The 57,376-nt window shown below is 56.2% G+C and carries 53 protein-coding genes and 2 tRNA genes (2 of these 55 running past the window's edge); 26 read left to right on the forward strand and 29 right to left on the reverse strand.

The features are described 5' to 3' along the window. The 3 genes in view from purQ to purC are tightly spaced (at most 12 nt apart) and all read right to left on the reverse strand, a layout consistent with a single transcriptional unit that may run on beyond the window. Positions 1-506, reverse strand: partial view of a phosphoribosylformylglycinamidine synthase subunit PurQ gene (purQ, locus tag MUY35_RS00780; RefSeq protein ID WP_248363066.1) — the 5' portion only. 163 nt of this gene lie to the left of the window's left edge; only the first 506 of its 669 coding nucleotides appear in the window; the start codon lies at positions 504-506; its stop codon lies off the left edge, out of view. Continuing rightward, complete coding sequence (purS, locus tag MUY35_RS00785; RefSeq protein WP_248363068.1) at positions 506-736, reverse strand: phosphoribosylformylglycinamidine synthase subunit PurS; 231 nt, start codon at positions 734-736, stop codon at positions 506-508. The genes purQ and purS overlap by 1 nt, the downstream gene beginning before the upstream one ends. Before the next feature lie 12 nt (positions 737-748). Then, entirely contained in the window at positions 749-1,513 is a 765-nt protein-coding gene (purC, locus tag MUY35_RS00790; protein WP_248363070.1) for a phosphoribosylaminoimidazolesuccinocarboxamide synthase, read from the reverse strand. A 242-nt stretch (positions 1,514-1,755) separates the two neighbouring features. Here purC and MUY35_RS00795 point away from each other — a divergent pair, with 242 nt between their 5' ends. From MUY35_RS00795 to bmt, 3 genes are all read left to right on the forward strand, one after another. Beyond that, positions 1,756-2,067 (forward strand): DUF1476 domain-containing protein, encoded by a 312-nt coding sequence (locus tag MUY35_RS00795; protein WP_248363071.1) that lies wholly within the window; start codon positions 1,756-1,758, stop codon positions 2,065-2,067. Between the two features lie 175 nt (positions 2,068-2,242). After that, positions 2,243-4,267: a phosphatidylglycerol lysyltransferase domain-containing protein gene (locus MUY35_RS00800; RefSeq protein ID WP_248363073.1), complete on the forward strand. Its 2,025-nt coding sequence runs from the start codon at positions 2,243-2,245 to the stop codon at positions 4,265-4,267. 169 nt (positions 4,268-4,436) lie between these two features. After that, entirely contained in the window at positions 4,437-5,456 is a 1,020-nt protein-coding gene (bmt, locus tag MUY35_RS00805) for a betaine--homocysteine S-methyltransferase (protein ID WP_248363075.1), read from the forward strand. Positions 5,457-5,521: 65 nt separating this feature from the next. Here the strand turns inward: bmt and MUY35_RS00810 are convergent, their stop codons facing one another. After that, the gene (locus tag MUY35_RS00810) at positions 5,522-6,607 is read right to left on the reverse strand and encodes a PA0069 family radical SAM protein (protein WP_248363077.1); all 1,086 of its coding nucleotides are present in this window, start codon (positions 6,605-6,607) and stop codon (positions 5,522-5,524) included. A 180-nt stretch (positions 6,608-6,787) separates the two neighbouring features. Between MUY35_RS00810 and MUY35_RS00815 the strand changes: the two genes are divergently transcribed. The 3 genes from MUY35_RS00815 to MUY35_RS00825 all read left to right on the forward strand — a co-directional run bounded on the left by MUY35_RS00815 (position 6,788) and on the right by MUY35_RS00825 (position 8,394). After that, positions 6,788-7,492 (forward strand): B12-binding domain-containing protein, encoded by a 705-nt coding sequence (locus MUY35_RS00815; RefSeq protein WP_248363079.1) that lies wholly within the window; start codon positions 6,788-6,790, stop codon positions 7,490-7,492. 81 nt (positions 7,493-7,573) lie between these two features. Continuing rightward, positions 7,574-7,759 carry a hypothetical protein gene (locus MUY35_RS00820; RefSeq protein ID WP_248363081.1) on the forward strand — a complete coding sequence of 62 codons (186 nt, stop codon included), beginning with the start codon at positions 7,574-7,576 and terminating at the stop codon, positions 7,757-7,759. Beyond that, a complete protein-coding gene (locus tag MUY35_RS00825; protein WP_248363083.1) occupies positions 7,756-8,394 on the forward strand; it encodes a DUF1638 domain-containing protein in 639 nt (212 codons plus the stop codon). Before MUY35_RS00820 ends, MUY35_RS00825 begins: the two co-directional genes overlap by 4 nt. Here MUY35_RS00825 and MUY35_RS00830 read toward each other — a convergent pair whose 3' ends face one another. Then, on the reverse strand, positions 8,395-8,805 hold the full coding sequence (locus tag MUY35_RS00830) for a SufE family protein (protein WP_248363085.1): 411 nt from the start codon (positions 8,803-8,805) through the stop codon (positions 8,395-8,397). A gap of 139 nt (positions 8,806-8,944) precedes the next feature. Here MUY35_RS00830 and MUY35_RS00835 point away from each other — a divergent pair, with 139 nt between their 5' ends. Beyond that, positions 8,945-9,424 (forward strand): hypothetical protein, encoded by a 480-nt coding sequence (locus MUY35_RS00835; RefSeq protein WP_248363087.1) that lies wholly within the window; start codon positions 8,945-8,947, stop codon positions 9,422-9,424. 30 nt (positions 9,425-9,454) lie between these two features. On the opposite strand, the gene rnd is transcribed toward MUY35_RS00835, so the two are convergent. The 3 genes from rnd to purM form a co-directional block, all read right to left on the reverse strand. After that, positions 9,455-10,615, reverse strand: a complete 1,161-nt coding sequence (gene rnd, locus MUY35_RS00840) for a ribonuclease D (protein ID WP_248363089.1) — start codon at positions 10,613-10,615, stop codon at positions 9,455-9,457. Positions 10,616-10,712: 97 nt separating this feature from the next. Continuing rightward, positions 10,713-11,324: a phosphoribosylglycinamide formyltransferase gene (gene purN / locus MUY35_RS00845; protein WP_348984488.1), complete on the reverse strand. Its 612-nt coding sequence runs from the start codon at positions 11,322-11,324 to the stop codon at positions 10,713-10,715. Then, positions 11,321-12,370, reverse strand: a complete 1,050-nt coding sequence (gene purM / locus MUY35_RS00850; RefSeq protein WP_248363091.1) for a phosphoribosylformylglycinamidine cyclo-ligase — start codon at positions 12,368-12,370, stop codon at positions 11,321-11,323. The genes purN and purM overlap by 4 nt, the downstream gene beginning before the upstream one ends. 123 nt (positions 12,371-12,493) lie before the next feature. Between purM and MUY35_RS00855 the strand changes: the two genes are divergently transcribed. Then, positions 12,494-12,569: transfer RNA gene (locus tag MUY35_RS00855), tRNA-Ile, on the forward strand. A gap of 36 nt (positions 12,570-12,605) precedes the next feature. On the opposite strand, the gene MUY35_RS00860 is transcribed toward MUY35_RS00855, so the two are convergent. Beyond that, positions 12,606-13,949, reverse strand: a complete 1,344-nt coding sequence (locus MUY35_RS00860) for an ATP-binding protein (RefSeq protein WP_248363093.1) — start codon at positions 13,947-13,949, stop codon at positions 12,606-12,608. Between the two features lie 89 nt (positions 13,950-14,038). On the opposite strand from MUY35_RS00860, the gene MUY35_RS00865 reads away from it, so the two are divergent. Beyond that, positions 14,039-14,962 (forward strand): MBL fold metallo-hydrolase, encoded by a 924-nt coding sequence (locus MUY35_RS00865; protein WP_248363095.1) that lies wholly within the window; start codon positions 14,039-14,041, stop codon positions 14,960-14,962. 56 nt (positions 14,963-15,018) lie between these two features. Beyond that, a tRNA-Asn gene (locus tag MUY35_RS00870) sits at positions 15,019-15,093 on the forward strand. Between the two features lie 231 nt (positions 15,094-15,324). Here the strand turns inward: MUY35_RS00870 and MUY35_RS00875 are convergent. Then, positions 15,325-17,943, reverse strand: coding sequence for a DEAD/DEAH box helicase family protein (locus tag MUY35_RS00875; protein ID WP_248363097.1), 2,619 nt, complete (start codon positions 17,941-17,943; stop codon positions 15,325-15,327). Continuing rightward, positions 17,943-19,658, reverse strand: coding sequence for a DNA methyltransferase (locus MUY35_RS00880; RefSeq protein WP_248363099.1), 1,716 nt, complete (start codon positions 19,656-19,658; stop codon positions 17,943-17,945). The genes MUY35_RS00875 and MUY35_RS00880 overlap by 1 nt, the downstream gene beginning before the upstream one ends. Before the next feature lie 203 nt (positions 19,659-19,861). On the opposite strand from MUY35_RS00880, the gene MUY35_RS00885 reads away from it, so the two are divergent. Next, the gene (locus MUY35_RS00885) at positions 19,862-22,114 is read left to right on the forward strand and encodes a DUF262 domain-containing protein (protein ID WP_248363101.1); all 2,253 of its coding nucleotides are present in this window, start codon (positions 19,862-19,864) and stop codon (positions 22,112-22,114) included. 198 nt (positions 22,115-22,312) lie between these two features. Continuing rightward, the gene (locus tag MUY35_RS00890) at positions 22,313-23,926 is read left to right on the forward strand and encodes a hypothetical protein (protein ID WP_248363103.1); all 1,614 of its coding nucleotides are present in this window, start codon (positions 22,313-22,315) and stop codon (positions 23,924-23,926) included. A 424-nt stretch (positions 23,927-24,350) separates the two neighbouring features. Here MUY35_RS00890 and MUY35_RS00895 read toward each other — a convergent pair whose 3' ends face one another. Both MUY35_RS00895 and MUY35_RS00900 read right to left on the reverse strand, forming a co-directional pair. Continuing rightward, a complete protein-coding gene (locus tag MUY35_RS00895) occupies positions 24,351-25,046 on the reverse strand; it encodes a recombinase family protein (protein WP_248363105.1) in 696 nt (231 codons plus the stop codon). A gap of 413 nt (positions 25,047-25,459) precedes the next feature. Next, positions 25,460-25,792, reverse strand: coding sequence for a hypothetical protein (locus MUY35_RS00900; protein WP_248363107.1), 333 nt, complete (start codon positions 25,790-25,792; stop codon positions 25,460-25,462). Between the two features lie 187 nt (positions 25,793-25,979). Here MUY35_RS00900 and MUY35_RS00905 point away from each other — a divergent pair, with 187 nt between their 5' ends. Further along, positions 25,980-26,579 (forward strand): hypothetical protein, encoded by a 600-nt coding sequence (locus MUY35_RS00905; RefSeq protein ID WP_248363109.1) that lies wholly within the window; start codon positions 25,980-25,982, stop codon positions 26,577-26,579. Between the two features lie 48 nt (positions 26,580-26,627). Here MUY35_RS00905 and MUY35_RS00910 read toward each other — a convergent pair whose 3' ends face one another. The 3 genes from MUY35_RS00910 to MUY35_RS00920 form a co-directional block, all read right to left on the reverse strand. Continuing rightward, entirely contained in the window at positions 26,628-29,591 is a 2,964-nt protein-coding gene (locus MUY35_RS00910) for a DUF927 domain-containing protein (RefSeq protein ID WP_248363111.1), read from the reverse strand. 334 nt (positions 29,592-29,925) lie between these two features. Then, positions 29,926-30,336 (reverse strand): hypothetical protein, encoded by a 411-nt coding sequence (locus MUY35_RS00915; RefSeq protein WP_248363113.1) that lies wholly within the window; start codon positions 30,334-30,336, stop codon positions 29,926-29,928. A 1,043-nt stretch (positions 30,337-31,379) separates the two neighbouring features. After that, positions 31,380-31,742, reverse strand: coding sequence for a hypothetical protein (locus MUY35_RS00920; RefSeq protein ID WP_248363115.1), 363 nt, complete (start codon positions 31,740-31,742; stop codon positions 31,380-31,382). A 469-nt stretch (positions 31,743-32,211) separates the two neighbouring features. Here MUY35_RS00920 and MUY35_RS00925 point away from each other — a divergent pair, with 469 nt between their 5' ends. The 8 genes from MUY35_RS00925 (at position 32,212) to MUY35_RS00960 (ending at position 39,596) form a co-directional block, all read left to right on the forward strand. Beyond that, the gene (locus MUY35_RS00925) at positions 32,212-33,486 is read left to right on the forward strand and encodes a site-specific integrase (protein WP_248363116.1); all 1,275 of its coding nucleotides are present in this window, start codon (positions 32,212-32,214) and stop codon (positions 33,484-33,486) included. A 209-nt stretch (positions 33,487-33,695) separates the two neighbouring features. Then, complete coding sequence (locus MUY35_RS00930; protein WP_248363117.1) at positions 33,696-34,106, forward strand: hypothetical protein; 411 nt, start codon at positions 33,696-33,698, stop codon at positions 34,104-34,106. A gap of 93 nt (positions 34,107-34,199) precedes the next feature. Continuing rightward, positions 34,200-34,904, forward strand: coding sequence for an alpha/beta-hydrolase family protein (locus MUY35_RS00935; protein ID WP_248363118.1), 705 nt, complete (start codon positions 34,200-34,202; stop codon positions 34,902-34,904). Positions 34,905-35,377: 473 nt separating this feature from the next. Continuing rightward, complete coding sequence (locus MUY35_RS00940) at positions 35,378-36,892, forward strand: HAMP domain-containing sensor histidine kinase (RefSeq protein ID WP_248363119.1); 1,515 nt, start codon at positions 35,378-35,380, stop codon at positions 36,890-36,892. Then, positions 36,889-37,497 (forward strand): response regulator, encoded by a 609-nt coding sequence (locus MUY35_RS00945; protein WP_248363120.1) that lies wholly within the window; start codon positions 36,889-36,891, stop codon positions 37,495-37,497. The genes MUY35_RS00940 and MUY35_RS00945 overlap by 4 nt, the downstream gene beginning before the upstream one ends. A gap of 91 nt (positions 37,498-37,588) precedes the next feature. Beyond that, positions 37,589-38,071: a heme-binding protein gene (locus MUY35_RS00950; protein ID WP_248363122.1), complete on the forward strand. Its 483-nt coding sequence runs from the start codon at positions 37,589-37,591 to the stop codon at positions 38,069-38,071. Between the two features lie 57 nt (positions 38,072-38,128). After that, positions 38,129-38,794, forward strand: coding sequence for an ankyrin repeat domain-containing protein (locus MUY35_RS00955; RefSeq protein ID WP_248363124.1), 666 nt, complete (start codon positions 38,129-38,131; stop codon positions 38,792-38,794). Positions 38,795-39,086: 292 nt separating this feature from the next. Beyond that, complete coding sequence (locus MUY35_RS00960; RefSeq protein WP_348984489.1) at positions 39,087-39,596, forward strand: alpha/beta hydrolase-fold protein; 510 nt, start codon at positions 39,087-39,089, stop codon at positions 39,594-39,596. A 387-nt stretch (positions 39,597-39,983) separates the two neighbouring features. On the opposite strand, the gene MUY35_RS00965 is transcribed toward MUY35_RS00960, so the two are convergent. Further along, on the reverse strand, positions 39,984-40,892 hold the full coding sequence (locus MUY35_RS00965; protein WP_248363126.1) for a DUF4342 domain-containing protein: 909 nt from the start codon (positions 40,890-40,892) through the stop codon (positions 39,984-39,986). Positions 40,893-41,089: 197 nt separating this feature from the next. Here MUY35_RS00965 and MUY35_RS00970 point away from each other — a divergent pair, with 197 nt between their 5' ends. The 5 genes from MUY35_RS00970 (at position 41,090) to MUY35_RS00990 (ending at position 44,869) form a co-directional block, all read left to right on the forward strand. Next, positions 41,090-41,734 carry a flavodoxin domain-containing protein gene (locus MUY35_RS00970; protein WP_248363128.1) on the forward strand — a complete coding sequence of 215 codons (645 nt, stop codon included), beginning with the start codon at positions 41,090-41,092 and terminating at the stop codon, positions 41,732-41,734. Beyond that, a complete protein-coding gene (locus MUY35_RS00975; protein ID WP_248363130.1) occupies positions 41,731-42,423 on the forward strand; it encodes a DUF4386 domain-containing protein in 693 nt (230 codons plus the stop codon). Before MUY35_RS00970 ends, MUY35_RS00975 begins: the two co-directional genes overlap by 4 nt. Before the next feature lie 10 nt (positions 42,424-42,433). Beyond that, on the forward strand, positions 42,434-43,135 hold the full coding sequence (locus MUY35_RS00980) for a DUF4386 domain-containing protein (RefSeq protein ID WP_248363132.1): 702 nt from the start codon (positions 42,434-42,436) through the stop codon (positions 43,133-43,135). A 74-nt stretch (positions 43,136-43,209) separates the two neighbouring features. Further along, on the forward strand, positions 43,210-44,172 hold the full coding sequence (locus MUY35_RS00985; protein ID WP_248363134.1) for a zinc-binding dehydrogenase: 963 nt from the start codon (positions 43,210-43,212) through the stop codon (positions 44,170-44,172). Positions 44,173-44,191: 19 nt separating this feature from the next. Continuing rightward, a complete protein-coding gene (locus tag MUY35_RS00990; protein ID WP_248363136.1) occupies positions 44,192-44,869 on the forward strand; it encodes a hypothetical protein in 678 nt (225 codons plus the stop codon). Between the two features lie 6 nt (positions 44,870-44,875). Here the strand turns inward: MUY35_RS00990 and MUY35_RS00995 are convergent, their stop codons facing one another. The 12 genes from MUY35_RS00995 to xdhA all read right to left on the reverse strand — a co-directional run. Then, the gene (locus MUY35_RS00995) at positions 44,876-45,856 is read right to left on the reverse strand and encodes an NAD(P)-dependent alcohol dehydrogenase (RefSeq protein WP_248363138.1); all 981 of its coding nucleotides are present in this window, start codon (positions 45,854-45,856) and stop codon (positions 44,876-44,878) included. A 117-nt stretch (positions 45,857-45,973) separates the two neighbouring features. Next, positions 45,974-46,429 (reverse strand): hypothetical protein, encoded by a 456-nt coding sequence (locus MUY35_RS01000; protein ID WP_248363140.1) that lies wholly within the window; start codon positions 46,427-46,429, stop codon positions 45,974-45,976. Position 46,430: 1 nt separating this feature from the next. Continuing rightward, positions 46,431-46,880 carry a pyridoxamine 5'-phosphate oxidase family protein gene (locus MUY35_RS01005; RefSeq protein WP_248363142.1) on the reverse strand — a complete coding sequence of 150 codons (450 nt, stop codon included), beginning with the start codon at positions 46,878-46,880 and terminating at the stop codon, positions 46,431-46,433. 36 nt (positions 46,881-46,916) lie between these two features. Further along, positions 46,917-48,470: an NAD(P)/FAD-dependent oxidoreductase gene (locus tag MUY35_RS01010; RefSeq protein WP_282569147.1), complete on the reverse strand. Its 1,554-nt coding sequence runs from the start codon at positions 48,468-48,470 to the stop codon at positions 46,917-46,919. A gap of 12 nt (positions 48,471-48,482) precedes the next feature. Next, positions 48,483-48,758, reverse strand: coding sequence for a 2TM domain-containing protein (locus tag MUY35_RS01015; RefSeq protein ID WP_248363146.1), 276 nt, complete (start codon positions 48,756-48,758; stop codon positions 48,483-48,485). 125 nt (positions 48,759-48,883) lie between these two features. Beyond that, on the reverse strand, positions 48,884-49,798 hold the full coding sequence (locus tag MUY35_RS01020; protein ID WP_248363148.1) for an alpha/beta fold hydrolase: 915 nt from the start codon (positions 49,796-49,798) through the stop codon (positions 48,884-48,886). A 451-nt stretch (positions 49,799-50,249) separates the two neighbouring features. Continuing rightward, positions 50,250-50,672 (reverse strand): heme-binding protein, encoded by a 423-nt coding sequence (locus tag MUY35_RS01025; protein ID WP_248363150.1) that lies wholly within the window; start codon positions 50,670-50,672, stop codon positions 50,250-50,252. Further along, complete coding sequence (gene guaD / locus MUY35_RS01030) at positions 50,669-51,970, reverse strand: guanine deaminase (RefSeq protein WP_248363152.1); 1,302 nt, start codon at positions 51,968-51,970, stop codon at positions 50,669-50,671. The genes MUY35_RS01025 and guaD overlap by 4 nt, the downstream gene beginning before the upstream one ends. Before the next feature lie 72 nt (positions 51,971-52,042). Continuing rightward, complete coding sequence (locus tag MUY35_RS01035) at positions 52,043-53,647, reverse strand: xanthine/uracil/vitamin C permease (RefSeq protein ID WP_248363154.1); 1,605 nt, start codon at positions 53,645-53,647, stop codon at positions 52,043-52,045. Beyond that, entirely contained in the window at positions 53,640-54,533 is an 894-nt protein-coding gene (gene xdhC, locus MUY35_RS01040; RefSeq protein WP_248363156.1) for a xanthine dehydrogenase accessory protein XdhC, read from the reverse strand. The genes MUY35_RS01035 and xdhC overlap by 8 nt, the downstream gene beginning before the upstream one ends. Before the next feature lie 4 nt (positions 54,534-54,537). Continuing rightward, a complete protein-coding gene (gene xdhB / locus MUY35_RS01045; RefSeq protein WP_248363158.1) occupies positions 54,538-56,862 on the reverse strand; it encodes a xanthine dehydrogenase molybdopterin binding subunit in 2,325 nt (774 codons plus the stop codon). Positions 56,863-56,876: 14 nt separating this feature from the next. Beyond that, on the reverse strand, positions 56,877-57,376 hold the 3' end of the coding sequence (gene xdhA, locus MUY35_RS01050; RefSeq protein WP_248363160.1) for a xanthine dehydrogenase small subunit. The gene runs 958 nt beyond the window's last position; the window shows 500 of its 1,458 coding nt (coding positions 959-1,458); its start codon lies off the right edge, out of view — the gene reads right to left on this strand; its stop codon occupies positions 56,877-56,879.

Genomic DNA, 57,376 nt, shown 5'->3' on the forward strand with positions numbered 1-57,376 from the left:
TCGCAATAGGTGAACGCGATCCGGCCTTCGTCGCGCAGCTGGGCCAGCTTTTCATCCGTGACGTTGTAGTTGCCATCATGATGGGCAATCGGAACAGTGATTTCTTGCCCTTGGCTATAGCCGGACAGAAAAGCGCAATCAGTATTTTCGACTTTTAGTTCAATAGGTTTACAGATGAACTTAAGGTTTGCATTGCGCATCAAAGCGCCCGGTAAAATGCCGGTTTCGGTCAGCACCTGAAACCCGTTGCAAATGCCCATTGCATAACCGCCGCGTTCGGTGTGACGGATCAGCGACCGGGTGATCGGCGACTGCGCCGCGATGGCCCCACAGCGCAGATAATCTCCGAAGGAAAACCCGCCCGGTATGCCCACGATATCCAGATCATCCGGCAGCTCGGTTTCCTTGTGCCAGATCATCGAGACCTGAGCCCCCGCCCGTTCAAACGCCACCGCCAGATCGCGGTCGCAGTTCGAACCCGGAAAGACGATTACACCGGCCTTCATCACAGCACCTCGATCACGTAGTTTTCAATGACCGTGTTGGCCAGCAGCTTTTCACACATCTTTTTGACGTCGGCCTCTTTGGTGCCGTCGGCCAGGTCCAACTCGATCACCTTGCCCTGACGCACACCTTCGACACCGCTAAAGCCAAGGTTGCCAAGCGCGTGGCGCACGGCCTCGCCCTGCGGGTCCAGAACGCCGGTTTTCAACATCACATCAACACGTACTTTCATCGGGGCAATTCCTCAGTTGATCAGGGTCGGTTTGGTGGGCGCATGGGTCACGTTTGACGGCAGAACGCCAAGACGGCGCGCCACTTCGGTATAGGCATCGGCCAGATCCCCAAGGTCACGGCGAAACACGTCTTTGTCGAGCTTTTGGCCGGTTTCCATATCCCACAAGCGGCAGCTGTCGGGGCTGATTTCGTCGGCAACGATCAGGCGCGGAAAATCGCCTTCATACACGCGCCCCATCTCGATCTTGAAGTCGACCAGTTTGATGCCGACCCCATACATGACGCCCGATAAATAGTCGTTTACACGCAGTGCCATCGAAACGATTTCATCCATTTCCTGCTGACTGGCCCAGCCGAACGCGGCGATATATTCTTCCGGCACCAGCGGGTCGCCAAGGCTGTCATCTTTGTACGAGAATTCGACGATTGGGCGCGGCAGTGGTGTGCCTTCTTCCATGCCCATACGCTTGGCCATCGAGCCAGCCGCGACATTGCGCACAATGACTTCCAGTGGCACGATCTCGGCCGCGCGCACGAGCTGTTCGCGCATGTTCAGTCGCTTGATGAAATGATTGGGGATACCAAGCTGCGTAAGCCCTTTCATGAAGAACTCGGACAGGCGGTTGTTCAGAACGCCTTTTCCATCGATCACACCCCGTTTTTCAGCGTTAAAGGCGGTCGCATCGTCTTTGAAATACTGCACGATCGTGCCGGGCTCGGTCCCTTCGTACAGGATCTTAGCTTTGCCTTCATAGAGTTTCTTGCGCCGTGCCATAAGACCTCCGTCGGTCAGTGCGGGTCGAAGCCGTTGGGCGGGCCCCCTGCCCGCGCGACTCCCGCCGTTGCCCGCCCTATACGTGAAAGCCTGACGCTGGGCAAGAATATCGCCCATCTGGCACGATTTCCTGTGTTTGAGAGCGCTAGCGCAGTTGCAATAGCAGCCCGCCGTTGGCATATCTGTATCGAACATCGCCATTCGGCCCGCCGAAGGCACCAGTCCATGAACAAGGGAACGCCATGACCACCTTTGATGATCGCGAAAACGCTTTTGAGGCCAAATTTGCCCATGATGAAGAGATGATCTTCAAGGCAGAAGCCCGAGCCAACAAGAAACTGGGCCTTTGGGCGGCCGAGAAGATGGGAAAGACCGGAAGCGAGGCGGACGCCTATGCCCATGAAGTCATCAAGTCTGATTTCGAAGAGCCCGGGCACGAAGACGTTGTGCGCAAGGTCACGGGCGATCTGAACACCGTCAGTGCCGATGAGGTGCGCGCCAAACGCGCCGAGCTGCTGGCCATCGCCAAAGGCGAGATCATCTCTGAGGTCTAACCGCCGCCGCCGATCTAGCTTGGCATTGTATCAAGGGCGCACCCGTCGGGGCTGCGCCCTTTTGCGATTCACACCGGATATCATGCTGCGGTCGCACCAATTGCATAAAAATTGATCTGTTAACGCGGTCTTCTTGTCTTTGCCGAATTCTGGTGGCGGGACAAGATGGGGCGTGATGATGCAAAAACCAACCAACACTGGGAACGAAAACTCCAAACCCCTGCCGCGGGCACAAAGCCCGTTCGCCGATCGGGACGGGCTATCGCAGACGGGTCAGGGGGGTCCGCACGCGCGCCCAAATATGGCGCAGGTCCTGACATGGCCTGCCGAAAACGGGCTGAATTTGCGCAAAGCGGCCTTGCGTCAGCTACTGCCCATCATCCTTATGTTTGGGTTGATTGTTCTGATGTGGGACAAGATTGCCCAACTTGATGTCGCCCATATTCAGGCGTCACTGAAAACCGTTGCACCATGGCAATGGTTTGCGGCCGCCGGGTTCACCGCCGTCTCGTTTTGGGCATTGGGGCGATATGATGGCGTGGTGCACCGTTTATTGGGCTCCTGTGTGACCGATACGCAGGCCGAACGAGCGGGAATCACAGCAATCGCGATATCGCAGACGGTTGGTATGGGCGTCATCTCGTCGGCCTTGGTTCGGTGGCGGATGTTGCCCGATGTCAGTTTCGCGCAGGCGGCGCGGATTTCCGTGATTGTTACGGCTTCGTTCCTGACGGCATGGGCGGTCGTCACGGCGATGGTTGTCGTCGTCATCTCAGTGGCATTGCCATGGGATGGCTTGGCCACCAGAATCGCTTGGATCGTGTTGGCCGCGGCGGGCGTGATGGCGATTGCATCGGTTTTGCGCCCAAAGTTCCTGTCACATGTTTACCTGCCACCGCTGCGTGCCGTTTTGGCCTTTCTGATGTTGGCCTTGCTGGATATGGCTGCCGCCGGGACCGCCCTTTGGGTGCTGTTGCCCGACGGGTGCGAGGTGTCACTGGTCGTGCTGATCGCGGCCTATATGCTGGCGTTGGGCGTTGGCCTGGTTTCCGGCACACCTGGTGGGATGGGCGGGTTCGAAATCACCCTGCTCGCCACCCTGCCGCAGATCGGGCAGGAACCGCTTCTTGCGGCCATACTGGCGTTTCGCGCGGTCTATTACGCCCTTCCTGCCGGGATGGCGGCGCTGTTGACCATACGCGGCCCGAAAGTCCTTAAGAGGGCGACCCAACCACAGCGCGACCTCCGTTTGTCTAGATTGCCCAAACATCCATTGCCCACCAAATTGACGCTATCCCTTCACACAGCACCACGCGCCGAGGTGGGATTGCTGCGCCATGGCCGACTATCTTTGATCGAGGCGGGCGACGGCACGCCCCTCGCCATAGGTTCGGCTTGCGGGCAAAGCCTGATCATGGTGTCCGACCCCATCGACACGAACATGCGGTTAGAGACAACACTTGCTCAGCTCAGCACACTTGCTGGTCGCTGTTTTCGTGCTCCGTTTCTGTATAAAATTGGCGGACGGCTCGCTTGCGCCGCGCGGCGCGCGGGCTGGTGCGTGTTGCCTATCGCACGCGAAGCATGGCTGAACCCGCAATGTTTTACACTGGACGGATCGAACAAACGCCAGCTCAGACGCAAGCTAAGACATGCAGACAGTGCAGGTGTTGTAGTCCAGAACGCTGGCGCTCGCCTGCCGCTGCGTGAAATGGAACAGATCGCGACGCGTTGGGCGCAGGCGCGCGGAGGAGAGCGCGGCTTTTCCATGGGCGTATGGGACCCTGCCACCCTGCCCTTCGCGCAGGTATTTCTGGCCTATTATCATGGACGCCTGATTGGTTTTCTGACCCTGCATGCAAATGCGAATGAGCACGCGCTGGACCTGATGCGCGTCGACACATCCGCACCGGGCGGGACGATGCAGGCTTTGGTCACCACCGCCATCGCCGCCGCAAAGGAACAGGGGCTGACCCGTTTGTCATTGGCGGCTGTACCACTTGGTGAACAGGCCGACGAGCCGCTGATCTTTCGCAAAGCGCGTCTGGCAATTGATGCGGCAAGCGGCGCGGACGGCTTGCGCCAGTTCAAATCCGCCTTCGCCCCGCATTGGGAAACCCTATATGCAGCGGCCCCCGGATCGACGACACTGACCCTTGGCGCGCTGGATGTCGTACGCGAAATTCACCGCCCCCAATAGACTGACGACCTTGTCGGACTGGCCCTGCGACCAGACGCGTGCGAAGAAACGCTGACAGACCCAAAGACATACGGCAAACCGCCCAAAGAGGGACGCAATGGGTTTGCGCCCGCGCGCAATCCGTGGCAGGTAGCGGCACAATTCGTTTCTCTATTCGCGGGGACCCCAGATGACAGATGCGCTGACCCAACTTATGACCGAACGCGACTGGCTGATGGCCGACGGTGCAACCGGAACCACCCTGTTCAACATGGGTCTGACATCTGGCGACGCGCCCGAGCTTTGGAATGTCGACAAGCCCGACAACATCCGCGCGTTGTACAAGGGCGCGGTGGACGCCGGGTCGGATATTTTCCTGACCAATTCGTTCGGCGGCAATGCCTCGCGCCTGAAGTTGCACGGTGCACAAAACCGCGTGCGTGAATTAAACCGAGCCGCCGCCGAACTGGGCCGCGAGGTCGCTGATGCCTCGGGTCGCAAAGTGGTCGTGGCAGGCTCGGTCGGACCAACCGGCGACATAATGGAGCCGATGGGCACCCTGACCTTCGACAGCGCGGTCGAGATGTTCCATGAACAAGCCGAGGGCTTGAAGGAAGGCGGCGCAGATGTGCTTTGGGTCGAAACGATTTCGGCGCCCGAAGAATACAAAGCCGCCGCCCGCGCGGCCGAACTGGCCGACATGCCGTGGTGCGGCACGATGAGCTTTGACACCGCCGGGCGCACCATGATGGGCCTGACCTCGGCCGATCTGGCGAAACTGGTGGAAACCTTGGTAAAGCCGCCACTGGCCTTCGGTGCAAATTGCGGTGTCGGGGCGTCTGACCTGCTGCGCACCGTGCTTGGCTTTGCCGCACAGGGCAGCGAACGACCGGTCATTGCCAAAGGCAACGCAGGCATCCCGAAATATGTGGACGGGCATATTCACTACGACGGCACGCCCGAACTGATGGCGGATTATGCCGTATTGGCGCGCGATTGCGGTGCCACGATCATTGGTGGCTGCTGCGGCACCACGCCCGAACACCTGCGCGCCATGCGGGAGGCGCTGGAGACCCGCCCGCGCAGCGACACGCGCCCCACATTGGACCAGATCACAACAGCACTTGGCGGGTTCTCGTCCGCGTATGACGGCACCGGCGACGATGCTGGCCCCAAACCCGAACGCCGGTCGCGCCGCAGGCGCAGTTAACCGACACGGGACACGATCTGGAAACGAGGGTGATTCAGCCCTCGTTTTTTATTGATCGAAAGGCGTTAGAACAGAGACAACTGGTCGCCGGCTTTTGGGGGCACGGCAAACAGATCACTGCGCAGTTTTGGAAGGTCACGCGGCAGATCAAGGCGTTTTCGGACAATCGCAAACCGGTGTCGCAGCAAATCGGCAAATTCGCCCTGCCCGACCATTCGCGCGCCAAAACTTGCGTCATAGTCATCGCCCCCTCGCATCTCGCGCATCCGGCCCATCACGCGGGCGGCACGGTCGGGTACATGTTCCAGAAGCCAATCCTGAAACAACTCCGCCACCTCGCCGGGCAGCCTGAGCAGAATGTAATCTGCGGCGTTCGCACCTGCATCTTTCGCGGCGCACATGATGGCCTCAAGCTCGTGATCTGTCAGACCGGGCACGACCGGCGCGACCATGACACGCACGGGAATGCCCGCGGCCGCCAGCCGTTCGATCATCTGCATCCGCCGCTTTGGGCTGGGTACGCGCGGCTCCATCCTGCGCGAAATATCTGCATCCAGCGTGGTGATGGAAATTCCCACATGAGCCAGCCCCGCCTGCGCCATTTCAGCCAACAGATCAATGTCACGTTCGATCAGCGTGCCTTTGGTAACGATGGTGACGGGATGGCGAAAGCGCGACAGAACCTCCAGCACGCCGCGCATGACGCGATAGCGCGCCTCGATCGGCTGATAGGGGTCGGTATTGGTGCCAATGGCGATCGGCGCGACACTATAACGTGGGCGCGACAGCTCTTGTTCCAACCGTTTTGGGGCGTTGGGGCGGGCGATCAGGCGCGTTTCAAAATCCAGTCCGGCAGAATACCCCAGATAGGCGTGGGTCGGCCGCGCGAAACAATAGATGCAGCCATGTTCGCATCCCCGATAGGGGTTTATCGACCGGTCAAACGCGATATCGGGTGAGCTGTTGCGGGTAATCACACTGCGCGGATTTTCAATCGCCACATGGGTGGGACGCGCCCGCGGCATGTCCTGATGCCAGCCATCGTCGATCCCGACCCGCTCATACGGTTCAAACCGACCGGCGCAATTGCTGACCGCCCCGCGCCCGCGCCGCTCTTCGGCCCTGATTTTCTTGTCCAGCTCTGAAACCATGCCTCAGCATAAGGACATAGCAGGAACATATGAAGTGAATTCACCATTTCATAGCGAATTATTCATTTGCCATTTGGTCGGTCACAGCGCAATCAGTGTCGCAATCGGTCCAGACCAAATGTGCGAAATCGTCGCATGTGGAAATTAAGTAAGAAAACCTCCAACTAGGGAACGACAGCTATGTCCGACCAAGAAGACGAAATCATCCTGAGCGAGCTTAACGATGAAGAGCTTGTGCTGCAGATGCATGACGACCTGTATGATGGCCTTGCCGAAGAGATCACGGAAGGCGTGAACATCCTGCTAGAGCGTGACTGGGCCCCTTACAAAGTCCTGACCGAAGCACTTGTTGCAGGCATGACCATCGTCGGGCATGATTTCCGCGATGGCATCCTTTTTGTGCCCGAAGTGCTGTTGGCCGCCAACGCGATGAAGGCCGGCATGGCCATTCTGAAGCCGCTTCTGATCGCGACAGGTGCGCCGCGCATGGGCAAGATGGTCATTGGCACCGTGAAGGGCGACATCCACGACATCGGCAAGAACCTCGTGTCGATGATGATGGAAGGTGCGGGTTTTGAAGTCGTCGATCTGGGCATCAACAATGCCGTCGACAGCTATCTTGACGCGCTTGAGGCTGAACAGGCGGACATTCTGGGTATGTCGGCGCTGCTGACCACAACGATGCCGTATATGAAGGTCGTGATCGACACGATGATCGAAAAAGGCATTCGCGACGACTATACCATTCTGGTTGGGGGCGCGCCGCTGAATGAGGAATTTGGCAAAGCGATTGGTGCGGACAGCTATTGCCGTGATGCAGCCGTCGCGGTTGAGACGGCGAAAGACTACATGCTGCGCAAACACAACCAACTTGCGGCTGGCTGATCCTTCTGAACAAGACGTATCAAGGCCCTGCCCGCGCGGTGGGGCCTTTTCTTTTGGCACGCCAGACCCCAGATTAATCAGATGAGCAAAACGCGTTTCTTTTTTCTGATCACGCTGGTGATCCTGGCGGGCGGGCTAACAGTGCTGATCGCCAGCCTTGCGGTTGCCTCTGGCAAGCTGGATGGGCAGGTCGCGATGGCACTTTTGCCTTTGGTCATGTTGGCGTCCATCGGCATCAGGGCGTTATCAGGCAGGAACGGCCAATGAAACTAAGTGATGAGCGCCTGACACAAGATGGGCTGGCCCCAACTGACGCCTCGGCGAAGGTTTTGATATTGGCGTGTGGCGCGCTGGCCAACGAAATTCTGGCGCTTATCCGGCTGAACGGTTGGCATCACATGAGCCTGACCTGCCTGCCCGCGATCCTGCACAACACGCCTGACCGTATCCCCGATGCGGTGCGCGCAGCCGTGAAGATCCACAGGTCCGATTTCGATCAGATATTTCTGGCCTATGCTGATTGCGGCACGGGCGGGCAGTTGACCGCACTTTGTGACGAGTTGGGGATCGAAATGATCAAAGGGCCGCATTGTTACAGTTTTTTTGAAGGCAACGACGCCTTCGCCGTGCGCGCAGAAGACGAGATCGACGTTTTCTATCTGACCGATTTTTTGGCGCGGGGGTTTGAGAGCTTCGTGATCAAGCCCCTTGGCCTGGATCGCCATCCCGAATTGCGGGACATGTATTTTGGCCATTACACCCGTCTGATCTATCTGGCGCAGACCGACAATCCCGATCTGGATCGCATGGCCGAAGCAGCGGCAGAGCGGATTGGGTTGCGTTATGAACGGAAGTTCACCGGGTTTGGCGATCTGGCCGCAGCGCTTCAGCCATTAGGGTAATCAGACAGCTTCGGCGGCGTGAAGGCGAATGCGTTCGACCATCGCGCGCACGCCGTTCGACCGCTGCGATGAAAGATGTTCGTTCAGCCCAAGGCGCGCAAGTTCCGCCGGCGCATCGATTTTTGCAACATCGGACACGGGCACATCGTTATAAAGCGCGGCCAGCACTGCGATCAAACCTTTCACAATCATGGCATCACTGTCGCCGCGAAACCGGAATGTGGCGTTCTCAATTTCAGGATGCAGCCAGACCTGACTGGCGCAACCTTCAACCTTGGTGGCGGGCACTTTCAACGCGTCCTCCAATGGCTGCAGCGACTTTCCCATGTCGATGACCGTGGCATAGCGGTCTTCCCAATCGTCCAGAAACTCGAAATCTTCGACAATCTCTTCAAAAGCTGCACTGGCCATACTGGCTGATCCTTCTTTTCCGTCGCCTTTCAGTTAGGGCGAACGACACCAAAGGTCCAGACCCTGACCTATGCGCAGTGTTCTCTTTTCAAATCTTCACACATGGGCTAACCCTTTGGTTAGAAGAAGAGGAGCGACCATGACCCTGCGCCGTTTTGCCCTGCCCACCCTATTGATCGGTCTCGTTTTGGGGCTAAGCGCCTGTGGTGGCTCTGCGAACCTGAACCCAGTTAACTGGTTTCGGTCAGATGGCGTGAAAGAGGTCGCGGTGATCCCAGAAGGTGGTTTTCTTGAGGATCAGGAATTTCGTGGGCTGGTCACGCAAGTCGTCGAATTGCAGGTTTTGCGCAGCACAGGCGGCGCGATCATCCGCGCCAAAGGCCTGCCGCCGCGTCTGGGCTATTGGGATGCCGAGCTTGTGCCCGAAAACTTCGAGCGCCCGGTTGATGGCGTGCTGACCTATATGTTCCGCATCAGCGAGCCACCCTATCGCACGAACGCTGGCCGCCCGAAACAACGCGAAGTGCTGGTCGGTCAGTTCGTATCCAACACCAAGCTGCAAGGTGTTCGGTCGATCCGCGTTGTGGGCGAGAGCAACAGCCGATCATCCAGCCGTTAAAGTTCAAAAACAATGTATTGAGGGGGTTTGTTAAACCTCAAACACCTCAACACGCTGACCTTTTGCCGCCAAACCAAGCTTGCCTTCACACAGGCGCAGCGCGTCATTTCCGAACACTTCTGCTCGCCAGCCGTGCAGCGATTGAACATCGCGTTTGCCAGCGGCCAGTGCGTCCAGATCCGCCGCAGAGGCTATCAGTTTCTGGGCGACCTTCTCTTGTTCGCACCGGGCTTTCAGCAGCACACGCAGCAGGTCCGCCAGTGCCGGGTTCACCTGCAACTTGTCGCGCGACTTGTCAGACGCTTGCGGCAAATCTTCCTGCGCCATTTCGACGCCAGCGGTGACCGCATTCAGAATGCCTTCGGCAATCTCGCCCTTGCGGGCTTCGCGCAGCAGCAGGCGGGATCGGCCAAGGTCTTGCATGTTGCGTGGCTTGGTCGAGGCAAGCTCCATCAACGCATCGTCTTTCATCACGCGGTTGCGCGGGATGTTTCGCGATTGAGCATAGGCCTCACGAAACCGCGCAAGTTCCTTGGCAATCCCCAGAAACCGCGCGGAATTTGTCCGGGTTTTCAAACGCTTCCAAGCGTCTTCGGGATGAATGGTATAGATCGCAGGATCAGTGAGCATGGACAATTCTTCTTCAACCCAAGGGCCGCGCCCGGATTTCTTCAGCTCTGCAGCCAGATGCTCATAGATTTGACGCAGATGGGTCACATCCCCGATCGCATAGGTCTTCTGCGCGTCGGTTAGCGGGCGGCGCGACCAGTCGGTAAAGCGGCTGGACTTGTCCATTGGCGCTTTTGCAATCTTGCGCACCAGCGTTTCATATCCCGCCTGATCACCAAACCCGCAGACCATCGCGGCCACTTGCGTGTCAAACAGCGGTTTCGGAAAGACGTCGGCCTCAACAAAGAAAATCTCTAGATCCTGACGGGCGGCGTGGAACACCTTGACCACGTTTTCGTCGCGAAACAGGTCATAGAGGGGCTCCAATGAAAGCCCATCGACCAGCGGGTCAACCAGCACGGCATCTTCGTCCGCTTCACCGGGCACAGCCAGCTGCACAAGGCAAAGCTTGGAATAATAGGTGCGTTCGCGCAGAAACTCGGTATCGACCGTCACATAAGGATGGGTGGCGGCGCGAGTGCAAAAATCAGCCAGCGCCTCGGTCGTGGTAATCGTGATCATACAGGGTCTTTCTGCTCGTTTCTGGTTCCCGTTAGGGTGTTTTGACGGGTTTAAGGCGAAAGCGCGAAAAAGAAAACCCTAGGGCGCATTGTGATGCTTAGGGCAGCCGAACCGGCGTTATGTCGCCGCTGGCAAAACGGTGCAGCACGGCGGGGTAGAGCAGATGTTCCTGCACCAAAACCCGCGCGGCCAGCGTGTCGGCGCTGTCGCCCGGCTGGATCGGCACGTGGGCTTGTCCAAGGATCGGGCCGCCATCCAGTTCGGCCGTGACCTCATGCACCGAACAGCCGCCTTCCGCGTCGCCCGCGTCGATGGCACGTTGATGGGTGTGCAGCCCTTTGTATTTTGGCAATAGCGACGGGTGGATGTTCAGGCAACGCCCAGACCATTTGGCGGTGAAGGTTTCGCTCAGGATGCGCATGAAGCCTGCCAGACAGATGATATCTGGCTGGGCGCTTTCCAGCACGGTATTCAACGCAGCCTCGAACCCTGCCCGGTCGCCTTTGAAGTTACGATGATCCACGACGGCGGTCGGCACGCCCAGATCGCGGGCTTTCCGCAAACCACCTGCGTCGGGCACATTGGACAGAACCAGACAGGGCCGCGCCGGGTGATCGCCGGTCATCGACTTGACCAGCGTCACCATATTCGAGCCGCTACCTGAAATCAGGATGGCGACCCGCTTATGCGCCCCGCCCGTGTCGCTCACAGAAGCGAGCCGAGGTAGCTCACGCCCTCACCGCTTTGGATGCGGCCCATTTGCGTGACGCGTTCGCCTGCTTGCGTTAGCTTTTCGGTCAGGGCGACAGCCTGTTTGGCGTCGACGACCAGCACCATGCCCTGCCCCGAATTGAACGTTTTCAGCAACTCCGCCTCGGACATCTGACCGGTTTGCGCCAGCCATTTAAATACTGGTGGCAAGTCCCATGCATCCAGATCGACCAACGCGCCCATGCCTTCGGGCAGAACGCGTGGTAGGTTTTCGGTCAGGCCACCGCCGGTGATATGGGCCAACGCATGAACGCCCCCTGCCCGCACCGCGTCCAGCGCTTGGCGCACATAAAGGCGCGTTGGGGCCAGCAATGCTTCGCCCAGCGTGACCTGCGCATCCCATGGGCAGTCCGCGTCCCAACCAAGGCCCGAGACCTCGACCAGTTTGCGCACCAGAGAATAGCCGTTTGAATGAACGCCGTCCGAGGCCAGCCCCAGAAGGACATCGCCTTCGCGCACGCCTTTCGGCAGGTCTGTGCCCCGCTCCATCGCGCCGACCGAGAACCCGGCCAGATCAAAATCGCCATCTTCGTACATGCCGGGCATTTCAGCGGTTTCGCCACCGATCAGCGCGCAGCCGGACAACTCGCAGCCTTTCGCGATACCTTCGATGATCCGCGCGGCCTTGTCGGTTTTCAGACGGCCTGTGGCGAAATAATCGAGGAAGAACAAAGGCTCGGCCCCCTGACACACAAGGTCATTCACGCACATGGCGACAAGATCAATGCCGATCGTGTCCACATTGCCTGTGTCAATCGCGATGCGCAGCTTGGTGCCGACGCCATCGGTGGCCGACACCAGCACCGGATCCGTGAAGCCCGCACCCTTCAGGTCAAACAGCGCGCCGAAGCCACCCAGCCCCGCCATCACGCCCGGACGGTTGGTGCGTTTGGCGGCGGGTTTGATCCGTTCAACCAATGCGTTGCCCGCGTCAATATCCACGCCTGCGTCGGCATAGGTGATGCCCTTCGATGCGTCGCTCATCTGGTCCCCCGATTGACCTGCATAAAAACTGCGCCTGCGATAGCTTAAGGGCGGCAAAGAGTCCACGCCTCGCTTGACGCCACGCGCCAGTTTGCTAGCAAGGGCGCACGATGAGAGTACAGTGGGCCTGTAGCTCAACGGTTAGAGCAGAGCGCTCATAACGCTTTGGTTGGGGGTTCAAATCCCTCCGGGCCTACCACCATCACGACAAAGGCAGCACGCGGCACCCTTTGTTTTATTGCGGCAATACAAATTCAACCTTCAACCCGCCCAGATCGGCGCTTTCGCCCAGCCGCAAATGGCCGCCATGGCCGCGTGCGATGTCGCTGGCAATCGCCAATCCAAGCCCAACGCCAGAGCCTTTGTCCTGATTGCGCGCCTTATCCAGACGCGCAAAGGGCTTCAGCGCTTCTTCGCGGGCGTCAGGCGGAATGCCCGGCCCGTCATCTTCGACCACAAAGCGCAGATCGCCGCGCCCGGTGACAAGCGACAGGCGCGCATGGGTGCCGTAACGGGTCGCGTTGCCCAGAAGGTTCTCCAAAGCACGTTCTAACGCAGCCCGGCGCAGCGGGCGCATGCCGGGATCAGCCACTTCGCCCAACGTGACGTTCTGCCCGGCCCGCGCGGCATTGTCAGCCAAGTGGCGGGTCAGCGCGGCAAGGTCGACCGGTTCGGGATCATCCTCCAGCGCGTCAGAGCGGGCAAAGCTCAGGAAGCGATCCACCAGACGCTCCATATCATCGACATCGCGTTCCAGATCTTCGCGGCTGTCGTCGTCGATCATCGCCAGTCCAAGACGCAGGCGGGTCAGCGGCGTGCGCAAGTCGTGGCTGACACCAGACAGCATCAGGGTGCGCTGTTCGATCTGTCGCTCAAGGCGGGATCTCATATCCAGAAACGCTTTGCCAGCCGACCGAACCTCGGTAGCGCCAGCCAACTTATAGGGCACGACCTGCCCTTTACCGAAGGCCTCAGCGGCGCGGGCCAATCGTCGTATGGGCCTGAGCTGATTGCGTAGGAAAAGATAGGCGATCAGCGTCATCAACACACCCGTCGCCACCATCAATACCAGCAATTGGTGGGGATTCGACGCCGACACGCGGTCGCGCGAAAACCCCACCCGCATTGGGCCGTGTTTGGTATTGATGCCCACAACAACGCCCGCCCGCGAAGATTTGAGATCCACCCCCGTCAGCGTTGGCAAGCCTGCGCTCAGTGTTCTGGCAACCCACTGTCCGGTAAGATCAGTCAATCGAATTGACGTCTCAACCGGCGCGCCAGGCAAATCCAGTTGCATTGCAAGCGGAGCAATCACCTGCTCAACACCTTGCACCGCGGCGGCAGGCGTGGCGGAGGCATTCACCTCGGCCAACAGGTATTCAAGCTCCAACACGACCGCCGACGTCATCTGAACGGTGATCCGGTTAAAATGCCGCTGTATGAACACGACGGAGACGACAAGCTGCAAGGCCACGATGGGTACAATCAGAATCAGAGCCGCCCGCCCATAAAGTCCGCGCGGCATGAACTGCTTAAGCCAAGCAAAATCGAGAAACCGGTTTTTAGGCAACTGAACCATGGCCAGACCCTATGACGCAGCGCCGCGCTTGCCAAGCGGCGACCGCGCGGGGTTACTGTGACCTGAGATTCGACAGAAGTGAGGCCACAATGGCAGACAACACTGGCGCTCCGGGCCGCCCGCCTGCAGGCGTTATGACGGCGTTGCATCCCGGCATCCGTCGGATCATCGCGCCCAACCCGTCGCCGATGACCTATTGGGGCACCAACACTTTCATTCTGGGTGAAGGCGACGTGGCGGTGATCGACCCCGGCCCGGCTGATCGGGCGCACATGGACGCGATCCTATCGGGCCTTGCACGGGGCGAACGTGTGACAGAAATTCTGGTCACCCACGCCCATCTTGACCACTCGCCACTGGCTCGGCATTTGTCCGAGGCGACGGGTGCACCCGTAATCGCCTTCGGCAATGCCCGTGCCGGGCGCAGCGCGGTTATGCAAGACCTTGTCGCGCGCGGGCTGAAGTCTGGCGGCGAAGGCGTGGACGCAGGGTTCACGCCGGACATCTGCGTTGCGGATGGCGAATTTTTTCAGGCCGGCGGTTTTGAAATCGAAGTTATCTGGACCCCGGGCCACTTCTCTAATCACCTCAGCTTTGCCACACAAGGTATTGTTTTTACGGGCGATCACGTCATGGGCTGGGCAAGCTCACTGGTTTCTCCACCCGACGGCGATCTGACCGCCTTCATGGCCTCTTGCGCAAAACTCGCCGCTCGGTGCGACCGCATCTACTACCCTGCACACGGATTGGAGATCACAGATCCAGCCGCGCGCATGGCTTGGCTGATCGCCCACCGCAAGTCGCGCGAAAATGACATACTGGCGGCCCTGTCCCACGCCAGGCCGATCGCCATCCCGGCCTTAACACGCGCGATCTATACCGACACTCCCGCCCCATTGATACCAGCCGCAGAACGCAATGTCTTCGCCCATCTGATCGACCTGTCGACCCGCAAAATCGTTGCTGCGGAGCCGCAACTTGAGGCCCACGCAGATTTTCGCAGGATCGGCTGAAAAAACGCTAATAGCTCTTGCGGCCCGGAATCGCACTTGTTATATCGCCCACGTGTTCCGGCGTAGCTCAGCGGTAGAGCAGTTGACTGTTAATCAATTGGTCGTAGGTTCGATCCCTACCGCCGGAGCCAAATTTTCTTATAGATAACAATCCCGTAGAGATACAATTGCGGGGCGGTATTTTTCTGGATTTTAGCAAAAAGTACCGTAAATCGTGTGAAAATCTCCCTTTTGGCACATGAACGGGTGAATAACGGGTGAATCCAATTCGGTGGAAGTGAACCGTTTTTTCTCCCTTGTCAGGGGATGATTCTAAAATGGCACATCAACGTAGCTGTCATGCGAGAGCACTGTCGAAAGCGTTAGTTTTTGGCGGAGCCAAGATACTCAGGAAGCTTCACAGGCCACTCGCTCATGAGGATCAAAGTACATGCAACAGTTTCGCCGCTGTCAGTGATCAGTTCCAACTCTCCACTTGGCTGGGTTTGATCCCATGCGAAGTTGTCGGACAGAACGGATAGAACCTCCCGCTTGTAGGCAGTGTCCGCATTGTCGAGTTGATCGCCCTTGGTTTCCAAAACAGTCAACCGCCGGTTCCCGTCACCTTTCGTCGCCGCGAAAATGAAGTCGGGGAAGATGCGGTTGCGTTTCCATCCTTGCAAGCCGTACTGCGCCTTTGCAACATTGCGATGCCACCACACGAGGGCGTCATCCGCGTCCAGATAGACCGCCACGTCCCGTTCATCGCCGTTAAGTTCGGCTTGATAGACGGGTGCAAACAGGCTCTTCTCAAGCGCCCCTCCACCGCTTCCCAGAACTTGGTTGGCGTTCAGCGGCTCCGAAGTGTCCATTTCGAACGGCATAATCCAATTGCGCCCGTCGATACGCAGCCGAAACTGAATGCGCCCGTCAGCCACAGCTTTCTTGAAATACGCCTCCGACAGTGCATTACGCTCCGCGTCCAAAGCCTTGCGCGCTTCTTCCACAATCATCGCTGCAAGCGAGCCGATCTTCTCCGGTGTAAATCCGCGAGCCTCAAGCGCCGCAACCAAATCGGCAATGACCTTTCGGCAAACGAATGGATTGGGAACAAGGTCCGACAGTATCCGAACGGCGAAAGAAGGGTCAAAATCAGATGTGGCGATGCTTCGTGACACACGCCGCGCTTCAATGGGCGTCTCGCCGTCACTCAATTCAATGCGCTGAACCTGCGCCTCCGCCGCTTGGGCGTTCTCTGGTATCTTCGCGGCCAACGCAACTGCGTCAAAGCCGGACCAGTCGATTTCCGCCAATATGTCGGTTTCATAGTCGAGGTCTCGCACCTCGTCTCCGTCCACAAACAGAACCTTCGGCAGATAGATATCTGTCTTCGCAAACTTCTCGCGTCTGGGCAGTTGACGCACCTTTCGTTCACTTCCCGGTGCGTCTGAACCGCTGACATGAAGCACCAGATCGCCAAGCCCGTCTTTTTCCAAACCGTCTTTGATCGCCTTGACCACGTCACCGGTCGTCGGGTGGTGCGCAATGACATAGCCTTCGTCCAGCGCGTCCACGCCAGTCTTCAAGGCGTGCGGCTGGCGTAGAATGCGTCCTACAAGTTGCGTCATGGCGTTCAGGTTGGAACTTGCCGCCAGTGAGCACAGGACATAAGCGAAAGGGCAATCCCATCCCTCTTGCAGCGCCTGCTTTGTGATGATCACGCGCACCCGGTTGTGCGGCGAAAGAAGGTCTAAGTTCTCAGGCTGGTTCAGATCATTCTGTTCCGCCGTCTTGATCGCAATTTCAGCTTCATCCAACCCGGCGTTCAATAGCCAATCGCGAACGTCTTGCGCATGGATGAAGCCGGACTCACGTTGATCCGCACCGGTGCGTTCAACCTGTACCAACATGATTGGCCTAATGTAGCGCCCACTTTCCGCGTGATAGACCGCCGCTTCCGCTTGCAACTGGTTCAACTTGGTCAACGAAGCGTTCAGCGGCGTATGCCAATCCGCCCCCGGCTTCGTCTCAAGGTTCAAAGGCATCTTGATCATGCCTTCGCGGTCAATCTCGCGCCCGGTCACCTCAACCAAGAGGTTCGCATAACGCGCAGGGCGTGGAGCCGCCCCACCGCGTTCGCGCACGTCAATCGGCGTGGCGGACAGTTCAATCACGATGGATGGGTTGAAGTCGTAGAGCGTCTTGAAAGCGAGGTCAGAGATTGCCTTCTGACCTTCGTCAAGAATCACAACGGGCCGGATGATCCGGAGTGCGTTTCCCAGCGAGTCCTTGATCATCGCCCACGCGGCCATGCCGTCGCCTTGGTCATAGATCGAGAGGTTCGGTATCGTCGCTACCAGCGCCTCATGCGCGGCCTGATCCCCTTCGGGTGGCGTGAAGCCATGCACGTCGCCACGGTCCCGGAACATCTTCAAACTGTCCTGCGTCTCGCGGTTAGCTGATTGCAGCATCAGGACCATGATGCAGAGGTTCTCTTCCACGTCCCGCACGTCCAGCCGGTCAGTCTTTTCAAGAATGCGCACCCGTCCCGCCGCCGCCCGGTCCAGTGTCTGGCGATAAGGGTGTTGCCTGTTCTTCAAACTTTTGAGCGTCTGGGTGTAAATGGCGTCGTTAGGCACGATCCACAAAACGAAACCTGTGTTCTGGCTCAGATAGCGCCCCAAGACACGCGATACAGCGTTTGCGGCAATGAACGTTTTGCCCCCGGCAGTTGGCACTTTGAATGTCACGTTCGGAACGGGGCGCTCACAGCCGTCAAAGCGCTCTGAGAACGGGATTGCGGCGCGGGAATGGGGCAGCTTGCCTGCCGCCTTCATGTCCTCCCAAGCCTTCTTGGCAAAGTCCTGAGGCGCAACGTCAAGATCAGGGTCCGCAGCCAGCAAGGCTGCAACTTTGTCGGCCTTGGTCTTCCGGTCTTTCAATACATCCAAATAGGCGTTGAAAGTGTCGAGTACCCGCGTCTGGTATTCAAGCTCCCGCATCAGTCCCGCTCAACCCGGTAGAGTGCAAAGGGCAGCGGCGCGAATTCGACTTGCAGCCTCTCGTCATTCAACAGCTTCTGACTAACAAAGCGCGCCGGTGCGAAAACAAGATGCGGCTTATCGGGTTTCGCGCCTGCGATCTCGCGGGCGAAGGACAAAGTCAACGCCGCTTCTTGAGATTTCAGCCAATCCAGATCGTCTTGGTAGATCAGCCAAACGTGGAGGTCTTCGCTTTCACCCAGATATCTTGCTTCCTGATCTACTCCACTCGGGTCAAGCGGGTGGTTGGTCGCCATGTGAAACAGAAGCGCTCCAAGCTGATCGTAAGCAGGTAGGTTCTGGCCGGTCAGGATAGTGTCCATTTCGATTGCGTCGCCAAGGGTACAGTAGGTGAATTTAGCATCGTACCCATTCTTCAATTCATCTGACTGCGCACTTTTGACACCATTGATCACACGACGGACCCGTTCGCTTGTGAGGTCTTCGGCGTATTCTTCCATTTCGACCAAGACAAATCGCCGATTGCCCTCGTCGGCTTGATTTAGTTTCAACACAGAATGCGCGGTTGTTCCCGATCCGGCAAAACTGTCTAGGACTATGGCGTTTGGGGTGGCAACAAAGGACAGTAACTGATCAACGAGTTGGGTTGGCTTCGGGTGGTCAAATGCTTTCTTCTGGTCCGGGAAAATTTCGCGCAATTCGTACGCAGCCACGCGCCCATCTAGTTCGATGACGCTCGGTAGTTTGGATAAATAATCTTTGGCATAGACCTTCAATTCAATGATCTTAGTGTGATCCTCACCAAACAGTATTTTTTCCGCTTTCAATAGGTCTTTCATCGTTTCCTCAGGGAAGCGGTAACCCATCAAAGGTTCTTTGCATGGTTGGCCCGAGTTGGGGTGTATTACGTCGTATCGGTAGCCTTCCTTGCCGGGGTTATGCACACTTTGGCTGCCTGTATAGACCCCGCCGTGGTCGATGTATTTGTAGCGATCCAACGGCCATAGCTCCTTCTTGTGTTCGCGGAACCAAGAAGTGTAAGCCGCCTGCAATTCGTCGTTATCCTTGAATTTCTCAGAAAGGTCATCGCCAACCTCGATAAGAATGTCCTTTACGTCTGAAAGGCGCGACTTCCAAACCTTCTCCACATTCTCTTTCTGCTTAGCAAAGCAAACAATGTATTCGTGCTCGATAGCGATGCGCGTCGGATTGTTATCCGTGACGTTTTTCCAAACAATTGTCCCGATCCAATTGTCAGTATTGCCAGAAATCTCGTCGAGCATCATCCGTAGGCGATAGAGTTCATTATCATCAATGCAGACAAGCATTACGCCATCGTCTGCCAACAAATCAAAGAGCAGTTTCAGCCTAGGCCACATCATTGCACACCACTTGTCGTGGCGAAGGCCGTCATCAATCCCAATGGGATTGGAGTCCAGCCATTCCTTGATCATCGGGGCGTTGACGTTGTCGTTGTAGGCCCAACCCTCGTTGCCAGTGTTGTAGGGTGGGTCGATGAAGATGCAGTCCACCTTGCCCGCATACATGGGCATGAGCGCTTTCAGCGCCTTGAGGTTGTCCCCTTGGATGATCAGGTTGCCGTCAAAGGCAACGTCGCCGATCCCCTTCTCAGGATGCGGCACCAACGGGTGGAACGGCACCGAAAGATGGTGGTTGTAGACGAACTCTTTGCCCTTGAAACTCAACTCGGTCATGCACTGCCCCTTACTGTTTTCCATCTGTCTACACGACCGACGAACGCGCCGCCAGATTCGTAATCGCCAACACCTTGGGTTTCCATCAGGTTTCCGCCCTCCCGTATCGATTGCACGTTGAAGACCGATGTTGCGACGCGTTAGGGTGTTTCAAATCCCAACGAAGACGCTAACAGCGCCCCAGTGTTCCCGAGGTTTCGAGCATGAGCAAGACTGTCTACAAGAAGATTGACTACGATCTGTCCGGCCTGATCTCGGACATCAAGATTGGTGACATTGCCCTACCAGAATTGCAGCGCCCGTTTGTTTGGAAAAACGCCAAAGTACGCAACTTGTTCGACTCCATGTATCGTGGCTTCCCCGTCGGATTCTTCCTTTTCTGGGAACCGTCCGTTGTCGAAGGCGCTCGGACAATTGGAACCGACGGCAAACAGAAGACGCCACGCCTCTTGGTCGTTGACGGGCAACAGCGACTGACTTCGCTCTACGCCGTCATGACCGGCACGCCAGTTATTCGTGAAGGGTATGACGCTGAGCGGATCGAAATCAGCTTCAATCCGCTGCAAGAGAAATTCGAAGTGGCCGACGCCACGACGCACAATAACCGCCAATTCCTACCCAATATTTCTGTGATCTGGGACAAGAAAGCGGATTTCGATGATGTTAAGGACGAGTATTTTGCGCGTCTAGCCGAGGTTCAAGAGCTTTCCGATGAAGATCGCAAAAAAGCGCGTTCTGCTTTGAACCGGTTAGAAAAGTTGAGCACCTATCCGTTCACTGCTTTGGAACTAACAGCCAACGTCAACGAAGAACAAGTTTCCGAGGTTTTCGTTCGAATAAACTCCGAGGGAAAGAAGCTCAATCAGGCAGACTTTATTCTGACGCTCATGTCCGTCTTTTGGGATGAAGGACGGGCCGAACTTGAAAAGTTCTGTCGTGATGCACGCCTGCCTTCAACCTCAACTGCGTCACCCTTTAACTACCTGATGCAGCCCGATCCCGACCAACTCTTACGTGTTTCGGTCGGAGTCGCTTTCCGGCGCGCGAGATTGCAGTACGTGTATTCAATCCTGCGTGGCAAGGATTTGGAAACCGAAGAATTTAGCGACGAGCGGCGAGAAGAACAGTTTTCTAAGCTCAAGGATGCGCAATCACGCGTCCTGAATCTTCAATACTGGCATGACTTTCTGAAAGCAATTCGGTTTGCTGGCTACAAGAGCCATAAAATGATCAGTTCGCAGAACGCCGTATTGTTTGCGTACATCCTTTACTTGCTCGGTCGGACAGAACTGAAATTCGAAGAGCCAGAGCTTCGCCGCTTGATTGCAAAGTGGTTTTTTGTAACCGGGATGACCGGTCGCTTTACCAGTTCGCCAGAATCTAAGATGGAAGCTGATCTCGCCAAGCTGCGCGAAGTTGAAAACAAGGAACAGTTCAAAACCGTGCTCGACCAGATTTGTGGTGCAATCACAACAAATGACTACTGGAAAATCACGCTGCCCACTGAACTTGCGACGTCGTCGGCCCGAAGTCCGTCGATGTTCGCCTATTTCGCATCACTGACAATTCTTGACGCAAACGTGCTGTTCTCTGAACAGAAGGTTGCGGAATTGCTCGATACATCCACCAAAGAGCCACGTTCACCAATTGAGCGCCATCATTTGTTTCCACGCGCCTACCTCGACTCAATAGGACGGCAGACCACGACACAGAAGAACCAAATCGCAAATTATGCTCTCGTAGAATGGGGCGACAACAACAAAATCAGTGACGCCCCCCCTGCCGACTACCTGCCTGATTTTGAAAGCCGCTTTTCAAAGAAGGACTTGGAGCGGATGTATTATTGGCACGCTCTGCCAGATGGATGGCCCGAAATGATCTATGAAGATTTCCTTCGTGAACGTCGAGAGAAGATTGCCGCCGTTGTTCAAGACGCATTCTCCCGCTTCGAGAAAGGGACAATGGGACAGGCCGCCGAGGATTCGAGGGATATTGCAGAGCTGATAGCCGAAGGTGAAAACGGAACGACGGAATTCAAGTCCACGCTACGTCGAAACATGCACACGGGCGACAATGATGTAAGGATGGAGAATTCTGTCCTCAAAACTATCGTCGGTTTTCTCAACTCCAAAGGTGGCGGGACCCTGATTGTGGGCGTGAAGGACGACGGCGAGGCGCTCGGCATTGAAACGGACTCGTTCAAGAATGAAGACCAAATGTACCTTCACATGAACAACCTGATCAAAGATCGAATTGGAGCCAAACACATGCTCTACATCCATCCGCATTTCGACGAGTATGACGACAAGCGAGTGCTTGTCGTCGAGTGCCAACCCGCACGATCACCCGTTTACTTGAAGGATGGAAACGAAGAGAGATTCTACATCCGTTCTGTGGCTGCAACAGTAGAGTTGAAGGGCGGGCAGGCTCAGGACTATATCGCTCAACGCTTTTAGGAAGTTGGTTGCAGGCATACCTAGTCTCAGTTGCCACATCCCACGCGAAACACTAAAGATTTGGTGTGAGTTTGGGAGTCCATCCACTTGCAGGGTTGTAGAAAAAATGACAAGTCGCAGAATTTAGGAGCAAAGGCGATCGGTGGTCACAGTTTTCACCTTGCTCTACGCCAGCACGAATGGAGTTTTTAAGCAATCATGGCGGTACATGAAGAACTGGCAAAGACAACTGGACGTTCAGCCGTTGCTGTAGTGTTGATCATGATCTTCATCGTTCTCTGCATATTCTCCTTCAACAGCATTGCAGGGATAAAAAGACAGCTCTCAGAGGACATATTTGAATTTTCAAAGTTTGCCCCCGGCGTGATATCGCGTACCCAAGCATTCGATGACAAAGTCCCTTTTGCCACCTGCGTTCTAGCAAGCAACATCTTCTTTTGGGATTCAGATTCGTTTCCGCATTGGGAGAATTTCTCTCGCGCAAGCTACTTTGATCGAAATGGTGATATCGAAATCCGATTTTCTTTCATGGACCAAAGAGCACGCGGAGAATGCCAAGCAAGCCTTTTCAGTCATCCCGGTTGGAATGACATTAATGAAATTGATCCAAGTAATCATCTTCGGGAAATTATCCGAGCACTAAACACTGTAAATTCTGAATCGCTCTTTGATGAATCCATTTCTTCGCAACAGTTAGGTGAGCGCTATGCAACCGCACTGAAAGAAATCGGAATGGAAATCGGCGACATCAGGTCATCACATTTCGAATGGAAAGCTGAGACGATCATCTCAATGCTTAGAAGGGGCGAGGAAAGTCACACGGCTATAGCCAACTGGATTGTGTATGAAACCTCTCCATTCTCTGGCGTTTCCGGCTCTGGCGTGGGTGACTTTGAACTGGCAAACGACGACGACATCGCTCAAAAAATTGACGAATTTCTATTTCGTCAGAGCATCCTGTCGTTGTTTTATGAAACACTCCCAGATTTGCCCCGCCAAGCAGACATTTGGTCCGTCGCGAACACTCACGCACGAGCGGTTCTTGAGCCGAGTGTGGCCGATTCAAATTTACGCTTGCCATTTCTTGGCGTAGGAATTTCATACCGGGATTTTCTAATGGTGTCAGGTGTTGTTCTTGTTTTTTTCCTCTCAATGTTTGGCTCCGTTCAGATTGAGTTTGGAAACCATCAACGTACACTACTACAACGAGAGCGGTTGGTTGTATTCCCACGTTTGACTTCGCGAAAGAATCCTCTTGAGTTGAATTTTTCATCTGGGTCCGATTCAATGGCGCGTATGGTATGGGCAGCTTTTCTTGTTGCACCGATATGCATTTTGTCCTTTGCGACATTGTTCAGGTATGACGCATCAAGTGTCGCTCGAATATCGAACTCTGCGTCCTACTATTTCTCTCGCTATCAAGGTTTAGGTGCTACAATTTTTGATCTTGTGAACTTTCTTAGTTTGCTGATTACTTTTTTTATTGTCAGAGCGCTTGTTCGCGGCCGATCTCATTTGGAAGATGGAATCGGGTCGAGATTTAGAGGAGTCATATTTTTTGGTAATTTCACTTTTTTAGTAATTATTTTATCCAAGCCGCTAATTGACACTCACTCAAAGTACTTTGAGAACTATGCGGGTGATCCAAATCATTGGCAGGATCTATTTTACGGACCAAGGATATACGTATTTTCAGCGTACGCTTTGATCTGGCTATTATTTTGCTTAAAGAGATTCTCGGGGAGCGCAAGTGAGTTCTTTCTCGTGTCTGGGGTGGTAATCAATGGAGCAATTGCCGTAAGCTTAATGTGAAGCTGGAAGACGATGCGTGCAATCAAGCCGCTCGGCTTTAGGTTCCGATAGAGAAAGCATTTTCGCAATATCTTAACAATTCAGATTAGGACAGGTTTGGGCTAACGCCCATGTTGTCAAACGGCGGTGCTTGACGGGGCTACTGCATGCTCGGCCCTGCCCCTACCCCTGTATACCCATTGGGTCCCAGCCACTAAATTCTAGCCGATTGTCATGCGGCTTTCGCGCTGATCAATCGTAACAACTATCGCTTACTCGACTTTTGTTTATAAATGTCGACTTCCTTCGACATGTTCCTGTCCACTGAGTTTTGACAGTGCGGTGAAGACGGCGGTCATGAAGAGTAGTTTTATTAGCTGTATGCCGTGGTTTCCTTTGTTCAAAGGCGTATAAGTAGAGCGGCGGTGCGTCCATCATCATGCCTTCAAGCGGGCTTGTAGACACCTGCCCGTGCCAGCATTTGACGGACACTGTTATGGTTATAGACGTTTCCGTTTGGTGCGCAGTGACCCATTTCTGAGAGAACTTCGGCGATTTGGCGAAGGGTGCGACGCTTGCCTGTTTTTGGTGATTTGCGGTAGAGGCGTTTCGCTACTTGAATGGTCGCGTCAGCGACAGGTTTTCTGCCTTCCACCCTTCTGCCTAGAGCTGCGCTCTTCCGGTCACGTGCAGCTTTCAGCTTCTCTACGGTCTGACGACGGTCGAAGGCGTTCACTGCCCCCAAAATAGTCCGCACAAGCTCTGTCGTCGGTGTATCGACGGTGAAGTAATCAGGCGCAGTTGTCGGAATCAGGTCAACGCCACGTTCCTTCAACATGCGGTGGCCAAGTTCCTGTACCACAGCATCACGTGCAAAGCGGTCCGGCGACTCGACCAGAATGGTCCTCGTCCCATTGGCAAGGACTGCATCCAAGAGAGCGAGCATGCCGTCCCGTTGGTCGATAGGGTCAGTGCCGGACACCGCCGCGTCATAGAACGTGTCAACTACGTCATAGCCATTGGCAGCCGCATAGGCTTCAATGGCAGCGCGCTGGCGGGTGTCTGAGTCCTTGTCCACACCTACGTTTGTGGCACTTGAAGTCCTCATATACGCGAACGCTGCAATATTCTCCTGATGCATTACCTATATCCTCCATACACTTAATCGACTCATCTGGTACTTTTCTCAAGTAATGTACCAAATTTTGAGCGGTGTGTCTGGCCCCTATTGTGGAAACAATCGCTTATTTGTGGGTTGGACAGTATGCTCTGAGCGTTTCTGGCATGGGAATGAATGATGGCGGATACGCGTCGGGTGCTGAAAAGCAATCAGACATCATGTCGGGCGGATTTTTTGGCAGACCGACGGGGTTTTGAGAACGGGAATTTGGCTAGACGGATTTCTCGCAAGTGAAAGAGGGTGTAGGTGCACTACTCAAAGTGGAGAAACGTCAGTTCGGCGGAATTCTTGGTCAGCGGGATTTCCTTTGCGATTGGTGAAGCGGAGTCGATTGTGCCTCGACAACGACGAAATTGCTTCTTGCTATGACTGTTTCAAGAAAAATGATAATCACGCAATAAAATCTTGTTTGCGTCATGAGCGGCCCCTGCGGAGGCAGTTTGACAATCGTGTGTCATGCCAGCGATGGCCGGCGATGGTTGGATGTTGAGAGAAAACCCCCTGATTTCAACGCCGCGATGGGAACGATGGGAGCGATGGCTGCCTGTAACGGTTTGGGTGTGGATGTGAGTTCCGATGATGTCGGAGAGGTTAGAGTTCAAGAATATTTCTATGCACTTTCCATCGCTCCCATCGTTCCCATCGCAGCATTGATTCAAAGGGAATTTTTTTGGAACCGTCGCCATCGACTTGCCATCTCTTGCCATCGCTGGCGATCCTAGCGGCGCTACATCCGGTTCAGAAACTGTTGACGACGCGAGACTACTAGATGACCGCTGCGAGCCCCTGCGGCCATGCCAGAAAACACTTACAAAGCGTTGCTTTTGTCTTGATCTTACTTGAAGATCGTCCCGCAATCTCCTGTCAAGAATTGCACATAAGGAGGATAGCGCGTTGTCGATAAGTGGCCTGTCAAGACTACTGACTCATCTTGTTGACCGAAATGATCGTGCGGATGAAGACACCGCAGACTTATTGGACCACATGGCTAAGCTGTCCTCGCATATTTGCGAGGTTTGGAAAGCCAATATCGATGCACTAGAAATTCTCTCGCTTGAAGCGGATGGGCATAGAAAAAGAAGAGACAACGTGCCGTTCAAAGAGTTGTTGGCGACCAAAGACTTGTCACTAATCAAAATGGCTCAAGCACGACGAGCAAACGGCGCGGAAGTGTATGAATTCATAGAAATTGAAAAGACATTCGAAACTAACCCTGACGCAACCGGTCGTACTTCCATTAGATCCAGCGCATCGACTGAGCAGATTGAAAAAATTAGGCGATCTGCTCGATCAATATACAGAAAGCGGGAGGACTTCCGGCGTGAGTTTGATGAAATATTTGATGATATCTCAGAAGAAAGTTTCGAAGATTTTGTTGCAAGACTTGATGATACAGATGTTTCTGTACTTCGAAAGAAACATGACAGAATGCAAAGGCAAGCGTCGAAGATCGCGGCAACAAGCAGGAAGTACCGTGCGAGCATCCGGAACTAATCGCGTGTACCTCCTTCCATCATTTATTAATTGTACAGAAACTAATTCTCAGACACCAAATTCCTTCCGTTTTATCCTCATGTTTTTGGTGGTTCGCCCGACACCATCACTAACGGACGCAACGAATTCGGGAAGGTTTGTGTAGGGAATGTTACTTGCAGAACTCCGGTCAAGCGCTTCAATGTCCGCCAGCGCGTTGCACAAGGCAGCGCGCTTTCCAAAACTGCCGGGGATTTGTAGCGTTTCCAGTTGCTTCCAGTCCAAATAAATTGTGTCGGGTGTGTACCACCCTATGACACGCCCGCGTGCATCATGATTATCCGGCGTGATCCCCTGTACTCGATCATCCTTATCCGGCGCGCAGGCGGCAAGGATGGTTCGGTCCATCTCACTACCAATCCAAGATCGGAACGAGTCCAACATCGACTCAGATCCATTTGCGGTCGCAGCTTCATCCGACTTCAAAAACGACTCCCAGCAAAGAAGAACGCCGCGCCTGACGGCACTCAGTTCATCTAGCAAGCCTGCCTCAAAAGCCAGTTCACCAGCCCTCTGAGCAAGCGCAAATGGTCGCGCTGCACGTCTTATCCCCGGCGTCCTGCCATCTGCCAACGTATCGACAATTGTCTGCACCTCTTTTGCAAGGTTTGAATTGTCTCGATCCATGAGATGATGAATGAAATCCTCCCCGGCATATCCGTAGTTTTGTTGGACAGCCTCAATCTTTGCAATCTCGGCTGTCGTTCGGTCCCTGCCGCTCCCAACATCAACGTCCGGGAAGCGTACTGCCATACCGCCGCGATACGGGACGCCAGCAGCTTCAATTTCAGCCTTGATGTTCGACTCAGAAGAGAACACCACAAAGGGCCGAAATTCGGAAGTGCGGGTAAGACCCGGTCCGTTACCACGCTTACGCGCTTTTCCACGCCCGGTGTGAATAACAAAGATCAATGGTGCAAGCTGGCGTTTGTCAGTGATAGCCCCAAGTTCATCCATCATTAGGCACGTACCACTGCCATAAATCGCCAAATCCTCGTAGGCATTAGGAGTAGAGCTTGCGGTCCAGAACACGCCTTTACCGTCCTGTGGCGTCGTCCAGATGGATGCGGCCACCGTCTGCCCCAGCGATTTCCCCTTTGACGTGCCACCGCTTAGTACGAAGCCAACTGGATTCCATTCGAGCATGTCTAGCAGTGGTCCGGCGAAGCCCGCACAAAGCGTCAATGCCCAATATGGATTGTCTTCAACGTGGGAGAGGGCAGCGTTAGCTGCACCCTGCCAGCCTTCAAGAGTGCCTTTCTTGTTGATCACCTTGACCGTTGCATCCTCATGCAAGCGCACAGCATCGCCTCCAATGCAGTGACCGGTTGGCATCATGAATCCTTCGCCGTGCCATCCGGGCTTATGGAGCGTTGGAACCAATCGCTTTGGGGTCATGCGACGAAGCAAGTTCAACAGGCGATCATTTGCCTTTTGTGTCCCCGCCTCCATCGGCAAACCTGCGTCCGCCAACTTACGCAGCACATCCGGTCCATTCGCATACAGGCTGGCGCGATCAAGTGTTAGTTCGGTCCGGATACCGTTTTCGTTCTCGAACGAAATTATCCGCCCCGCGCCTTCGGTCCCGCTCGAGTCTGCTGTCCGCCCGACAACGTCAAACACGCCACAAACAGGGATGCTTGCGATTTCATCCCCATTAGCTTCTTGGAAGAAGATCATGTCAGTCCCGAGTACGTACCCTTTCGGCATCCAGTCTTCTGCCGCCTCGAACTGAACTTTGTCTGTGAGCTCTCGCACCTGCCGTGCTGCGATGAATTCTCTCGCCTGTTCTATCCGGCCTGTCAGGTAGTCGTCATCAAACATGTATCGGTCTTTTCTTGCCTGATCATCTTTCATTTCGGTGGCGGCAATTGTCGCTCGCAGAATGTCGAAGATGTCATCGCCGTTGGCGTCTGACCCATGCTCCGAAAAGAAGCTACAAGCTGCGCTGTAGATGGGAGCATCAAAGCCACGCTGGCCCTCACCATCTCCGATGGTTTCAAGGTGAGCCTCAAAACCAATCGCATTGACGCCCTGACGGGCGCTGGCACTACTCTTCCGCTTTCCTGTCTTGGCCTTGCCCTTGGTTTTCGAGACCTCTTCGCCGCGCCCCTTAGTCGCCTCGAATGAAAGCTTCACCAGCCAATCGGGCGCATCTGCAACGCTGCATTCCCACGGCGCGCGACCGTCATCCCAGCGATAAAATTTGCCGTTTGGGTGGATGGATGGAGGGGCGATGATCTGCCCATTGCTACCCCGGATATCAACACCGGGCGCGATTGAAGACGCCGTGTTGCGAATGTCTGCACCGTTCGCACGAAAGATCAGGTGATAGCCGCCGCTGCCGGTGATGGACTCCCACGTTACTGGAAGTGCGCCGTGCTCAGCTTCCATTTCTGCCAGAGCCGCTTTGCCCGCATCGCCGTCAATGTCCATCACGAACAAGTCGCAGTCGGGCGGGAATGAAATAGAGACGTTCCGATAAGCTGGCGGCGGAGCGAATGGGTAGACACTGCCATTCTTGTCGGCAGGGTAGTTACCGTCGCCGGTCCAGAAAGATGTAATTTCGGCGTGGTCAACGCTTGCGCGTGCCTGCCATTTCGTGCCGCGAGGAATCTTGACCTGACCGCCGGGTCCAGTGCCAACGCCAGCCGTGCCCAGTGCATGTGAATCTATGACATGAAGCCCTTCATCGGCGTAGGCCAGCGCCGCCGCAAGAGTCAGGACATTGTGGTTTGGAAAGCTGTTGCTAACGTCTGACAATACCCTTGCAGCTTTATGGGCATACTTGGCAGGCAACCGTTGCCTGAGATCGTCTCGGGCCATCGTCGCTGCGGACGTGAGATACGGATTCTTTCGGTTGTTCAATCTTTCAAAGAGATCTGCCGCATGCGTGCGTTCAAGCATGTCGACTACGTTGTCACTGCGATCATCGGCAGTTATTCGATCTGCAGTCTTGTTCAAAGTCGTCATTTATCTTGCCTTTGGTACCTCAATGAACACACAATGTGGTGTACTCATGGTTGATCAGAACTATTGCTCCGTCGCGTCTTTGCCTTTTGCGACCCTGCATTTCATTGTTGGCGGCATGCCTACCACATAATTTATTGAAAATCGGTAAAGCACTGATAAAAAATAATAATTTCCCGCAACTTAACATTCTTTGCCTCACTCCGTCGCCGCTAAATCCAGTTAGAAACCAACGCCATCGCAGCACTTGTTGCGGAAAAGTCATGACACCGCCTTTTTGATCAGCGCTTGCCAATATCAGGTCAGATATTTCGCGAGAAGGTTTCCGCTGAAATGATCATTGCAGCCACCGTTCCGTCGGAAAATCAGGCGGGAAGGTCACAGCGACAGGGCGACCCGCGCCGTCGTCTTGCCATTGGTTCGGAGCGTGGATGTATGCGCCGCAAAGCTTGCAGGCCAAAAGGCTCAAATCACGTGATCCCACGGATGTAGAAAGGCTGTCGAGATCATAGATCGCAGGTGCATCACCAGCCACATCATCACGATGCGCCAGTACGGCCTCAGCAAGTGCGAAAATCTCTGCAATTGACCATTCAACTCCGTTGGAATGGTAACTGACAGCCTCAGCAAGGGCCGCTGACGCGGCCTCTGTCGAATTGGTCGGGTTCTGGTCCGACAGCCCGAAACCCGCGCGGATATGAAGGTAGAGGCGAGCCTGTTGGGCTCTCGTTGTGGAGATGGGAAACATGACTATTTGTCCATTCTGATTGGTCTCCTGTCGGGTGGAAGAGGGTTGAAAAAAGCGGTGGCTGTTCGGGGCAGCCACCAGTCGCAACTATCGCCGCGAATTCTGATTTGGGTCTCAGCAATTTTGGTGTGGCAGGGATTGGCCTAATCCCTACCACTTCGAGCACGCGCAAACCGAAAGGCGTGCTCGATGTCTTGGGCGCACTGGGACGTGCTTGACGATTAAACGCCCCAGTGCATTTGCCCATCACCCCGACGGGGTGATCTCATTTCTGCAAAAACACCGTCGCAACGGGGGCAGAAGCCACGCTCGATAGCGTCGAACAGGAGTTGGGCTTGATCCAGAAGTCTGCGCCCCTGTTCCGGGTCACACTTCCTTTCCTGCCCTTCTGGGTCTGGCAGCACATCAACATGTTTTGACAAACCGACCAAAGCGGATGACAGGACATCCGACTCCGTTGTGATCGCCTTCAAAATTGCCGAAGCGCGTTTGTCGCCTTGGGGTAGGTTTCTCAACTGCCCGGTGAATTTTTCAATCGCACTGACAGAGTGTTCCACGACAAAAAGAAGGCTTCTTACAGTGTGCTTCATGATGTGGCATTGCACGTGCAGTAGTGAAACTCCCGAAACGGAGGGGTTTCTTCAACTTTTTCAGGCGATGGTGTGCGTGACTCGACGCGTTGTGATCTGCCTGCATGGGTGACCAGCCCTTTTCTAATGGCGCTCTGCTGTGCGTAGGAAGCTCCTGCGCGCGTAGCGGCCTCAGCGGCCTGAGTGAGGGCATCAGTGACTTTCTCCATCAATTCTGACAAGTGTGACGCCGTCAAACGTTCTGGTGCGCCAACAGATGCTCGTATGCGTCGCAGGTACGCGATCCGGTCCATGACGTCTTCGCGGGCATTCACACGGGTCGCGGTGACACGCCTACCCGGAGTAACCTCTGCACCAGTAGCGGAACACCATGCATCAATGAGCAGCATTCCAGCCGCTACACTTTGCGCAAACGCCTCATATTTCGCTTTGCGAAGCGGGGCTGATCCGGGATCAGCGCCGGGCATACTCAGAAATCTTCTTCTGAACGTAGTCTTCGACACGATCAGCCAGTGATCCGTCCCGATCCCATTGAAGCAGAGTCACTTTTTTGACGCTCTCCATGAATTCGGCGGTCAACCGCGCACGCAACTGGCGGTCGTTGCTCGCAAGGTTCAATTGACTGATTTCATCATTTTCGACGGCGCGGCGGGCAATGGATGCCCACTGCGCACGGTCGCTCGGATCAACTTCCGTCGTATCGCCGGTTACAATGAAATGGAAAACACTTGGGTTCTGACGTAGATCGGCACAAAGACCTTTGACTGTGATCTCAGACAATCGATTGCCAAACTCTGATGCCAAAGCCAGTTCCAAGGCAGACTCACATTTTTCAAGACGCGCTTCCTCGTGCGATTTCAGATGGGATGCGATGATTTCGTTCTCGTAAAAGGTCATTGGGTTCGTTTTTCCTTGTCGACTTGGAGAAGCCTGAGTTCCACTTGTTCGTCGCGTCCGCGTTCGCGAAGCCGTGCGAGCACAGTTGCTACTGGGAAGTGTTTCCGTCCTGCACAGTACGCGAACGGAAGCTGACGCCCTCTCAGTAAACGCCATACAGTTTGGCGAGAGAGGGAAGCAGCACTGCATATATCGGCGATGGCGATTGTGAACATTATTCGTGAAACATGTGGGCTTTGATAACCTCAAATGTAACCGAAAAACGTTAGCAAAACCTTAAGGTTTCTATGATGGGCGACGATTCGCGTGGCGACACTATTTCGCCAGAATCTCTTGGCAAAGTCGCCCGCGATGCCCAAGAAGACGACCAATTGATTGCGAGGTGAACATGGCCAAGATTGTCAAACTCCGACCCACTCCTAAAGGCGAACCTCGGTATGGGGTGCGATGGAAAGACGAAACTGGCAAAGAGCGCCAAGCGAGCTTTTCTACGAGACGTGAAGCTCAATTGTTCCGGTCACAAAAAGAGGTCGAATTCCCTCGTCAACGCAAGAATCTCAAGCGCAATCGTATTGACGATCCGAGTTTCGCAATTATTGCTGTGGCTTACATATCAAGCCTTAAAAATCCAGAGCCCGGCGAAGACCCTTTGGAGCCAGTCACTATTCGCGGCTATAAATCAGTCTTGCAAGAGCATGTATTCCCAGTTGTCGCGAGAAAACGCCCCTCCAATATCGATGGAGATGACTACAAGATAATCTACAAGCGTTGTGTGAAATTGGGGATGTCAACACGGACACGAGCGGAAGCGTTGCGCCTTTTGAAGGCGACACTCACCTTCGCCAAAGACGCTGGATATATCGATTTCGTGCCAGACAACCCGATAAAGAAAAAGAAGACTAGGAAAGAAGAAGCGGAAGAACAGGACGCCGCTGAAAAGAAATACTACACGCCTGATGAAGTCTATACGATGTTGGTGGCGGCAGATAATCTTGCCTCAGACCCCAATAAACAGACTCGGAAAACTTGGGCGCGGTATCGCCCAATGGTCTACCTTCTTGTGTACACCGGCGCGCGCATCAGTGAAGCACGCGCTTTCCGACGGCAGGATTACGCACCAGCAGAAGGTCGCATTCATATCCGTGAGTCCGCGCCAGAGGGAACAGGCAGCTACGAAACGAAGACCGCCGCTGGGCGACGCTGGGTGCCAATGAATCCGGAGTTGCGTGAGCCACTTGAAACTTGGTTGGATACCCATGATCGACGCTTAGTTTTTGGAACCACAACTGACAAACCGATTAGCCTGCCAACACTCTACCCCCGACTTTTGGAGGCGTTGAAAGACAGGGCTGACCTCCTTGTAGCAACCAACGCAGACCCTCGACTTGTAACGGTTCGGCGTGATCGAAAATTTCATGCCTTCCGCCACCATTTCGCGTCGTGGCTGGTAAAAGAAGGCGCGAACCTCAAGCAGCTTCAGCGCTACATGGGGCATTCCAAAGCGTCCTTTACTCTCGATGTTTACGGACATCTTTTTGAAGATGATGGACAGGAACTTGTGGCACGCATGAGCATGAAAGCCACCGAAACTCGAAATGGCACATTGCCCGCTGGACAGCAAATCTGGGAAATGTCAAACCTTGAAAAGGTGAATAGCGGGTGACTTTTTCAGTGAAGTCATTTTACCTATCATATTGTTTAATATAAAATAAATTGCATGTGACACAATGGTCTGTTAATCAATTGGTCGTAGGTTCGATCCCTACCGCCGGAGCCAGTTTCTTCGAGCTATCCCATTGAAAGCCTTTAGAACAAGGGCTTGCGTTGTCCCAGAGGGCTACTTTACGGGATACATCGGGGATACATCTAATCATGGCACTGCTGATGAAGCTATCAAACGTAGTCACCAATAAGGGGAAATTCGTCTACAGCCGACGAATCCCAGCCGACATCAAACATCTTTACCCATCGTCGAAGCAGCCGTTTTTTCGTTGCCGCCTTCGGGTTCAGGTAGAGGGTGCTGATCTTGTAACGGAACATGCTGCACTCGAAGCTGCATTCGCACGGCTGGTCTCAGATGCCCGCGCTGGTGTACCTGATGCCTTGGGAGATAGCGGCATAGCACGTTACAAGCAAAAGGCATGGTCGAGCATCGACGACTCTCGAACCGAACGACAGCTCTGGTTGGAAAAAAATCTGAAGCTGACAAGCTTGTTCTGTCAATTGTGGGCGGACGCTCTTTCAAAGACGACGGTGGTGATCAGGAACGAAGAGACCTCCTAGCAGATGAATTGGCAAGAACTGGTGCCGACCCCGAACTTTATCGAATGGTTATCGGGGTAGAGAGACGACGACACAGAGGAGCTTATGCCACTTATGCCGCCGCCAGTTACCTTAGCAGATGCTGCCGGGGTCTACGAAAAGGAGCGTCTCGGGGAAAATGCAAACAAGTCGGCACGAAATACATTTAACAATATCAAACGTCGTTTGGAGACTTCGCTGGGGCCGCTTGACAGCATAAGCCTTGGCGCATGGTCGTCGATGCATGGCACGGGATTGTTTGCGCTTCTTGACGACCCCATCAATGGCGCGCTTTGGGCAGGTCCTCCTTTCCCCTCTGACATGTGGAACGGCATCAACGCAGAACGGAACCCTGACAGCCCCTATGTGAGTCCGATCATTGGCGACAGCAGGTTGGTGCGCTTTGCGTCGCACACCAAGGATGCGGGCGGTCCAACAGGCTGGGGCGACATGCGGATGGTGTTCCTGCAATACTCAAGCGATCCGATTGTCTTTTACGAACCAGCATCGGTGTTTCGCGCGCCTGAATGGATGAAAGAACCTGCTGCGGTTGATGTCTCGCCCGATATGAAATTCATGCCCGTCGTCACCCAGTTCCAACTTGCGGTCGACATGGCGCTGGCAAACTCCGCGCCGGATGGACATGGTCACGCCTATTATGGCCCTGACTATGTCCGACCATGGGTCGCGGTCACAGATCCGGACAATTGGAGCGAAGCGGACAGTGCAAGATTGGCGGCTCATTGTGATGGCGGTTTTCACCAAGGATGTGGAGACTGATTCCCGGTCACTGTCGGGTTTAGCGCAGCCAATGCGAGATGCATGGCGCGCTTAGTGAACATCATCAAGATACTTTTGGTCGTTAAGCCGCGCGTTTTCGTTCAGTTCCCTAATCATCGAACTTAAGGTATAGATTTCGATGGTTTCGTTATCCACATGACGCCGAGTTTTCTACTTGCTTCGGACAGTTAGTAGATTTGAGTTGTTTGTTCTTCGGAATGCCTCTTTTGCCCGCCGAACAGCCTTTTAGGCAAAATGAAGCAGACGCCACTATGGGCTCCAAACGCTCATCCAGTATTTTCAGGCAGGCTCAGAATGCATAATGAACGTATTATGGTCGGCTGAGAGGACTTCGCGGGCCTTCGACTTGCTGCACAAAAGGACCGCTCTTGAACTGATTGAGGAGATAAAGTCTTTGAGTTGACCGTAGAATTACGGATTGGTGTTTGATGTTCCACCTGCGATGAGTAGAAATGACCTCTGCAAACTCAAACAACATCTGGCGATACCTGTGGCTTTGGGCTTTCGCTGTTTTACTTGCGCTTTGTGGCTTGGCAGCTATCGAACGACAGAGTTTGGTGCGCGAACTGACAACCAAAAGCGCAACGCTGCATCGATTGGCCTCTCAACGCGCAGATCAGCACGACGCCCATTTGACGTCCTTGTCGGCGATATTTGTTGCCGGCGGGGTCGCGCGTCAGGATCTGTTCTTGGACGTAGCGGCCACAATCATGCGCTTCTATCCGCGCATTACCTCCGTAAATGTGATCCCGTTTGATCTGTCAGATCCAGTGATCCAAACGGAGCCCCGCGTCTTGGACGAGGACGCGGCGCTGGTTGTGCAGATGGCGCGCAGCTCCACTGGTGCTTTGCAGGTTCAGCAAATGCCGAACACGCCCGACCATTATATGGTCGTAAAGCGCACACCCAATACAGATGCCGCACGTCATGGATTGGCGCTGACCATCGATGCGCGCGCGCTGGTGGCGACCGATGATGCGTTTTGGCAAAAGCCGTCTGTTTCGCTGCGCTTGCTCGCACCGGACGGTCAGACCGAACTGACGAGTCAGTTTTCGGCGGATGAGGCAGGTTTTTCAAAGGCACTTGGAAGCGGATCGCAGCCATTGATATTTGAGACCGCTCTTGCAATTCGTCTGGCGGACCTCTTGCCAATAGGAAAAGTTCTGTCTGCAGTTGCGTTGGTCACAGCGTTGTTTTTACTGACAGTGCTTGGTTTGCGACAGCGTGCGCGCACAAGAGAGGCAGAAGGTCTTGCAAAACTGAGCGCACAGGAAACGCGGCTGGCGCATGCGTCGCGTGTCAACGCGATGGGCGAGATGGCCAGCGGCATGGCGCATGAGCTGGCACAACCCTTGACCGCAATCCTCAGTCAAGCCCAAGCAGGCAGGCGTTTGGCGCGGCGGGGTGATGTCGACCGTCTGGGCACTGTACTGGACGACACCGTGACTCAGGCGCAGCGTGCAGCTGACATACTCGACCGGCTCAGGCGCTGGAGCAAACCAAACCGCGCGCGCATGGAGCCTTCTGCGTTGCATGAAGCGATCCAGAGTGTGCAGCGTCTTTTGGCATCGGAAGCCAAGAGCCGCGCGGCTACGATCACGCTGTCTCTTCACGAGGTGCCGCTTATGATCGAAGCCGACCCGGTTGAACTGGAACAGGTGGTCTTCAATCTGGTGCGCAATGCGCTGGATGCATCAGACGGGGCGCAGGTTACCATCCGAACAGATGTGGACGGCGAGGCTGCTGTTTTGGATGTCATAGACGATGGCCCGGGTGTTCCCGAAGATATCAAGTCACGTGTTTTTGAGCCGTTTGTAACCAGTAAACCGGATGGAACCGGTCTTGGCTTGGCGCTGTGCCAAAGACTGGTCGAGGAAATGGGCGGCGAGATTGTGCTTCTATCGGATGCAGCGGAAACAACGTTCCGATTGGCCCTACCACTTTCAACAAAGGCGGTGACGCCATGAGCAATCACGTCTATTTGGTCGATGATGACGAAGCTGTCCGCGACGCGCTGACCCTTCTGCTGGAAACGGTTGGTTTGAATGTGCGCAGTTTCGCCTCTCCTGAAACCTTCCTGAACCAAGCGGCAGGTTTCACGCCCGGATGCCTTATCCTTGATATTCGGATGCCTGCGATCTCTGGCCTCAAGCTGCAAGAGAAGCTGACCGATCAGGGCATTACATGGCCCACCGTCGTCATCAGCGGGCATGGCGATATCGAGGCGTGCAGACGGGCTTTTCGCAATGGGGCTATTGATTTTCTCAGCAAGCCCGTTGACGAGCACGATTTGATCGATGCGATCCAAAAGGGTCACGCAGAGCTTGAAAGGCAGCAACAAGTCCTTGCGGAACGTGCCGAAGCCGTCGCTTTGGTCAATGGCCTCTCGGCTCGCGAGCAAGAGGTTCTGGGCATGATCGCAAAGGGACTAACGACAAAGCAGATCGCCGATGCGCTTGGCCTGTCACCGCGCACGGTCGAAAGCCACCGTGCCGCGATTGCGGCCAAGGCAGGTACGTCCTCTGCGGCTGAACTGACGCGATACTGGCTGGATGCGCAGGTGGACCCGTAGAACTACGGACATCCTTGCGGAGGCTACGAATATCACGGCCGACCCGTTGGAGCTAGACAAGGAGCATCAGTTCAACAAAAGGAGATATCCGATGATCCGTGCACTAACACTTGCCGCCGCTCTTCTGACACCTGTTGCTGCGTTTGCGCAGGAATTGCCAACCGCACCCTACCTGCCGCTCAACATGGCGACCCAAGCGGCACAGGCTGCTGTCGATGCGTGTGCCGCCGAAGGTCACAATGTCAGCGTTGCGATTGTCGCCCGCAGCGGCGTGACCAAGGTCATTCTGCGTGCCGACAACGCAGGCCCCCACTCCGTCGGGTCAAGCACGGGCAAAGCATTTACGTCCGCCAGCATGGGCCGCGACACTGCCGGCTTGGCCGGTTTCATCGGTGGAAACCCTGAAAACGACGGCCTGCGCGATATGGACAGCCGTTTGGTCATTCAAGCCGGTGGTTTGCCGATCAAGATCGGTGGTGCCTTGGTGGGTGGCATCGGTGTCGGTGGCGCACCATCAGGCGCGATTGACGAGACTTGCGCGCGCGCAGGCCTTGATACCATTGGCGCCGAATAAACCAAACATGACCTGCCCCTGTTCGGGGCGGGTCACCGCATGTGAAAGGTCAATCAAATGCTTCGTTTCCTGATCATAGCCGCCACGTTTGCTTTCACTGGCGTGGCCCATGCACAGACGGCACCCTCAGCCTCAGACATTGCGTCCTACACCGGGCTTCATCTAGCAGCCCACGAAGGGCACGTGGACGAGGTCAACCGGTTGATCGCATCAGGTGCCGATGTAGATGCACGAGATCGCGCGGGCCGAACGCCCGCCCATGTCGCCGCCTTCGCCTCGCATGACGACGTTGTCGCTGCTCTCGCCAAGGGTGGTGCGGATATGAATGCGCTGGAAGACCGTGTCTACGATGTTCTGACCATTGCCGCCGTTGCGAACGATCCTGAACTGGTGTCGTTGGCCATGCAGGTTGGCAACAGGCCGGACCTCGTCACCAGCGTCTACGACGGAACGGCCTTGATCGCCGCGGCGCATCTGGGCCACCACGACGTCGTCGCCCGACTGGTCGCTGGCGGCGCACCGCTGGATCATGTCAACAATCTTGGGTGGACCGCGTTGATCGAGGCTGTGGTGCTGGGGGACGGCGGGCCGGATCACGTGCGGACGGTCGAGATCCTTGTTGAGGCCGGTGCAGATAAAACCATTGGTGATCGCGACGGTGTAACCCCGCTTCAGCATGCAACGGCGCGTGGTTATGCAGATATGATAGAGCTTCTGAGATGAAGTTTTAGCCATATGGGGCAGGTCAAGTAATTTGCCGCATATGGGCCTCATTGACAGCTGCTTTGTGCACCAAACCCGTCATTAGCCTTTCAACCGCGACCTGGTAGGTCGGGGTTCTGAATTGACATCGGATGCGGCGCAACGACTGATCGCTCAACGTCGATACTGGCCAGCACTCCAGCCCAAAGCGGACCTCCACGGTCTAATCTTGATGCTGCGGTAGGGCCCGTCGAACCAGCCATTCGCTGCGGCAGCGCAGTAATGTGGTAGGCCACCGCCTTTTGCTCATGCAGTGTTTACTGACGCAGATAGCATTCGCTTCTGCGGCACGTTTCTCGCTGCGGCTCGGCCAAGGTCGCCGAACCGGTTTTCCATCGTTGGTGTGTCCGGCGGTGGTCCCGGTGCGCTCGCCTGCGCGTCGGAGATGCCTGACCGACTGGAGCGTGTCGGCGTCTTCGCAGGGGCCGCACCAACTGATGCGCCCGGCGTCTTTGCGGGCATGAGCGGGCTCAATCGGTTCTTCATGAAGCTGGCCCGCAGCGCGCCTTGGCTTTCGACCCTTAACACCCGGTTTGTCGCCTCGGTCGTCCGGCGCAATCCGGGCCGCTACATCGATCTGATGCAACGCAAAGTCCATGCCGTGGACCGCGCAGTTTTGCGCGCGCCCGGCATGCGAGACATGCTTGTTGCGGACTTCGCTGAGGCGCTGCGTGGGGGCGGACAAGGCATGGTTGACGATATGGCCGCCAACCATGGACGGCCCTGGGGTTTTGCGCTCGACCGGATCAAGATGCCGGTTTAATTCTGGTATGCAGCGCTTGATCGCAGCGTGCCACCTGCGATGGGCCAGTATCTGGCTGGACAAGTGCCGAACGCCGAATTTCATTTGATCAAGAACGCGGGACACTTGTGGCCGCTCATGCATTTGAAAGAGGTGCTGGACGCGGTGATCGCGCCAGACCGCGGCAATCAAAAGGGTGACGCATCACCGGACATTTCTTCACAAACAGACTGAACCCTACCCCGAGGCGTATTTGGATCATCGGAAGTTCCGGCGAACTCAGCAGTACATGGCTGAACACGCGCTTGAGCTCGGCAACCAGATCGTCGGGGCCTGTCGGCCAGAGAACGTCGGCAAGCCTGCCCGCTTCGGGGGCATCCTCAGACGATGACTACGGCCCTTCTTTCGTCAGGAAGCATCCTTTTGTCCGGCCTCATCCGTCTCGCTTTTCTCGGCCTCGCGCTCGACGACGATGCGAACCTTTGTCACCAACCCGGCAATGGCTCCCAAGATTGCAAGCCAGGGTGCAGCAAGCACGACAACCCCGCCAACGACCAGTCCGATATTCAGCGGTGTTTCAAGAAATACGTCGAAAGCATGCGTCGCCACGATTTCAAGATCAGGCAAGCGCTGTTTCAGCTTTCGCACTTTGGCAAATGACGCACGCAGCACAACCGCATCGCCGGTGCCAGAGACCGTGTCTTGGTCCAGAAGCTCGGGCGCATAGGTCAAATCCGCGACAAGAAGGATCGGGGGCCAGCCGTCCTGCCGGATCAGCATCGACAATGAGCCGGGCGTGTGACCCGGCGTTCGTGACAAGATCCTAGACCCGTCGCCCATGACGTCTTGGATGCCATCAAAGCCTGCGAACAGCGGATCGTCCGAGGGCTGAGACGCAAACGGTAGCCATTGCGCATCCGGACTTTCGATATGCTCGCGCAGAATCCATTCACGCTCCGGATGCGGGTCAGACAGCTGCGCCCATTCGCGTTCACTAACCAATAGTTGCGCCTGCTGAATATGTGAGACACCACCCACATGGTCGAAATGAAGATAGGAAACGACGGCCAACCTGACAGCGCCAGCATCCACACCTGATTTCTCAAGAACCTTATCGAGCCTGTCATCCTTCGTCACATGAAGCCGGAATATCCCGGGCAATCGGAATTGGCCAAGCGCACTGGAGATGTAACTGGTATCGGTGGCAATCGCGGGGTCCAGTCCGATATAAAAAAGGACCAACCCGTCTCGGTGCTGGATCAGAAAGTAACTCAGTGCGACCTTGATCCAGCTGCGTGATGTCAAAACCCACAACATTTACGGCTCCCACTGCCATAGCGATGCTTTTTGTGTTGCTCGGCCCCTCCTGAGCTAGAGACCAGCACTGAATTGATCACAGGGATGGCATGTCCCTTTTCTAGGGCGTTCAATAGCGTTCCCTCCGCGTCTCGCGATGATCGCCTGGACTTCAGTATCGATTGTCCGTCGTCCCCCATTGATGAAGATCAATAGGCTTGGAAATTGTCGCGTTAGCCTCTCGTTCGTTCTCTTTCGATTTTGTAGTGGGAGAAAATCTGATGAATGGTGCCATTTTCTACGCCAGCAAATACGGCAGCACGCGCGAATACGCAGACTGGATCGCCGATGCGACTGGGCTTCCTGTCTATGCCATTGATGCGCACGAAGCAGACCCGGCGGACTTTGAATTTTTGGTGCTGGGAAGTCCTGTGATCTATTACAAACTCATTTTTTCCAAGTGGGTGCGGCGGCACCTCGACGCGGTTTTGAACAAACCAACGGTGCTCTTTACTGTGTCAGGGGCACAGGCAGGCAAAAAGCTGGATGGCTGGATTAAGGACAGTCTGCCACCAAGTTTGATCCGCCATATGCACCACGTCGCGCTGCGCGGGCGGCAGAACCGGCAACGTCTGACATGGTACGACTGGTTCATGCTGACCATTGCCGGTCTCTTAAACCGCGACAGGCAAGCGGCCCGCGAGGAAGTGCAGGGCTTTGACTACATGGATCGAGACAGCATTCAGCCCGTCGTCGATCTGATCAAAGAACTGCAAGCGGCCAACGGATCGGATGCCCTGCCCCATGCCACCAATCGGCAAAATGGCGTATCCGAACCTGCCGGAAGCGAGGATTCGACATGAATGTTCAAACTAATAACTCACACCTGTCGTCGAGCGATCGCGCATCGCAACGCGCCGCGCGGATTGCTGGTGTGCTTTTCATCACCGCAACTGCATCAACAATGGCCGCCCAGTTAATTCTGGAGCCGCTGCTTGAAGGGTCAACGCCCACGGGTGCCCCGCAACCGCAGCTCGTCGCGCTGGCAACCCTGCTGGAACTGGTCAATGCGCTTGCCAGCGCAGGAATTGCGATTGCGCTTTACCCGGTTCTGCGTGGATGCGCCGAAATTGCCGCGGCAGGCTATCTTGGGCTGCGCGTCGTTGAAGGAGCAGTGGGCGTTGTTGCCGCTGCAGCACTGGCCGTGATTGTATCGACCAGCGCCAACAATTGGGTGTTCGCAATAGCCCTGCACGATACCGCATTCCTTATGGCGCTCCTCGTGTTCAGTTGCGGGACCCTGTTGCTCTATCCGATGCTGTTCTTCTTTCGGCTGGTCCCGCGCGTGCTGTCACTTTGGGGGCTGATTGGTGGGCCAATGCTTTTGGTGTCTTGCGTTCTGATCCTTTTCGACCGGATCGAGATGGGCGGCACGGCTGACCTGATCATGTCTCTACCAATCTGGATCAACGAAATGGCGCTGGCGCTTTGGCTGCTGATACGCGGCTTAGACCTGACGCATGCGGGATCGGGTGATCGCCATGCGGCCTGAGGACAAACATATGCGGCGCACTGGCCTCATTGTCGGGGTGCTTTTCATTATCGCGACTGCCTTCCTGTTTCTGGGTGAGGTGTTCTACAAACCGTTCCTTGATGCGCCCGACGTGTTGACCATCGCCGCCCAGAACAAGCCAGTCATCGTGCTGGGCCTGATGATCGAACTGATCTGCATTCTTGCAATGCCGCTGATCGGCGCTTTCATTTACCCTATACTGCGCCGTCTCAGCACCGGTCTGGCGCTGTCCTACTTCTTTTTCCGTTCGCTCGAAGCGATCATCCTGACCAACGTCGCGCTGACCAACAAATTCGCCCTTTTGTCTTTGAGCGAGGCGCAGCTTGCAGGGGCCGACCCATCGCTGGCCGACGGCGCGCTGATGTTGATTAGGGCACAAAATGTCTGGGCCGATACGGCGGGCATGCTTTACAATATCATTTTCGCTCTTGGTGCCATCTGCCTTTACGGAACGCTGTTCTATGCGCGGCTGATCCCCCGCTGGATTTCCCTGTTCGGGCTGATCGCGATTGCCGTACTCTTGGTGGTTGTTGGTGCCGCTATCTTCGTTCCTTTGCCGTCGTGGGGCCCATTGCTGATTGTGCCGATCGGGGTGCAGGAAATGGTCATGGCGCTTTGGTTCATTTTCAGAGGATTTGATTTTCGGGCGATCACACATTTGCATCCGCACAACACGGAGACCCCGGCGTGATCGGTGCGCGGGCGCACCACATAATCGTACCGCGCCGGGGCGGGCCGGAGGTACTGCAATGGGTGAGCGTGGACATGCCGGAACCCGCCCCGGGCGAAGTCCGCGTGCGGGTCGAGGCGGCAGGGGTTTCTGCATACGATGCTATGCTGCGCGGTCATTGGTTTCCGGGCTCACCGTCTATGCCCTACACGCCGGGAGAAGATTTCGTTGGCATCATAGATAAGCTGGGCGCAGGCGTTACGGGTTTGGACGTGGGCCAACGCGTCGGCGGTTGGACCTTTGGCGATGCGGGTGGCTATGCCGAATACCTGTGCCGTCCTGCGGGTGATCTGGTGCCGGTGCCTCAAGGGCTTGATCCCGCCATTGCTGTTGCGTTGATCGTGAACTACCTCACCGCAAGCCTCGCCTTGCACCAGACCGCACAAGTGACCACGGGCGAACGCTTGCTTGTGCAAGGGGCTGGAGGGGGGCTTGGAAGCGCGCTGTTGCAGTTGGGTCGCGAGGTGGGGCTGCGGACCTATGGCTGTGACGCCACCAGCAAACAAGCATTGATCGTCGCCGATGGGGCACAGCCGATTGATTACCAGTCAGAGAATATTGTCGCCCGAAGCCATACTCTGACCAACGGTGGTGCCGACGTGGTGATCGACCTGATTGGTGGCGCGCGACAGTTGCTGCGCTCTTGGCGCGCGCTGCGTCCGGGAGGTCGGTTATTGATGTTGGGCATGGTTGGCACGCTGCGATCAGGCTCGTGGATTGTCTTACCAAGCCTGATCATGCTTGGGCTCTTTGCGGTCTGGCCGCGTGGCCGGCGCATCGCCAAGGGACCCGGTATGGACGATTATCCGCGTGCCAATCCTGACTGGTATCGAGATAGTCTTTCAGGGTTTTTTGAGATGGCGCTTACGGGACGGTTGAAACCGCAGATCGCGCAAAAGCTGCCGCTACAAGATGCGGCAGAGGCGCATGCGATGCTCGAAGCTGGGGACATCTGCGGAAAGATCGTGCTGGTCTCTGGCACCTACACACCCACTTAGAACCGCGAAAGGAAACGATATGGATATTCAGGATCAATCAGTTTCAAAACTGAGCGGTCTGGCGGGCCTATTGGGAAGCGCGCTTCTGCTTGGGGTCTTCGCGTTCCTCTCGGTTTTTGTGGGGCTCGAAACACTTGATGCGCAGGCCGCCTTGGAACGCTACCCGGAAATCCGCTGGGCACGCATCATTGAAAATACCGCCTACCTCTTTGCGTTGGCGCTCTGGGCGCTGCATTCGGTGGGTTTGTTTGCGGTACTGCGGGCGGACAGTCCCGGCATATCGCTTGCAGCGGTCGTGATGTCAGTCCTTGGCCTCGCCATCCTCGCAGCCGGGGCGATCCCACACACGGCTGAGACCGTCATATCAGACCTTTACCACGCGCCTGAAACTGCCGCTGAACTGATGCCGGTTCTGATTGTCGCGTGGGAGGTCAGTCTGGGGTGGATCGATACATTTGTAGTGACAGGGATCGTGCTGACACCGGTTGGGCTGTTACTGTATGGTATTGCGATACTACGGGCCCCTCACTTTGGATCATGGACCGGCTGGGCAAGTATCCTGTTTGCAATAGCGGGGATTTATGCGGCCGTTGCCGGGCTGATCGAGGAAAGCGATATCGTGGGCGTTGGCATTTTTGCCTTGGTGTTCTTCCACATCGTCATCGGTTGGGCATCGTTCCGGTTGTCCGCGCACTAAGCAGCATTAGTCTTGTTCGAATTGCACCACGACATTCCCTTTCTTATGGCCGGTCCCGACATGAGCGTGGGCTTGCGTGATCTGATCGAAGGGGTAGACCCGGTCGATCACAGGTTTCAGCGAACCCGTCTCGGCCATATCCACAAGAAGGCGCATATCCTCGACCGCTTCGACCGCGACACCCGCATAGAATTTCTGCGGCCCAATCAATGACCAAACGGGCGCTTTGATATTGTCGAGAAGGCTTCCCGCAGCCAGCACACCGCGCCCGGACGACCGCAACATCCGCCTGATCTTTGTCAGTGGCAACGCGCCAACCGTGTCGAATACGACGTCAAAGGTTTCACTGGAACTGGTGATGTCAGCTTGCGTATGATCCACCACACGCTCGGCGCCGATGGAAGTTACGAGCTGTAGATTGACTGTGCTGCAAACACCTGTGACATCTGCCCCAAAGTATTTGGCAATTTGAACACCCATCGTGCCAAGCGCACCTGATGCACCGATGATCAGCACTGTCTCGCCCGACTTAATGTCTCCCTTACCGCGCAGGAAATGCAATGCTGCTGTCCCCGCAAATGACAATGCCGCAGCTTCTGGAAAGGACAGGTTGCGGGGCTTGTGCACGACCTTTCCCGAGGCCGGCATCGTGATGTACTCGGCATGACAGCCCATCGCGAGCCCGGGAAAGGCAATCACATCCTCGCCGACCTTGAAGGCGGTCACATCCTTGCCGACGGCTTCAATGCGTCCGGCCATCTCTGTGCCTAGGATCTTGCGACGAGGGCCGATAATACCGAAGGCAAGACGTGGTATCGGGCCGAACCCACGCGGTCCTATCATTGTGCGGGCGCGCCAGTCACCGCTGGTGACCGTTGCAGCATAGGTCTTGATCAAAAGTTCATCATCGCCCGGATCGGGGGTAGTCACTTCGGCGATCTTGACCACTTCAGGCGGTCCATAGCGTTTGTAGACAGCGGCTTTCATATGAGTTTAACCCTTATTCAAGAGACTGGGAAACCGCTGAGGTTTTGAATTGATGGATGTCAAAGGTCCGCGGTACCAACGACGCCTCCAGACCGACGCGGTTATACTTCCTGAAACTCATTCCTCTGTCAGCAAGACCCAGAGCCCCCAAAGACCCCACAGCGTGATGATCGGCAGAACTATCCAATATTCGATCGGGTTACCAAGCATCCAGCCCTCCGCTTTTCGCGCTGAATGGACCGCCGCAAGCGAAACGACAGGCCAATAAACGGTAATGCCGAAGGCAGCCGCCAAAGCGATGCGCCCCCATTGGCGACGCAACAGATGACCGATCAATCCGGCAAGCAGCAACGGTGCATAGGTAACGAGATCGCCAAAGGCGAAGGCCTTCCAATAAGCGACCCCGACATCTGTGACCAGTTCAGCGGATTCTTGTGTGCCCATCTCGACACCCAACTGATAATCGAAAACGGGGATGAGTTGCGCATAAATCAGGTAGGCCAGAAACAACCACCCTGTGGCTTGCAGTGTCCACCATGCGCGACCCTTGGGCACCTCGGGCTGATCAGACACCTCAAACGCTCACAAGTTCAGTGTGCCCAAAGCCCTGCCGGTAATCGAGAAGCGAGATGACGATGGGATCAATGCGTATGATCGCAAGATCGACGCTGTCATCGGTTGGCGTATACTCCGGAATTTGCGGGAATTTCTTGAACATCAGCTTCACAACGTTTTCGAACTCCTTGGGATCGGTCACGCGCGATGCCTTGCCGCCAATTGATAGCCCGACGATTTCGTTCCAGTCTTCGTAGGGACGATTAATGGTAAGCGAGACTTTGTCGCACTTGGTAATGTTCATGGCCTTTTGACTGTCAGCTGACGTGCCAAAATAGATCGTCAGACCATCGTTCATGAAACTAACTGTGGTGGCCTGCGGATAGCCATCGTCACGGATAGTTGCGATGGTCATATCGTCGGCATCGTCGATAATGGATATGATCTGGTTCTTCAGGGTCTGTTCCATTGCGTCATCCTCCTTCATGCGACCTAAGCTGAGAGATCACCCTCTGAGTTGTTTGAACACCTTCGGGTCAACGCTCGCAGCGCAAAGTATTCCGCCCCAAAGCGCGCCTTGAATGCCCTGGCTGACCACATCCTGCCCTGAAAGATAGAGTCCTTCGATCGGGGTCTTGGCGTTGAGCGCATCGCTCAAGACGCGCTCCGGCGTCCCGTCCAGCCCATAGAAGCGGCCCTCATGGTGACCCGTGATCGCCGCCGTTGCCAACGGGGTTGAAAGTTCGCGAAGAACCACGAGTTTGGCCAAATCGGGAAAGCTGTCTTCAAACAGCGCGAACATCTTGTCCTCAATCTGCTGTTTGAAGGCTTTGTACTCCGGGCCCCGCTCGCCCGAGGGAAGGTCCGCCCATTGGGCGACCGTGCTCCAATCGGTCCAGACCACCATTTCACCTGCATATTTCTGCTTGGGGCCCGGATCGTGGCTTGGATCTTTCAGAGAGGCAAACGAGACGAAAAAACCGGGCGGATTGCCCTTCGGTGCTGCCGACCACACCGCGTCAACCTCTCTTGTCGGATAGAACCAGTGGTTTGACCGTGTCGCGCCGGCCTCTTCCACGTCACCTTCGAATCCTAGGAAGAGGCTGAAATGAGCAATGGAGGCGGGCAGCGCTTGGATTTCCCCGATCCAGTCTTCGGGCCCGGAGCCCGCGGGCAGCAAAGTATTGATCGTCTCGCGCGCACCGATATTGGATATGACAACATCCGCATGGATGTCTTCACCATCAGATGTGCGCACCCCGACAACCTTGTCGTTCTCGACCAAAAGCATATCAACCTTCACTCCGGCGCGGGCCTCTCCGCCCGCCTGCGTGATCGTCGGTATGAGATGTTCCGCGAATGCCCGGCCGCCACCCACGGGATACCACGCACCGCTCTCCAGAAAAGAGCCGCAGATCAGGGCGTGCATGGCAAAGCTTGCCTTGTGTGGGCGGCCCCCATGATCTCCCCACTGCGCCGCAAAGGCAGCGGCAAGGTCCGGATTTCGCGTGAGGCTGTCGATGACCTCCTGCGTCGTTCGCTTGCACCATTTTTCGATGGCCCGGTGGTTCCACCATTCAATCATTTGGCCGACAAAGTCAGGCATCGCGCGGGTTGAGGCGATCGTGTACATCGTTTCCCGCCCTTCCCGAAGCGCGGCTACCCATGCCTCAATCGCTTCGGCCTCATCTGGAAACCGGTCTTTCAGGTCGCGCTCCTGGGCCTCAAAGGGCCTGGACAACACAAGGGGCGGGGCGTCTGCGAGGTGCAGGTTGTCATAGACTGCCCCCATGGGTTCAAATTCCATGGGCGTGTGCGTCAGCCAATCGATCATCCCCCGCTCCCGGTCGTCGGGCGCGACGCAGCCGAGATAGTGAATCCCAACGTCCCAAGAGAAGCCGTCGCGCGAGAAACTGTGCGTCAGGCCTCCCAGGGTTTTGTACTGCTCCAAAAGCAATACCTTGTGGCCCATTTTCGACAGTGCTGCTGCCGACGTCATGCCACCCATGCCGGACCCGACAACAATGGCATCCCATGTCTGCGCTTCGTCTTTAACCATAGCGACCACCCCTCAAGACTGTGTTCGAGATTTACTCATTTCTTTTTCGATCATCTTTTCGGTGACAGCGTAGCGTCCCGGAAACACGAAAACCGCGAGGGCATGAAGGACCACTGCGATGCCCCACCCCATCATTGGCCACTGGACCCAAATGGTGCCCGGTGAGGATACAAAATCGATGACCGCAAGAAACAGAATGACAGCCACATAAACAGACAGGTGCGTGTAAAACCCCATTTTGGCCTCAACGCGTTTTTTCGCTGCTTGATATGCTTCGGAATTTTCCATGGCTCCTCTCCATCAAGACTGATTGATAAGCCCAGTCTAACTAGCGGAAGGATCTCGCTATTGAGCAAGATCAATCTGTCTTGCTTGGCTGGGTGTAGCTTTGGTCTCTGATGCATCAGCGTGGCTCAGTCATCGGTCGCACCCAGGACGAAAGACACGAGGTCGTCAAGGAAGGCTTGTTGCACGCGTCCCGAGACAGGATCAGTGATGCCGTGACCTCCATCGGGATAGATGCCGACCGAGACCTCGTACGGTAGCATCTCGAAACGGCTGACGCTTTCCTGAACCGGGACATTGGTGTCACCTTCGCCGAAAGCCGCGAACACGGGTGCCTCGACTCCCGGCCAGTAGGTCATCGGGTCGAACCCCGCCGTCGCGCGCCAAGTGTCGCGCTGCATGATCGCGGGGACAGTGAACCGAGCGATTAGCCGGGCCACGAAACGGTAGGTTCCCAATTCAGCGATATTGTTGACCTCCTCGAAGACCAGTTGTTCCTCGGTCGTGACCCCAGCGCCGGACAGGCTCACGACAAAGGCGACGGACGGTTTTTCGGACGCCACGATCGGGGCAATCCATCCGCCTTGGCTGAAGCCGATCAACCCGACGCGATCGCTGTCGACTCCCGGGGTCTGGGTGAGAAGAGCAAAGGCCGCCTCAGTGTCCGACGACAGCTCCTCAAAGCGCGTGTCCCGCCAATCTCCGCTCGAGTTCTCCGACCCGCGCTTGTCGGGGATCAGAACAGCTATGTCATTGGCGAGAAGCTCTTCAGCCACGGAGAGATACCAGGGATTGTCACGGCGGCTGGTTCCGGAACCGTGGATGAAGACCGCACCGGGAGAGTGTGCATCCCCCTCGGGGAGCATGAGCATCCCTGCCAGTTCGAGTCCCCCATTCTGAAAGATCACTTCTTCATATGTCAGTTGATCGAGACTGGCCCCCGACAGCGGCCGAACCGCCCGATCATTGAAAACAAACGGTATCGCAAGGAAGATTGTCAGGATCACAATGGCCGCGAGGAATATCCATAGGGAGCGCCACATCAGTCCTCTCCGCTTCCGAGTGTATCAATACGCGAAACTGGCTCGACGATATTCATGTGGAGGCTCGGAGTGCATGACATAGATCAAGAATGCCGAGAGAGAACGAAACCGTGCATAGCAGAGCTACGTCCGGTTTGTCCCGCAGTCTGTGAATTCAAGGTTTCAGAATTGCTGCATGATGTCCAAATGACTGCATTCGCCTCATCGATGCAGCGGCGATTTCGTGGCGGCGCAGCATCTGACTACGGTGGGTCGCAGTTGCAGTCGCCGGCATTTTGCACGGCTTTTCCTCGAACTGGTCGACCAAGATCATAGGTGATTGGCGGGTTTCAAACGAGCCGTTCTTGTCAAATTTCGACTAGCCGGACGCCGCAGTAGATAGGTTTCCATGTGTGGTTCGATTAAATCGACCCAATTGGACCCCTGACAGATCAATGGCTCTCCAAGTCGCTCAAATCTGATTGAGGAAGGCGTCAATTCCTGCCTGCGCGACGGCCCTATCTTGATCAGGCGTGCCTGAACTGACCCCGATCCCCCCGACGACATGGCCGTCAACAATGACGGGAAGGCCGCCGCCGACAACCATCAACCGACCGCCGATGGCGGACCCGATCCCGTATGCGGGTGCGCCCGGTTGGCTGGCGATCCCGTATTCATGCGTCGCTTTCTTCGCGCCGGCAGCGGTGAACGCCTTGTCGATTGCGATGGTCGTCGACGTCACTTTGCCGCCGTCCATCCTGCAAAAGGCGATCAACTGGCCCGCCTCATCGGTGATCGCGATACACATCGGCACGCCGATCGCCTTCGCCTGTGCCACCGCACCTTCGATAAGGACGTCGGCATCTGCGATATCAAGCCGGGTAACTGAAATCATGTCGTTTCCTTCTTTTGCGGCACGCCAGCAACGTAGGTTTGTGCAATTGCACGGTCATCGCCCATCATTTGAACGACGAACAATTCGTCCGACAGGCTTTCGGCCCGGTCCATTCGCACGTCCATTGCTGCGGTGGCGCGTGCGTTGATGACGACGATGTCGGCTTCTGTTCCCGCATCAAGGGTGCCGATCTTGTCGGCCATCCCCAAGACTTCTGCGTTGCCGCGGGTGATCCAGTGAAAGGCGCGGAGCGTGTGCAATTTCTGATCTTGGAGTTGAAGGATTTTATACCCTTCATTCAGCGTCTGTAGCATCGAATAGCTGGTCCCTGCCCCGATATCCGTGGCGATCCCGCTTTGGATGCCTCGCGCGCGCAAGCCCGCGTCATCGAACAGCCCGCTCCCGAGGAAGAGGTTGGACGTCGGACAGAACACCGGATGGGCACCGGTGTCGGCCATCGCGCCGATTTCGCGGTCCTTGAGGTGAATAGCATGTCCCAACAAGGTGCGCGGGCCAAGCAGTCCGTTGCTTTCGTAAACATCAAGGTAGTCGCGGGCATCCGGATACAGCGTGGCCGTATAGGCAATCTCGTCGTGGTTCTCGGACAAGTGGGTCTGGATGTAGCAATCGGGATGCTCGTTGGCCAATGCGCCAGACATCTCAAGTTGCTCGGGGGTTGAGGTGATCGCGAAGCGCGGCGTAATTGCATAGGAGGCGCGGCCCCTGCCGTGCCACTTCGCAATAAGTGCCTTGCTGTCGTCATAACCCATTTGCGCAGTCTCCAAAATCGCATCGGGTGCGTTGCGGTCCATCATGGTTTTGCCGGCAATCATCCGCATGTTGCGGTCTTGGGCTTCCGAAAACAACGCTTCGGCGGATGAGGCATGGACCGAACAGAACGCGACGGCGGTCGTCGTGCCATGATCCGTCAACAAATCGCAAAACCGCCCCGCCATGGCGCGGGCGTGTTGGGCGTTGGCGTATTCTGCCTCGGCGGGAAAGGTGTAGCCATTCAGCCAGTCCAGCAATTGACTGCCCCAACTGGCGACGATCTGCACCTGCGGGAAGTGGATATGCGTGTCGATAAACCCGGCCATCAGCAGATGCGGGCGATGGTCTGTAATCTTGGCACCATTGGATGTGGCGGCAACCTCATCATAGTTGCCCGAAGCGACAATCATGCTGTCCCGGATCAACACAGCCCCATCTTCGATGTAGCTATAGGCGTCTGTATCGTCAGGACCCACGGGCTCCTGATGAAACGTCAAAAGGCGACCGCGCAGAAGGGTATCGGACATAGGAGAGCTTCTTTCGTGGGGGTGGAGGTGAACGAGGCGGCCTTTTCGCGGCCGCCTCGTCAGGTTCTGCAATCAAGCGACGTCGAGCGCCGGGCTATCATCATCCACGAGGTCAGGCTCGTCAGGAACAATGATGCGATGCTCAAGGTCTTCCTTGGGCGCAACCATCGGATAGATCATCATGAACGCCCCGATGATCAGGTAGCCAATCGTGACCCCGTCAAATTGCGGCATCTGCAAGGTGTAACTGTGGATAATCCCGATCGATGACATCACAGCCGCTGCGATTGCGAACCCGCCTGCCTGCTTGAACCGCCCGTCGATCACATCCGCCGCAATAGCGCCCCAGACAAGTCCGGTGATGATCGCGCCTTGCGACAAGGCAAGGTGGCCTTCGTAATGGGCCCCTTCCATGAGCAGCGCCGCCGTCAACTCGCCATCGCCCAAACCGGGCAGGCCTTCGACACCTGTGTTGCGCAGAGCGTTCATCAACGACCCCCACTTGGTGATCAGGAAGTTCGAGATATGGGGCAAGATCGCAAATGCGACAGCCGCCATGTGCGCAGGTTTCACCGCGTAACCGGTGTTGGTGATCAGGCTCACGGCCACGAACACCAGAACAGGGGCTGCTGCTGCAATCGGGATCAACCCGGCGAGGAACGACAGGAAGCCAAGGAACGCCGCAGCCGCAATGACAAGGGCCACGCCGATGATATATCCTGCACGCGCATCCATCCGCTTGTAGGCTGGGTGGCCGATATAGACTGTTGTCGGGAAAGGCGAGCCGAACAACGCGCCGATCATCGTGCCCGCACCGTCTGTCACCTGACAGACGGCAACCGGATAGCTGTCGCCCGCGGCTTCGGCGGATTCTACGTTATTCATCGTTTCAATGAAGTTGTAGATCTGCACCGGGATCAGAACGAGGAACAACTCGGGATTGGCAAACAGATATTGAATACCGATGAGCATGTCCCCGAAGTAGGGAATGGGCGCGTAAAAACCGATGCCGTCGGTGTTGAAAGACGACTGACCAAGGAAAATCGCGATAACCGTGCCGACCCCAATCGCCACCAGTCCGGCAGGCAGATTGCCCGGCAGACGGAAGCGACCGATCAGACCCCACAGAATGAACAACAGTGACGTAAAGCCGATCAGGGGATGTTCAAAGATGGTGGCAAGAGGAACCGACCCGATGAACACCAAGGCGATACCGCACAGCGTGCCCAGCATACCCGCACGCGGCGTGATCCGTTTCAGGAACGGGCCAACGATTGCACCGAATGCAGCGACGATGCCGCCCATGAAGCCTGCGCCAATGCCGACCTGCCAGGCCAGCAGGGAATCGCCCGTCGCCCAGTAGATCGGGCCGATGACGCCGAACAGGTAAACGAACATGACGGGGGTCGAGATACCGTAGGGCAGCGCGGTCGCGTCTTTGCCCTGCCTGTTGGCGACCCATCTGGCCATCAATGTGTAAACGACCACACCCGCAAGGATCGCAACCGCAGCACCCGGCACAATACGGCCAAAGACGATTTCGGCTGGCATCTGAAAGACGAACTGACAGATCCCGGACAGGATCAGAAGATTGACAAGGTTGTCGGTGAACAAGGCCCAGAACGCGTTAAAATCGTTCCTGTTGAATAACTTGTAGCTGTAGGCTGTATCAGACATTTCGGGTTTCCTCCCATTGGTATTGCTCCACGCCGCGCTTCTCAGACGATCTTTGCGGAGTTTGGTTCTGTTGGTGTGATGGCGACGTCGGGCGCGGTGCCGGACCGGTCAGCCGTGTCATGACTTCTGCCACAACGAAGGCCGCGATGACCTCGGGGCGCTTGTCGGCGCTTTGTGTCGGACCGATGGGGCAGGTGAGATTGCAGGTGTCTTTTGTGACTGAATTGGAGGCGTGAAAGCGCGAAAACTTGGCCCGTTTCGTCGCGGACCCGATAAGGCCGACATAGGCCGCGTCGCATCGGTCCAGCGCCTCGGATGTCAGCAGGAAATCAAGCGCATGATCATGGGTCAGCACGATGAAGGCACTGTTCGGCGGGGCGCAGCGTATGTCCGCCTCTGCCATTACAGATAGGCGCGTCTCGACCTTCGCATCACACAGGGATAGCTCTTCGTGCCGCGCGTCAATCAGAATGCATTGCACAGGCAAGAACTGAAAGAAACGCGCCAACGCGCGCCCGACATGACCCGCGCCGAGGATGTAGACATGAGGGCGCTGAGCAATATCGCGCCCCTCAGCCCTGCGCGCGACCAGACGATCCGCGTCTGTCATCTGGTGCAATGTGACGGCGACGCGGCCTCCGCAACACTGACCGATCTCCGCCCCCAATGGCACGTCCATATCTTCCGCCACATCCCCGGCACGCAACATCGCGCGGGCCTTGTCGATGGCCATATATTCCAGCTGTCCACCGCCAATCGTCCCGTGCAGGCCATCGGCGCTGACAAACATCTGCGCGCCTGCGTCACGCGGCGATGACCCGCGCACATCCGTCAGGCGGATGTGGACGACGTCTTCGGGTGTTGTCAGGAAGTCGGCGAGGGTCATGGAATCAGCCCTTCAAACGCTCGACCGCCATCAACACACGCTCTGGCGTGGCAGGCGCATCCAGACGGGGGCATTCACGGTAATCGGCGATACTGGCGACCGCGTGCGACAAGGCCTCGAACACCGAAATGCCAAGCATGAACGGCGGCTCACCCACGGCCTTGGACCGCTTCATGGTGTGTTCCTTGTTCTCGGACCATGTCGCGAGGTTCGTGTTGAAGATGCGCGGACGATCCGACGCCAGCGGGATCTTGTAAGTCGACGGCGCATGGGTGCGCAGCTGGCCCTGGGCGTCCCACCACAGCTCTTCTGTGGTGAGCCACCCCATGCCCTGAATGAACGCACCCTCAACCTGACCGACATCAAGGATCGGATTCAGGGACTTGCCGACATCGTGCAGAATGTCCGTGCGTTCGACGCGGTATTCGCCCGTCAACGTGTCAACGGACACTTCGGAACATGCGGCACCGTATGCGTAATAGTAGAACGGACGGCCCTGCCCCGTTTCGCGATCCCAATGGATCTTAGGTGTCTTGTAAAACCCTGCTGCGGACAGGTGGACACGGGCCATATAGGCCTGCTTGATGAAATCACGGGAGGACATGATCTCATCGCCCACCTGAACCGCATTGGGGAGGAAACGCACGGCATCGGCATCGGTTTTCCAATGCTCGGCCGCAAACGCCACCAGTCGTTCCTTGATCTGCCGTGCCGCGTCCCGCGCGGCCATCCCGTTCAGGTCAGACCCTGATGAGGCCGCCGTCGCGGAGGTGTTCGGCACTTTTTCCGTTGTCGTCTTGGTGATCTTGATCATGTCAAAATCCACCTGAAGCTCATCGGCCACGATCTGCGCGATCTTGGTGTTCAGACCCTGACCCATTTCCGTGCCGCCATGGTTCAGATGCACAGACCCATCCGAATAGATGTGCAGCAATGCTCCGGCCTGATTATACCAGGTGGCGGTAAACGAGATCCCGAACTTCACCGGGGTCAGCGCGATCCCCTTGCGGATCGTGCCACCCTTTGCATTCCACTCAAGAATGGCCTGGCGACGGGCGCGGTAATCGGCGCTGTCTTCCAGTTCCTGACAGATGCGCGGTGCGATATTGTCTTCAACGGTCTGGTGATAGGGCGTCACATCGCGCCCATTGTCGCCGTAGAAATTGCGCTTGCGCACCTCAAGGCTGTCCAGCCTGCGGTGATAGGCGATCTCTTCCATAATCCGTTCAGCTGCAATCACGCCCTGCGGTCCGCCAAAGCCGCGAAAGGCGGTGTTGGACACGGTGTTGGTCTTCATCGGGTGCGAATTCAGCAGGACGTTCGGGTAGTAATAGGCGTTGTCGGCATGAAACAGCGCGCGGTCGGTCACCGGGCCAGACAGGTCAGACGAAAACCCGCAGCGCGCCGCAAAATCTCCGGTCACAGCTTCGATCACACCGTCGTCGTCAAAGCCCACTTCGTAGTCGATCACGAAGTCATGGCGCTTGCCGGTCGCTGACATATCGTCGTCGCGATCCGGGCGGATTTTCACGCCGCGGTTCCATTTCTTCGCAGCCACGGCGGCCACCGAACAGAACAGGTTCATCTGGGTTTCCTTGCCCCCGAACCCGCCCCCCATGCGACGCACGTTGATGGTCACGGCATTCGACGGCACACTCAGAACATGCGCCACCATGTGCTGCGCTTCCGACGGGTGCTGCGTGGAGGAGTGAACGATGACGTCGTCATCTTCGCCGGGAATGGCAAACGCGATATGGCCTTCAAGATACATGTGATCCTGCCCGCCAACACGCAGCTTGCCCTTGATACGGTGGGCCGCCTTGCTCATCGCGCTTTCGGCCTCGCCCCGTTTGAGCGTCAACGGCGGGGTCACATACCCCATGCCGGCCTCTTGCGCGGCTTCGGGATCCAGCGCGTGTGGCAGGTCTTCGTAGGTGATCTGCGCCAGCTTGGCCGCACGGCGGGCCGCATCGCGTGTCTCGGCCACGACGGCGAACATTGGCTGCCCCCAGAACTCGACCTTCTCAGTGGCGAAGATCGGCTCGTCATTGCGCCCTGTCGGGGAGACGTCGTTGACGCCCGGAATATCGTCAGCCGTCAGCACGCCGACAACGCCGGGGGCCGCGCGCACGGCGCTCAGGTCCACGTCGCGCAGCAGCGCATGCGCCTTGGTGGAAAGCCCCAGATAGGCGTGCAGGGTTCCGATGGGTTCTGCGATGTCATCGCAGTATTCAGCGCGGCCGGTGACGTGCTTGATGGCGCTGTCATGGCGCAGATCGGAGTTCACGGCCCCTTTAATCGGGGCATTTGCGGATTTTTGAACATTCATGGCAAATCTCTCCCTTACGCGCTAAGGCGGTTGGTGGCGGTGTCGCTTTGCTGGTCCAGCCAGAATTTGCGGAACAGGTTCTTGGACACTTGCAGGCGGTAATCGGACGATGCGCGCCAGTCACTGAGCGGGCTGAAGTCGTCGCCAAGCCGCTGGGCGGCTGCGATCAGCGCAGCCTCGCTCCATGCTGCGCCGACTAGCGCCGCTTCCGCGTGTGCGGCCCGCTTGGGGGTCGCGGCCATACCGCCGAATGCGATCCGCGCGGCGGTGATTGTGCCGCCCTCGACGGTGACGTTGAATGCCGCACAGACGGACGAGATATCTTCGTCGCGACGTTTGGATATCTTGTAGGCCGCGTGAATGGTGTCCTTGGCGGGGCGTGGGACGCTGATGCTTTCCAGAAACTCGCCCTTAGAGATGTCCTGCTTGCCGTAGTCGATGAAGAAGTCCTCGATCGGGATGGTTCGGCGGACGCCACCTTTGCGCAGCGTGATAGATGCACCAAGGGCGATCA

Origin of the sequence: Aliiroseovarius sp. S1339 (assembly GCF_023195695.1) — a bacterium.
Lineage (GTDB): Bacteria > Pseudomonadota > Alphaproteobacteria > Rhodobacterales > Rhodobacteraceae > Aliiroseovarius.

What these genes read in the sequence shown, in the direction of transcription:
- purS (WP_248363068.1), bottom strand. Translation starts at nt 736, where the DNA reads ATGAAAGTACGTGTTGATGTGATGTTGAAAACCGGCGTTCTGGACCCG.
- purC (WP_248363070.1), bottom strand. Translation starts at nt 1,513, where the DNA reads ATGGCACGGCGCAAGAAACTCTATGAAGGCAAAGCTAAGATCCTGTAC.
- MUY35_RS00795 (WP_248363071.1), top strand. Translation starts at nt 1,756, where the DNA reads ATGACCACCTTTGATGATCGCGAAAACGCTTTTGAGGCCAAATTTGCC.
- MUY35_RS00800 (WP_248363073.1), top strand. Translation starts at nt 2,243, where the DNA reads ATGATGCAAAAACCAACCAACACTGGGAACGAAAACTCCAAACCCCTG.
- bmt (WP_248363075.1), top strand. Translation starts at nt 4,437, where the DNA reads ATGACAGATGCGCTGACCCAACTTATGACCGAACGCGACTGGCTGATG.
- MUY35_RS00810 (WP_248363077.1), bottom strand. Translation starts at nt 6,607, where the DNA reads ATGGTTTCAGAGCTGGACAAGAAAATCAGGGCCGAAGAGCGGCGCGGG.
- MUY35_RS00815 (WP_248363079.1), top strand. Translation starts at nt 6,788, where the DNA reads ATGTCCGACCAAGAAGACGAAATCATCCTGAGCGAGCTTAACGATGAA.
- MUY35_RS00820 (WP_248363081.1), top strand. Translation starts at nt 7,574, where the DNA reads ATGAGCAAAACGCGTTTCTTTTTTCTGATCACGCTGGTGATCCTGGCG.
- MUY35_RS00825 (WP_248363083.1), top strand. Translation starts at nt 7,756, where the DNA reads ATGAAACTAAGTGATGAGCGCCTGACACAAGATGGGCTGGCCCCAACT.
- MUY35_RS00830 (WP_248363085.1), bottom strand. Translation starts at nt 8,805, where the DNA reads ATGGCCAGTGCAGCTTTTGAAGAGATTGTCGAAGATTTCGAGTTTCTG.
- MUY35_RS00835 (WP_248363087.1), top strand. Translation starts at nt 8,945, where the DNA reads ATGACCCTGCGCCGTTTTGCCCTGCCCACCCTATTGATCGGTCTCGTT.
- rnd (WP_248363089.1), bottom strand. Translation starts at nt 10,615, where the DNA reads ATGATCACGATTACCACGACCGAGGCGCTGGCTGATTTTTGCACTCGC.
- purM (WP_248363091.1), bottom strand. Translation starts at nt 12,370, where the DNA reads ATGAGCGACGCATCGAAGGGCATCACCTATGCCGACGCAGGCGTGGAT.
- MUY35_RS00860 (WP_248363093.1), bottom strand. Translation starts at nt 13,949, where the DNA reads ATGGTTCAGTTGCCTAAAAACCGGTTTCTCGATTTTGCTTGGCTTAAG.
- MUY35_RS00865 (WP_248363095.1), top strand. Translation starts at nt 14,039, where the DNA reads ATGGCAGACAACACTGGCGCTCCGGGCCGCCCGCCTGCAGGCGTTATG.
- MUY35_RS00875 (WP_248363097.1), bottom strand. Translation starts at nt 17,943, where the DNA reads ATGCGGGAGCTTGAATACCAGACGCGGGTACTCGACACTTTCAACGCC.
- MUY35_RS00880 (WP_248363099.1), bottom strand. Translation starts at nt 19,658, where the DNA reads ATGACCGAGTTGAGTTTCAAGGGCAAAGAGTTCGTCTACAACCACCAT.
- MUY35_RS00885 (WP_248363101.1), top strand. Translation starts at nt 19,862, where the DNA reads ATGAGCAAGACTGTCTACAAGAAGATTGACTACGATCTGTCCGGCCTG.
- MUY35_RS00890 (WP_248363103.1), top strand. Translation starts at nt 22,313, where the DNA reads ATGGCGGTACATGAAGAACTGGCAAAGACAACTGGACGTTCAGCCGTT.
- MUY35_RS00895 (WP_248363105.1), bottom strand. Translation starts at nt 25,046, where the DNA reads ATGCATCAGGAGAATATTGCAGCGTTCGCGTATATGAGGACTTCAAGT.
- MUY35_RS00900 (WP_248363107.1), bottom strand. Translation starts at nt 25,792, where the DNA reads ATGGCAAGAGATGGCAAGTCGATGGCGACGGTTCCAAAAAAATTCCCT.
- MUY35_RS00910 (WP_248363111.1), bottom strand. Translation starts at nt 29,591, where the DNA reads ATGACGACTTTGAACAAGACTGCAGATCGAATAACTGCCGATGATCGC.
- MUY35_RS00915 (WP_248363113.1), bottom strand. Translation starts at nt 30,336, where the DNA reads ATGTTTCCCATCTCCACAACGAGAGCCCAACAGGCTCGCCTCTACCTT.
- MUY35_RS00925 (WP_248363116.1), top strand. Translation starts at nt 32,212, where the DNA reads ATGGCCAAGATTGTCAAACTCCGACCCACTCCTAAAGGCGAACCTCGG.
- MUY35_RS00930 (WP_248363117.1), top strand. Translation starts at nt 33,696, where the DNA reads ATGGCACTGCTGATGAAGCTATCAAACGTAGTCACCAATAAGGGGAAA.
- MUY35_RS00935 (WP_248363118.1), top strand. Translation starts at nt 34,200, where the DNA reads ATGCCGCCGCCAGTTACCTTAGCAGATGCTGCCGGGGTCTACGAAAAG.
- MUY35_RS00940 (WP_248363119.1), top strand. Translation starts at nt 35,378, where the DNA reads ATGACCTCTGCAAACTCAAACAACATCTGGCGATACCTGTGGCTTTGG.
- MUY35_RS00945 (WP_248363120.1), top strand. Translation starts at nt 36,889, where the DNA reads ATGAGCAATCACGTCTATTTGGTCGATGATGACGAAGCTGTCCGCGAC.
- MUY35_RS00950 (WP_248363122.1), top strand. Translation starts at nt 37,589, where the DNA reads ATGATCCGTGCACTAACACTTGCCGCCGCTCTTCTGACACCTGTTGCT.
- MUY35_RS00955 (WP_248363124.1), top strand. Translation starts at nt 38,129, where the DNA reads ATGCTTCGTTTCCTGATCATAGCCGCCACGTTTGCTTTCACTGGCGTG.
- MUY35_RS00965 (WP_248363126.1), bottom strand. Translation starts at nt 40,892, where the DNA reads ATGTTGTGGGTTTTGACATCACGCAGCTGGATCAAGGTCGCACTGAGT.
- MUY35_RS00975 (WP_248363130.1), top strand. Translation starts at nt 41,731, where the DNA reads ATGAATGTTCAAACTAATAACTCACACCTGTCGTCGAGCGATCGCGCA.
- MUY35_RS00980 (WP_248363132.1), top strand. Translation starts at nt 42,434, where the DNA reads ATGCGGCGCACTGGCCTCATTGTCGGGGTGCTTTTCATTATCGCGACT.
- MUY35_RS00985 (WP_248363134.1), top strand. Translation starts at nt 43,210, where the DNA reads ATGCCGGAACCCGCCCCGGGCGAAGTCCGCGTGCGGGTCGAGGCGGCA.
- MUY35_RS00990 (WP_248363136.1), top strand. Translation starts at nt 44,192, where the DNA reads ATGGATATTCAGGATCAATCAGTTTCAAAACTGAGCGGTCTGGCGGGC.
- MUY35_RS00995 (WP_248363138.1), bottom strand. Translation starts at nt 45,856, where the DNA reads ATGAAAGCCGCTGTCTACAAACGCTATGGACCGCCTGAAGTGGTCAAG.
- MUY35_RS01005 (WP_248363142.1), bottom strand. Translation starts at nt 46,880, where the DNA reads ATGGAACAGACCCTGAAGAACCAGATCATATCCATTATCGACGATGCC.
- MUY35_RS01010 (WP_282569147.1), bottom strand. Translation starts at nt 48,470, where the DNA reads ATGGTTAAAGACGAAGCGCAGACATGGGATGCCATTGTTGTCGGGTCC.
- MUY35_RS01015 (WP_248363146.1), bottom strand. Translation starts at nt 48,758, where the DNA reads ATGGAAAATTCCGAAGCATATCAAGCAGCGAAAAAACGCGTTGAGGCC.
- MUY35_RS01020 (WP_248363148.1), bottom strand. Translation starts at nt 49,798, where the DNA reads ATGTGGCGCTCCCTATGGATATTCCTCGCGGCCATTGTGATCCTGACA.
- MUY35_RS01025 (WP_248363150.1), bottom strand. Translation starts at nt 50,672, where the DNA reads ATGATTTCAGTTACCCGGCTTGATATCGCAGATGCCGACGTCCTTATC.
- guaD (WP_248363152.1), bottom strand. Translation starts at nt 51,970, where the DNA reads ATGTCCGATACCCTTCTGCGCGGTCGCCTTTTGACGTTTCATCAGGAG.
- MUY35_RS01035 (WP_248363154.1), bottom strand. Translation starts at nt 53,647, where the DNA reads ATGTCTGATACAGCCTACAGCTACAAGTTATTCAACAGGAACGATTTT.
- xdhC (WP_248363156.1), bottom strand. Translation starts at nt 54,533, where the DNA reads ATGACCCTCGCCGACTTCCTGACAACACCCGAAGACGTCGTCCACATC.
- xdhB (WP_248363158.1), bottom strand. Translation starts at nt 56,862, where the DNA reads ATGAATGTTCAAAAATCCGCAAATGCCCCGATTAAAGGGGCCGTGAAC.